We start from the raw sequence: 55,431 nt of genomic DNA, 5'->3' as shown, positions 1-55,431 counted from the left end.
CCTGCAGCCGGCCCTTTCCACCTTCCGCCGTTTGGCGCATGACGTAGAAATCGCCCTCCCGGGCGCGATAGGTGAAACCGCCCGCCAGAGCCACGGCATTCAGCACGGTCATCCCCGAAACATACGGATAGCTGCCTGGCGTGCGAACCTCACCGACGATATAGAATGGGCGATAGGTCAGTATCTCGACGCTGACGCTCGGATTTTTCAGGTAATTGGGCTGCAGCCGGTCAACCAGCGTCTTTTCCAGCTCGCCTGCGCTCCGCCCGCCCGCCCTGACCTGGCCGATCAACGGAAAGGAGAGTGCACCGCTGCCGTCAACGGCGTATTCACCGGTCAGTTCGGGCTGGCCGTAAACGGTGATCCGCACACGATCGCCCGAGCCTAGGCGATAGCCGGCATTGGCCGATAGGGCTTCCGCAGTCACGGCGTCGGTGTGGCCCGCTTGTTGCGCTGTCACCGGGCCGCAGGCCACGATGGGCAGAACAACAAGAAACAGACTGCACCGGAGAAGACGCCGGAGAGGACGATGGTGTCCGAAGAAGCTTGGCATGGCCGGCCGCCCCGTTGATAGCAGGAACTCCGGATGCCCATGCGGCATCCGGAAAACCATCTGCTTCTACCAACAAAGCGCCTGAACCGGCTGTGATCAAAGAGGGGCAATCGCCCCGATCAGAGATATGTGCTCAGCCGCAGAAAAACCACATTTTCTGAAAAATCGCTGTTCGTGGCGGAGGAATCGCGCTGACGATAGCCGTAACCACCCGACAACGCGAAATTCCGGCTGATCAGGTATTTCGTGCCAAGGCCGGCGCTGATGTAGTCGTCTTCGCGACCGATGCCTTCAAAGTCGTCCTGTTCGTACCCTACCCTGGCGTTCAGCAGCAGATTACGCAGGAGTTCATGATCGATGCGCAACTCGGTCCGCGTGGCAAAATAACCGGAAGCGCCGGCCAGAGTCGTTTCCTCGATATCGCGGGTCAGGCCGGCCGTCACGGTGGTCAGCCGCGTCACGTTCCAGGTGAACGTGGCACCTGCGGTCCATCCCGCCATGCTTTTCAGCCGGGCATCATCGTAATCCTGCTGGCGGTAGCCGGCAAAGATATCGAGCGATGTGACGCCGGTCAGATCGTATTCGGTGCCGACGACCAGCGCGTAGCCGTCCGAACTTCTGGCATAGCCACTGGCATCGCTGCCATTGTCGTAATCGCGGGTATTGACCGATCCCTGCAGGTAGACCACGCGTAGCGGCGCCAGTTCATAGCCTGTGCGCAGCGACAGTTCTCCCTGATTGCGGTCGCGGCCGCTCTGGTCGACTGTGCTGCCGCTGGAATTCTGCACGTCGCTGAAGGCATAGCGTTCGCCCTTGCCATCCAGGCGGACAGACATGCGGTTGAACACTTTCTCGATGGCGGCATTTGCCGAATAGACCGTATATTCCGTCGGTTCGGTGCCGCCCTGATTGTCCGGCGATGAGCGCGCTTCATGCCGCCGTGCGAGTCCGGCGCCGCCAAAGATCCGCAGATCCTGCAGCACATCAACGCGGCCATCTGTCAGCAGCGTGTAATCCGTGTGGTTCTCCGACTGGTGGTCGGCATAGCGCGCCAGCGTGGTATCCGCATGCAGGCGCAGAGCATGGTTGTTCCAGTTCGAGCGCAGGTCCAGACTCGGCGTGATCGTCGTGATGAAATCGTCCTGCCGGTTGTTCTGCGTGGCATAGATGTTGGAATTGTAGCTCTCCTGCACCGCGAGGCCGGGATACAGCAGGAAACCGCCCAGCCGGATGCCGGCGGCATCGTAATCGGGCCGTGGCCGGTCCATGACCGTGGCGCCGCGCGGCACCTCATCGGGCAGCGGAGCCTTGGGCGCCGCTGACTGCGAGGCCGCCTGAGGTGTCGCTTGAGGTGTCGTCTGTGCAATACTGGCCCCGGGCAGAGTCAGCCCTGAAGCCACAAAACCGAATGCCATCGCATGCAAAAGACGATTGGCGGAGGAAACACCGCAAGGCCGCATGGGACTCCACCCTGGTAACTGGTCGCTTTTTATATCATGGCCTTGCGACGATGCAGTATTTTCTGGTGCCAGAGCCAGGCCGTGGAAATCATCGTGTCGAGATCGGACAGCCGCGGCTGCCAGCCGAGCAGCTGAAGGGCGCGCCCGGGATCGGCTAGCAAGGCCGCAGGATCGCCTGGTCGCCGCGACGCAATGTTTAGTGGAATTATTCTTCCGACAATACCCTCTGCAGTTCGAATAACCTCGCGCACCGAGGCGCCACTGCCGCTGCCCAGATTGAAGGCATGGGCCCCCACCGCACGATCCAGATACCGAAGCGCCAGGACATGCGCATCGGCCAGATCGGTGACATGAATATAGTCGCGGACACAGGTGCCATCCCGGGTGGGATAGTCCGTGCCGTAGATGGCAATCGCCGGCCGCAATCCCGCAGCGGCATCGAGCACCAGCGGGATCAGATGGCTTTCGATCGGATGCGCCTCGCCGATCTCGCCGGCTGGGTCGGCGCCTGCGGCATTGAAATACCGCAGCGAAACCGAATGCAGGCCATAGGCACGGGCATAATCCTGCAACGCGGTCTCGATCACCAGCTTACTCGTTCCGTAAGGATTGAGTGGCCGCCGCGGATGCTGCTCGGGGATCGGCGTGACATCAGGTTCGCCATACACGGCGGCACTGGAGGAAAAAACCATCCGTTCGATGCCGTTCCGCCGCATCGCCTCCAGCAGGGTCAGGCTGCCGGCGACATTGCTGGCATAATACGGCTCGGGGTCGCGCACCGAATCGCTGGACACAATCAGTCCGGCCAAGTGAATGACCGCGACGGGGCGGTATTTGCGCATCACCTCGTCCAGCCGACCGGCATCAACCAGATCGCCGCCTTCCAGCGGGCCCCATTGCACGGCCCAGCCATGGCCCGACGACATGTTGTCGTAAACGACGGGCTGCAGCCCGGCAGCCGACACCGCCTGACACACATGGCTGCCGATATAACCGGCACCACCGGTAACCAGAACGTTCTCCGGCATCTCAGCACCGGCCATAGTTATCGGCCAGCCGAACGATGTCATCCTCGCCCAGATAGGCGCCGGACTGCACCTCGATCAGGTGCAGTGGCAGCTTGCCGGGATTCTCCAGCCGGTGGGCGGCGCCGATGGGGATGTAGATCGATTCATTCTCGCGCAGCAACATGCTCTCGCCATCGCGCTCCACCAATGCCGTCCCGCGCACTACCACCCAGTGCTCGGCACGATGGAAATGCTTCTGCAGGCTTAATCGAGCGCCCGGCTTCACCGTAATACGTTTGACTTGGAAGCGGTCGCCCATATCGATCGAGGCGTAGGAACCCCATGGCCGGTAGCAGGTGCGGTGCGACAATGGCTCCGGCCGATTGCGCAGCCGCAGCTGTTCGACCACCTGCGACACCTCGTCGACCCGATCTGCCCGTGCCACCAGGACAGCGTCATCGGTCGACACCACTACAACGTCCTCCAGGCCAATCACCGCCAGAAGCTTGTCCTCGCTGCGCAGGTAGCAGTTTCTGACATCTCGCGCGATCACGTCGCCACTGAGAATATTCCCGGCACCGTCGTCGGGCAGCACGCTGCGCAAGGCCTGCCACGAGCCAAGGTCACTCCACGCCATGCTGACCGGCACTACTGCCGCACGATCGGCACGCTCCATAACTGCGTGGTCGATCGATAGAGAGGCCGCCGCCCTGAACGCTTCGGCATCCAACCGATAGAACCCAAGATCGGATTGGCCGCCCAGTACGGCTTGCTCGCAGGCCTCCAGTACAGCGGGATGCAGACGGCGCAATTCCTCAAGATAACGGTTGGCACGCATCAGAAAAATGCCGCTGTTCCAGAAATAGGCGCCACTGTCGACATACGCTTTCGCAGTGTTGCGATCTGGCTTCTCAATGAACCGGTCGACGATCCGTACATGATCGGAGCCCTCCAGCAGCGGGCCGCCCTTGATATAGCCGTAACCTGGTTCCGGCCTGTCCGGCGTGATGCCGAAGGTGACCAGACGCCCCTCCTCGGCAGCCGGCAATCCGGCGCGAACGGCAGCCTGCAGGCTGGCCAGATCGCCAATTGCGTGATCGGCCGGCTGCACCAACATCAGGGCATCCTGATCACGGTCGCTCAGAAGAAGCGCCGCCACGGCCAGCGCGGGGGCCGTGTTGCGCCCGACAGGTTCCAGAATGATCTGCTGCGGCTCTACGCCGATTGCGGCCATCTGGTCATCAACTAGAAAACGATGCTCATCACCGCAGACCAGAACCGGCGCGGCGAAACCCAAGGTGGCCTGATTCCGCTCTACCGTCTGTTGCAGCAAGCTGCGCTCTGTCACCAGCGGCAGCAACTGCTTTGGATATGCCGTACGGGACAACGGCCACAACCGCGTGCCCGATCCGCCAGCCAGGATGACGGGATGGATCTGGAATGCGCGCTGCTCGAGAACACTGCTGCTTTCGACCACTGCATTCATCGCGGACTCCGTTCTGGCTATCGTGAATTTTTGCCTAGCGACTATGCGCAGGCCGGCTGGGTCGAGCCAGTGATCAAGCTGTGGCTGCGGGGATACCGCATCGAACTTCCGGTAGGCTCAGGCCGCTGCCGGAAGTTCGATGCGGATGCTCAATCCGCCCCTGAGGCGGTTATGGGCAGATACCGTTCCGCCTAGAGCCTCGACATTGCGATGTACGATCCACAGGCCAAGTCCGGCATGACTGCCAGGACTTCCGCCCGGCGTGCTGCGGCGTCCGGTCTGATTGGGCGATCCAGCGCGCGAAGAGAAATAGCGATCAAAAACCAGCCCTATCTGCTCATGATCTATCCCAGGCCCCTCATCGTCGACATGCAGCATGATGCTGCTGTTCTGACGAAAAACATAAACCGATACAGTGGACCGCTCCGGGGCGAAGCCGATGGCATTGTCGAGGATATTCTCAAATATCGTGTCTATGACGCCCCGCCCGGCCAGGACACAAGCTCCTTCCTCCAGAACCCTGACAAGGCGGACATTATGCTCGGCCAGGACCTCGCGGTAACGCAGAACGATATCGGCGACGATCTCCGACAGATTCACACGAATCCGTGGCGCATCGATCAGGTTCGCCGTGTTGTAATCAATGCGCTGGGTCGCATTGACCAGGGAATGCAGCCGTCGCAGGGAGGATTCGACCAGACTGACGGCTCGGGTGGCGCGGACATTGCCTGTCGGCACCACCCGCTTGATGGGTTCAAGCGACGCCTGGATGGTGCAGATCGGCCCTTTCAGTGAATGGGCGTTGTCCTCCGAGGCCTGGCGCATGTCGTGGGCGATTTTCCGCAGGTCCCAGACAAAATGATCGAAATCGGCAGCGACGCTGGTCAGTTCCGGCACGACGTTGCGGGCCGCAAATGTGCGTTCCCAGCCGCGGCCCTCGCGGATCTCGCGGGCGACATGCCGGAAATGATGCAGGCTGCGCCAGACGCTTACCGTTACCAGGATTGCCAGCAGCGCAAATACGAAATAGATGGCGGCTGCCACCTGAATTTCCCGGGTCTGCCAGTAGGACCGGCCAATTGAGATATTGAGAAATTCGGAAGTCGGATGCGCCGACAACAGGACCCAGCAACCCCAGCGCGACTGGATCGGTACGACCGATGTCATGATTTCCTCGTGGCCATTCGGCTGCCGGTAGCGGATATCGATCGGAGCATCCCAGGCACAACTCTCAGAGAGCTGCTGCAAAACGCCGTGCTCCGCCAGGCTTGCGAGTTCAGTACCCACCAACTCGGGCTTCGATTCGGGCGCCGAGGCAATGTAATAGAAACTTCCGCCGGGCGGCACGCCGGCCGGCCGGAACATCAGTTTCAACAGCGTTCGGCTATCCTTGAATCGCTGCAATTCATGATTGAGAGATTTGTGCGGAGGGCCGGACGGTTGATCGAGGACCGGCGTCAGCGCCTGGGCAATCAGCCAGCTGCGCTGTTGGATGCCCCGCACCACGAGATCACGGCGCTGGTTGTCGGCGCTCTCGAACTGGCCATACAGAACCACTGGCAATGCAACAAACACCACCACCAGGCCGATCATCTTTAGGGTGAGCGATGCCGCAAGGCGCCGCAGTGCATGCAGAATGTCAGCCCTGCCCGTCGACAAGCGCGCGCCAGCGGTATCCGAAGGCAAGGAAATTCTCGATCTGGCTGAATTTTGCATCGATCGCCCGGAATTTGTTGCGGATACGCTTGATCGACGAGCGGACATTGGTGCGATAGCCGTCCTCGCCCGTTCCGGCTATGAACCCCGCATGATGCACGCAGTCATATATTGCGCGGTAGGTGACATATTCATTCAGGCGCCGGACCAGGAGGTGCACGATATTGAACTCAACCACCGTGAGATTAACGTCAATGTCTCTCCACATCGCCCGGCTGATTTGCGGGCGTAGCAGCAAGTCGCCGCAGACGATTACCTCTTCGCGGCGATGCTCCGGCAGCTTCTTGCCCGCGGCAACGATCAGGCCGATCCGCTTGGCCAGAACCGCTGCGCCCCGTGACTTGTTCACGAAATCAACCGCGCCGTTATCGAGCGCGGCATTCTCGTAGGTTGTCGACAGCATGCCGGTCAGCACGATCATCGGCACATGAATGCCGCGCCGGCGCGACTGCCCCAGCAGGTCGAGGCCCGAGGCGCCGGGCAGCCGCCAGTCCAGCACCACCACGTCGGCACTGCCACCATTCGAAAAATACTCGAACATTGCATCGCCCTCGGCGAGATCGACTACATCGAAACCATGATCGGCCAATTCGCCGCTCATCGCCTCTCGGTAATCATCATCATCATCGATGAACACAATCCTGATGGGACGGGCGGTCACTTCAACTGCATGGGAACCGCGCAGCTCATTTTCGATTGGCCCATGACTGTAGCTCTGTCGCACATCGGTGCTTTCCGTTGTCAGAACCGTCATCTCCAGTCACCTCATAGTTCAGGCTGCGAAAAGTCTGGGTTTGTACATCAGGGTAAAGCCGCACATCGAGGATGCAATTTCCGGCATACCGATAGCGCCATAGCTTGCCAGGCCCATGCTCCCATTCCTCGCTGGGCCGCCCCAGCCGATTGCGCAACTGTTCGCCATCCAGGCCCATTAAATGTAACTGCGTATACTGACCGTTCGCGGCATCGGCCCGCTGCGGCAAGGACACCGTGGCAACCACGCCCGGATTGCTGCGCCGTGGCTGCTTCTTCGGGGCTTCAACGGATGACGGGGGGGGAGAGTTTCCTGGGCCGGGCTGCAACGCAGCAATACCGCTGCACGCGGAAAGCGCAGCGAGGCCGACACCACACGGAAACCACATCAGGACCCTGTTCATCACTCCGCCTTTCCGCCTGGTGTTCAAACTCTCAGCACACCATCGCGAAACATCGATAGGTCCACACTCGGTTTCCTGCGCCCGCACGCGGGCGCAGCGTTGCCAGTCTTCTCCGGTTTCCCCCGTTGCGACGCGCCGTTCATGCAGGCGTTCATATATGAAAATTATCCGCAGACCTGCACAGGCTTGCCTGTACGGAACCGTTTCCGACCAAGCCTGCATATGCATGTCCACCACAGGGCATGCATTCGATTGCGGTGCCGGAATATTAAAAGCCAGCCGCCCGATCCTTCAAGGGTACGGCGACCCGATTGTGACCTGGCCACAAATTAGTCACAGCACATCCAGCCGTTGCACCAGCACCGCGGCTGAATGGCCACGGCATGACCACACTGCACGAACCCGCCAGCGGATAAGACAGCGGCTACGACATTGCCACCAACCTGCTGTCATCGGATCAGGAGAACGTCGATGCCGGATCGTCATCTGGACAAAAGCATTCTGCGTGAATACGACATCCGCGGGATTGTCGGACAAAGCCTGCATATCGCAGACGCCGCCGCCCTCGGCCGCGCTTTCGGCACCATGATCCGGCGTGCCGGCGGGCGCAGTTGTGCGCTTGGCCGCGACGGCCGGCTCAGCTCGCCCCAACTGGCCAGGGCTTTCGTGCGCGGACTGAAGGCGACCGGAATCGATGTGTATCGTATCGGTGTCGGCCCCACCCCCATGCTGTATTTCGCCGAGCACCATCTTTCCGCCGATGCTGCCGCCATGGTGACCGGCTCCCACAATCCGGCTGACTACAACGGCTTCAAACTGGTGCTGCAGGGCCGCACCATGCATGGCGCTGACATCCTTGAGCTTGGCCGCATCATCCGTGACGATGCTTATTCCTCGGGCAACGGCCGCACGCTGCGCCGCTCGGTTCTGGGAGCTTACACCATGCGCCTGCTGCGCGATGCGGAACTGGCGCGGCCATTGTCGGTCGCGTGGGACCCCGGCAACGGCGCGGCCTGCCCCGTTATCGAACGAATGGTGCGCAATCTGCCGGGCCGCCATATCGTTCTCAACGGTGAACTCGACGGAACCTTCCCCGCGCACCATCCCGACCCGACGCTGCCGGAGACCCTCGATCACCTGCGGCATACCGTGCTGACCAGGAACTGCGATCTCGGCATTGCCTTTGACGGCGATGGTGATCGCCTCGGCGTAATCGACAATCGTGGTAGCATCTTGTGGGGCGACCAGTTGATGATGCTGTGGTCAGAGGACATTCTGCGTCGGCAGCCTGGCGCGACGATCATTGCGGATGTCAAGACCAGCCAGTCCCTGTTCGATATTGTCGAGAGATTGGGCGGGAAGCCGGTGATGTGGCGGACAGGTCATTCGCTGATCAAGGCAAAAATGCGGGAAACCGGCGCGGCACTGGCCGGTGAAATGAGTGGCCACATCTTCTTTGCTGATCGCTATTTTGGCTTCGACGATGCCCTGTATGCCGCAATCCGGCTGCTCAACCTCGTTGCCCGCGGCAATCGGAGCCTGGCTGATCTGCATGACCGGCTGCCGAAAAGCAGCACCACGCCCGAATTGCGCATCGACTGCGATGACACCCGTAAATTCTCCGTCGTCGACGAAGTTCGCGGCCGCCTGCAGGCGGCCGGAGCCGATGTGAATGATATCGACGGCGTCCGCGTTCGCACCAGTGGTGGCTGGTGGCTGCTACGCGCCTCGAATACGCAGAATGCCCTGGTAGCGCGTTGCGAAGCATCCGACGCAGCCGGGCTTGAGCGGCTGAAGGCATCCCTGGCTGAACAGCTGCTGGCTAGCGGTCTGCCTGAGCAGCAGATCAGCGCCCTCCTTGGCAACGGCAGCGACACCGCCGAACGCATAATGGCATCCCATCCTTCGCGCGCCAGCGCCGTGGCGTGACCGCGACGCATGCCGAAGCCAAAGTCGAACCCAGAGTCACATTTTCGCACCGAGCACCTTGCCCGCGACCTGACCGGCCGTTCGGTGCGAGGCGGCATGGTGACGATGCTTGCGCAGCTGGCAAAGATGGCCGTCCAGTTTGCGACCACGGTCATTCTTGCCCGCCTGCTGTTGCCCGAGGCCTTCGGCCTCGTCGCCATGGTGGCCGTGCTGCTGACTTTCCTGGAAATGTTCAAGGATCTTGGCCTGTCGGCAGCGACTGTGCAGCGCCCGTTGATCAGCCATGCCGAAGTCAGCGCGCTGTTCTGGATCAATGTGGCGCTGGGTGCAATAACAACCCTGCTGATGATACCGCTGGCGCCGGCACTGGCCTGGTTCTATGGTGAGCCGGCCCTGCTGAATATCACGCTTGCCTTTGGCATCGGTTTTCTGGTCAGCGGTTTCTCCACGCAGCACCTGGCCCTGCTGCGGCGGCAGATGCGGTTTTCCCTGCTGGCTGGCATCCAGATGGGTGCCGAAATCCTTGCCATGGCCGCCGCCGTGATCGCCGCCCTGGCGGGTGCGGACTACTGGGCCCTGGTGATCCAGCGGCTGGTCTGGGCAGCCTGTTTATCTGCCGGCAGCTGGCTGTTCTGCGGTTGGCGTCCCGGTCATCCAGCACCGCTGCGGCAGGTGCGCGATCTGCTCGGCTTCGGCAGCAATGTCACCGGGTCCAATCTTGCCAATCTGCTGGTCCGCAACCTCGACCAGATCCTGATCGGCTGGTACTGGGGCGCCACGCAGCTTGGATATTACGACCGCGCCTACAAGGTGCTGCTGGTGCCGGTCACCAGCCTCAACTTTCCGCTCTTCTCGGTGGCAATGCCGACCCTGAGCCGCCTGGCCGATCAGCCGGAGCGCTATCGTCGCGCCTATCTTCGTGTGGTCGAGAAACTCAACATGGCGACCATGCCGGCAGCGGCCGTTCTAATCGCAGCGCCAGACCTGGTGGTGCATTTGCTGTTTGGACCGCAATGGGCGGCGGCAGCGCCAATCATGGCCTGGCTCGGCCTTGCCACCCTCTACCAGCCGATCCTGCAGACCTTCGGCTGGCTGTTGATGACACAGAACCGTACGGCGGAAATGCTGCGCTGGGGGACCATCTGTTCGGCGATGACCGCCGTCGGCGTGGTTGGCGGCCTGCCTTTCGGCGCGGCCGGAGTCGCCACCGGCTTCGCGCTGAGCGGACTGTTCATCCGCCTGCCCTGCCAGTTCTGGGTAATTGGACGCCGCGGCCCGGTCACCGCACGCGATCTCTATGTCAGCATGCTACCATCGTTGCTTGCGGCGCTGGCTGTGGCGGCCACAATCTGGGGGCTGCGCCACAGCAACTTCTGGACGCCGATGGATGAGCGACCGCTTGCCGCACTGGCCCTCTTGGCACTGGCGGCGGCGACCGTCAGCCTTGCCTGCTTTGTCCTGTTGCCGCAGAGCCGGCATTCGCTGCGTGACATGCGCACGCTGGCCGGCTTGGCGATCCGCCGCCGCGCCCCGGCTTGATCCGCCTGGCCTGACCCGCCCAGCCTGTTCCAATGCGTGCAACAGGTCTACTGCGCCGCCACAAGACTGTCGGCGTCAGACCGCCGTTCCCGCAGGATTCTCTCATACAGCGCATGATAGCGCGCGGCCACCACATCGATGTCGAAAGCAGCTTCCACTTTCGCTCTGGCAAGGCGGCCCAGATCGGTGCCGGCCGCCACGGCCGTCAGGCTCCAGGCGATGCCGTTTGCCAGATCGGTCGGATCGCCATGCCGCGCCAGATATCCATCGATGCGATGATCGATGATGTCGTCAGGTCCGCCGCCGCCGAAGGCCACCACCGGCGTGCCGCAGGCCATCGCTTCGATCAGGGTCTTGCCGAAGGCTTCCTGCAGCGACGGCATCACCGCCACATCGGCCGCGGCATAAAGCTGCGACAACCGAATATTGTCGCGAATATAGCCGACGTAACGGATTTCGACCCCGCAATCGGGGATGTCACCCGGCTGCAGGTCGCCGAAGACCACCAGCATCGGGCGCTCAACCGCCGTATCGCGGCCCAGAATTTCCAGGGCCGCCCGCAACTCGGCGAAGCCCTTGCGGATATCCGTCGTGGCGTTCACGGCGCCATACACCGCGATCGGCCGGCCTACCGGCAACTGCCACGCGGCACGGCCGGCCGCCTTGCCGACTGGCGTGAACAGGCCGGTATCAAGGCCGTTCGGGATCACCTCCAACGGATACTGGCGCGTCAGTGGACTGGCGCGCACGCAATCGCCCAGCCAGCGGCTGATCGGCACCAGATGAAGATCAAGATTGCGCCAGTGCCGTTGCTTGCTGTGCCAGATCGCGCGGCTGAGGTCGTTGTCATCGGCGGATCGCAGCTGCGGGCAGGCACCACAGACATCGCGATACTTCTCGCAGCCTGCGGTATAATGGCAGCCGCCGGTCATCGGCCACATGTCACGCAGCGTCCAGACCACGGGAAAGGCAAACTGCGCCAGCGCCTGTATCGGCAGGAAACCAGCGCCGACCCAATGCAGATGCACGATGTCGGGGGCGAAATCGGCGGCCATCTGCGCCAGCCGGCTGGGCAGCCAGCCGATGGTCCAGAAGGAGTCGTCGGTCTTGTGGTAGCGTCGTAGCGGCAGGCCGTCAAACCGCATGCGCAGTCTGGCCGCAAGCTGAGCAATCATGCCTGGCAAAAGCCGCACCGCATTATCGGTACGCTTCTTGCGCCCAGCCAGCATGATCGAATCGACACCCCGCCGCCGTAGCGCATGATGCAGCCACAACGAGCCTCGCGCCGCGCCAGTATCCGCGTCAAAAGTGCTGAGATGGAGGATACGCATGCCTGGCCTGCAAACACGCCGCCCATGGCGGCCGGAAAACGCATTACAGCAGACTGCAGGCTGGCGAGGCCAGTGACCAACCGGTGGTCCCGCCCCGGCAACATTGCGCCCCAGCTTGATCACAGGCCATCAGCCGCCGTCGGGTTGAAATCTGCCGCGGCCCTAGAGAGGTTTAGGGGGCTGCCGCCAGAACAGGAGACAAGCGACCATGCGCTGGAATCCCCGCACCTTCGTCGACCGCCTGCTGTGGATTCGCAGTTATCCGGCCTATCGCGAAGCGCCGCTGCGCTTCGCCGCCCGGGCCATGACCTTTACCTGGCGCGAGCAGGCCAGTGCAGCGGGCGACGTGACGTTCACCGCCTGTAACGGTCAGCGCTTCCTCTCGCCGCCCAACAATATTTCATCGTTCATCGCCGCCACATTCGGCGAGCGCGACTTGAATATCACCCGTTTCTGGAAACATGCGCTGCCACCCGAACCTGTCATTTTCGACATCGGAGCCAATATCGGCCTCTATACGTTATCTGCCGTCCGACACGCCAGCCATGCAGGACGCGTCATCGGCTTCGAGGCACATCCGGCGACGTTTCGCTACCTTCAGCACAATGCGACCTACCTGTCCGATCCGCGCATCGTCATCGAAAACCTGGCAGTTGGCGCGGAGTCCGGTAAGGCACGGATTGCCTTCAATGCCGCAAATCCAGGCGAGACGCATATAGCAACAGGCGAGGAGCATGGCATTTTGGTTCCCATGGTGACACTGGACGATTACTGTCGGCAGCACGGCATTCCGCGGATTGATTACATGAAGATCGATGTTGAGGGATATGAAGCCAATGTCCTGCGCGGCGCAGCCGACATCATTGCGGCAAGTCCGAATATCCTGATCCAGACTGAATACGAACCGCAGCACATGCGTCGCTATGGCGACACCGCGATGGTGCAGCGCCTGCTTGAGGGCTGGGGCTTGCAACCTCATGTAATCGGCTGGCAGGCAGGTCAGGCCTTTACATTGCCGACGCTTGCCGATTTCCGGGGCGAGATCATCTGGTCACGACGGCCTCTGTGCTAGGCAGATCGTTGCATACGAGGGACGTGAATGGGCGCGGAGCCTCATTGATGTCACGGCCAGCCCTACACCTCGGCAGTCGTGATCCGAGTTACCGCATTTCTGCTGTGGCGCACGAAATACTGGCGTTCCTCTCGGCATTCAATCGCGGTGGAAATGGGGCCGCAGCGGCGACGGAACAGGGCGGCAAATGCCGCTGGGCCGCATGGGCTGGCCGGAACGCCGGCCAGCCCACCTGGCAATCACTTGCTGGCAAGCATGGGGTTGGCGAACAGCGTGGCAAACACCTGACCAGCCTTGCCGGGATGTTTCATGGCCTTGGCCTGATCTTGGTTGACCGGCACGCCGACCGCCACCATGCCGACCATGCCCATGCTGTAATGCGGTTTGCATTTAAAGCCATAGATGCCAGGCTTGTCGAATTTCACCGTGATGGCCTCATTGACCTTGCCGGTGAACGGCGTCACGCCCTCAGGCAGCATTCCGGCAATGGCCTCGACATTGTGGCCCTTGCTGACCGGCACAAATTTCACCGTATCGCCTGGCGCGACCTTGACCAGGGCCGGCTCAAAGACCATGACGCCTGCGGCACCCTTGTCGAGCATTTTCACTTCAACCTCTGCGGCCATGACCGCACCGGAAACCGCATAAGCCGCCAGGGCGGCGCTGAAAAACAAAGATGCGCGCATTACCATTCTCCATGTATGGCGACGCCGGATATGGCACCGCCTTTCGCGCAGGTAGATAGCGCCGGGCGTATCCGGATTATTTGTGCCGCCGCAAACAGAAACGAGAATCCAGCGGTTGTGGCCTGACTGGAAAGCCGGCCGCTCACTTGGTATCCTGCTCTAATCCGTTCTTCGGAAGGGCCGGCCGAATGACCGCCATTGATCCATCGATTGTTGCCGAACTGCCCCTGTTCCGCGATCTGTCGCGCGATCAGATCAGGGATATCCTGGATGGCGCCGTGTCGCGCCGCTATCCGAAGGGCAGCAATGTCTTCGAGCAGGATGGCAAGGCGGAGTATTTCTTCCTGCTGCTGAACGGCCATCTCCGTGTCGGGCGGCTGACCCCGGACGGACAGCAGGTGGTGGTCCGCTATATCGTTACCGGCGATATCTTCGGCATTGCGATGGCGATCGGGCGCGACACCTATCCGGCCACGGCCACGGCCATCGTCGAGAGTCTGGCGCTGGCCTGGCCATCCTTAGCCTGGCCGCCGCTGGTGGCGAAATACCCGGCTCTTGCCGCCGGCACGATGCAGGCGCTAGGCAATAGACTGCAGGATGTGCAGGCCCGGGTCGTGGAAATGTCGACCGAGGAGGTCGAGCGCCGCGTTGCCCATGCCCTGCTGCGTCTGGCCCGCCAGTCCGGCCGCAAGACCGAACGGGGTATCGAGATCGACTTTCCGATCTCCCGCCAGGATGTGGCAGAGATGACCGGCACCACCCTGCACACCGTCAGCCGCATCCTCAGCGCCTGGGAAAATCGCGGCCTGGTGCAGGGCGGGCGGCAGCAGATCATCCTGACAGATGCGCACCGGCTGTTCCTGCTGGCGGAGGGTCAGTCCGAATCCTGACCGCCCGCAGCCAGCCGCAGGGCGGACAGAAAAGTTTCAGGCGCGATGCTGTGGGCCCGGCAGGCCTCGTCGATGCTGTGGAAGCAGGCGATCGGACAACCGACGCAGCGCATCCTGTGATCGAGAAAGACGCGGATGATCGCAGGCCTGCGGTGCAGGACATCGTCCACGATATCATCAAGTTCAATTGCCATGCCGCCATGGTAAGAAAAATCAGCTGCGCGTCTTTGTCGCAGCGCAAGTTGGCCGCCTGGTGGAACTGCGGTACCGGAATTTGCGGCAGCACAAAGAAGAACCTCGCCCTGCGGCGCATATAGGCCCTGTCCATACGAGGTTGCCCATGACACCCCCTGCTATTCCAGCCGCACTCGATACCGATGTCCTCGATACGCTCCAGGCCGTGATCGATCCGGAGGTGGGGCTGAGCATCGTCGACCTCGGGCTGGTCTATCATGCGATGCGGACGGCGGATGCCATCGACGTCGCGATCACGCTCACCACGCGGGCCTGCCCGCTGGGCGCCATGATCGTACGCGAGGCGGAAGACCGGTTGCGGCAGCGGTTTCCCGATGCCGGCATGGTGGGCGTAAAACTGGTCTGGGAGCCGCCATGGAGGCCGGACCGCATCACCAAACAGGGCCGGGCGCTGCTCGGCCGCCATTGAGGAGCCCGCGATGAGCGCTGATACCGTCACCACCACCATCGATGTCCGCGAGATTGCGCCACGCATGCGCCATCCGCTGATTCTCCAGACTTTCCTCGATCTCACTCCGGGGCAGGCTTTCCTGCTGGTCAATGATCACGACCCCAAGCCGCTTTACTACCAGTTCAACGCCGAATTCCCCGGCCTGTTCGACTGGGCCTACCAGGAGCAGGGCCCCGATGTCTGGCAGGTGCGGATCGGCCGTGCCGCGGCTTGAGCGACATCTGTCGGCAGGGATGCGGAACCCGCAGTGGTTCCGCATCCTTCTGCTGTTGCTTGGCGGCATGAGCCTGTTCATCGGGCTATGCGGCGGCCTGTGGCGGCTGGGCTGGATACTGCCCCATGGGGCCTCCTTCGCCCAGTTGCACGGCCCGCTGATGATCTCGGGCCTGTTTGGCACGTTAATCAGCATGGAACGCGCCGTCGCCTTGGGCCGGCCCTGGGCTTATCTCGGCCCGATATCGGCAGGACTGGGCAGCCTGATGCTGGTTGCCGGCCTGCCGTCGATTTTCGGTGCGTCGGCCTATCTGCTGGCCAGCGGCGCGCTGGCACTCGCATCCCTGCTGATCCTGCGTCAGCAGCCCGCCCTGTTCACTGCCGCGATGCTGTTCGGCGCCCTGGCCTGGCTGACCGGCAATATGCTCTGGCTGCTGGGAGGCGCGATGCCCGATCTGGTGGGCTGGTGGCTGGCTTTCCTCATTCTCACCATCGCAGGCGAACGGCTGGAGATGAGCCGCCTGCTGCCACGCAAGGCCGGTAGCGAAGCGTTGTTCGTCATGATTATCGGCCTGCTGGCCGCTGGTGCCCGCAACGGCCCGACGGATGACAATGGAGCCGTGCTGTTCGGTCTCGGCCTGCTGGCGGCGACGCTATGGCTGTTCCGCCACGACATTGCCCGCCGTACCGTACAGCAAAAAGGCCAGACCAGGTTCTTCGCCATCTGCATGCTGCTTGGCTATGTCTGGCTGGGCCTAGCCGGCGCGGCGTTGCTGCTGTGGCCGCCTCCGGCCATGGCCTTCGGCTATGATCTCGCCTTGCATGCGGTGCTGATCGGCTTCGTGATCTCGATGGTATTCGGCCACGCGTTGATCATCCTGCCGGCCGTGACGCAATGGCGCGTTGCCTATATGCCATGGCTCTATATGCCCCTGACCCTGCTGCACCTGTCGATGCTGCTGCGCGCAGTGGGCGGCCTTGCGGAATGGCCCGAACTGCGACAGGTCAGCGGCATTCTCACGGTGCTGGCGATTATGGCCTTCATGTTGACCATGGCTGGCGCGGCATGGCGCTCCCGCCGGCACAGGAGGAGTGGTCAGGCAGCGCTTCTGCCGCCTGGCAGCGCATTGCCCAAGGCGCGGAGCTGAGCCAGCCGCATCACCGCGCGCGCGGCCAAAGCCTGCGCTTGCGCGATCTCGGCCTCATTGGCGGAATGATCGCCGATGTCGAGATAATCCTCGGCCAGGCGCTCGGCCATGGTCAGGATGTCTTCCTCACTGCTGGCCTCATCCTCGGCCAGATAAGTGCCGTCCGACTGCGCTGCCATTTGGCGCGATTCCAGCGCCAGCCGCTGCAACTCCTGCGCCGTTCCACCTTGTGCTCCGGCCGTCGCCTGTTCAAGGTGCCGCGCCAGCCGAAGCTCGACCCGGCCGAGGCCAGCCAGTGTTTTGGCGCCGGCCCGCGGCGTCTTGTCCAGCCCCTCGGCATGATAGGCCTGGCGGCGGGCGCGGCGCAGGTCCCAGGCATGCTGCAATTCCTGGCGTGCCATCGTTTCCGCCGCCTCGCGGATGGCGCCGGCATCCGCATGAGCCGCGATATAACTCCACAGCGCAAAAGCCCGATCCTCGTTCTGCACCGCGACCGCGAGGATGCGATAGGCGGTGGCCAGCCGCGACGACGCCAGCTCGGTGCCGCCGGCCAGATCGAAGGTTTCTGGCAAGTCCCAGCGGATCGCGGCGATATCTGGTGCCTTGCCCGAATGCTGCTGCGCCCATGCCTGCACATAATGCTCGTGATGTCGTTCTTCCGCAGCCAGCTTCTCGAACAGATCGGCAAGATCCGGCAGGTTTTCCCGCCGCGCCTGCGTGGCAAAAGCGGTGTAGTGCTCGGCGGCCTCATGCTCCAGCGCATAAGCAATCGCCAGAAGCTCGTCGAGCGACCGGACGGGGGCGGGCGGTTCCGATGTCAGATGGGTCATCCCGCATCTCCTGGCTGTCGTGATGCCACAGGAGTCTCCCCGCTTCTGCGGGGCTGGTCAAATCTTGACATTAGTCAAGAAAGACGGGGGATTTCTCTGAAGACGGAGAAATATTTGACATAGCACAACGAATACCAGGGCCTCGATTTTTATAGCCTAGACGCAAGGCCGTTCTCGACCTCCCCGCAGCCGGCCACCGAAAGGGAACATGCGTCTCTCCCCCCCGTTTTTAGCTTGGGAACAATCTGAATTCTCCGCCCTCCAGCGGGGGAGGGAAAAACTGCGGCTTGGGCGCATTTATTCTCTGACGTGGCGCATCGCCGCGCTGGTCATCTTTCTGCTGGGCGCCATGCCAGCCATGGCGGACTCGCGGCTGGCGGAATTCCTGCCCAAAGCTCAGCCGTCCGAACTGGTTCCCGGAGCGGATCGCTTCGGTCCGGCACTGGGCGCTCCGCCCATCGTGCCGGCCTACCAGGGCGACACGCTGCTCGGCTATGTCTACCTCAATGCCGACTTCACCAATGCGGTGGGGTATTCCGGCAAGCCGATCCACATGCTGACCGGTATCGATCCGAAGGGGACCATAACCGGTATCCGCCTGGTCGATCACAAGGAGCCGATCGTGCTGATCGGCATTCCCGAGGCCAAGGTCGTGGCGACGATGAACAGCCTTATCGGCCGTAACATCGGCGCCATCGCCAGGGGCGCCGAACGGCCGCCGCAGGTCGATATCGTCAGCGGTGCCACGGTCACCGTTCTGGTCATGGCCGATAGCGTGATCCGCTCGGCGGTGCGCCTGGTCCGCAGCAGCCGGCTTGGCGGCGTGGCGCCAGGAACCTTGGCGGCGACGCCGGTCCAGGTCCGGGAGGTTGATCCAGAGCGCAACGAAATCCTCGGCTGGGATGATCTGGTGGGTGATGGCTCGGTCCGGCGCTTAAGCCTGAGCATCGGCGATGTGAATCAGGCTTTTGCTCGCGCCGGCAATGCCGAAGCATCGCGCAACGCGGAAACCGGCCAGGCCGACGACAGCTTCATCGAAATGTTCGTCGCGCCCGTCTCGGTGCCGGCCATCGGCCGCAGCCTGCTGAGCGAGGAGGTCTATGCCCGCCTGCGCGAGCGCCTGAAGCCGGGCCAGCAGGCCATCGTGGTGGCCGGGGACGGCGCCTATTCCTTCAAGGGATCGGGTTATGTGCGCGGTGGCATCTTCGACCGCATCGAATTGCTGCAGGATGGCGGCAGCACACGTTTCCGCGATCGCAACCATACGCGGCTGGGCGCGCTGGAGGCGGCCGGTTCGCCCGAGCTTCGCGAGATCGCACTGTTCGTCATGCCCGATGATTTCCGCCTCGACCTGACCCAGCCCTGGCAGTTGCAGTTGCTGGTTCAACGCAATGTCGGAGCGCGCGACAAGGCATTCATTACCTTTGACCTGGACTACAGCCTGCCGGAGAAATACCTGCGGCCGATCGCGGCAAGCGCGCCGACTGCAGCCACACCGGCCACCGCCGCCCCAGCCACCACCACGCAGCTGGCCGGCGCGCCGGATTCACTCGACGGATCACTCGACCAGCCGCTGTGGCAGCGTATCTGGTGGGCCAATGTCTTCGAGATCGGCGTCACCGTGACCGGCCTGCTGGTCCTCACCGCGATTTTCTTCTTCCAGGACACCCTGGTACGGCGGCCGCGGATGTATGCCTGGATCCGGCGCAGCTTCCTGCTGTTCACGCTGGTCTGGCTCGGCTGGTATGCCAATGCCCAGCTTTCGGTGGTGAATATCGTCACCTTCACCAATGCGTTGATCACGGGCTTCAACTGGGAATTCTTCCTGGCCGCACCGCTGATCTTCATCCTCTGGGCTGCGATTGCCGCCGCCCTGCTATTCTGGGGCCGCGGCCCATTCTGCGGCTGGCTCTGCCCGTTTGGCGCGTTGCAGGAGTTGCTGAACAATCTGGCGCAGTGGCTGAAGGTGCCACAAATCAAGGTACCCTGGGCCCTGCATGAGAGGCTCTGGCCGATCAAATATATCATCTTCCTCGGCCTGTTCGGCCTGTCCTTCTATTCAGTGGCGCTGGCTGAGGTATTCGCCGAGGTCGAGCCGTTCAAGACCTCGATCATCCTGAAATTCAGCCGCGACTGGCCGTTCGTCATCTATGCCCTGACGCTGCTCTCGGCCGGGCTGTTCATCGAGCGGTTTTTCTGCCGCTACCTCTGCCCGCTGGGCGCGGCTCTGGCCATTCCCGGCCGCATCCGCATGTTCGAATGGCTGAAACGCTGGCCGGAATGTGGCTCGCCCTGCCAGCGCTGCGCCAAGGAATGCCCGGTGCAGTCGATCCATCCCGAAGGCCACATCAACGTCAATGAATGCATCTACTGCATGCATTGCCAGGAGCTGTATCACGACGATCACCGCTGCCCGCACATGATCCAGATCCGACTGAAGCGCGAACGCTACGACGCGCTGGCCGCGCCCCTGACGAAAGCCGGCGGGCCGAAAGCCGCCTATGCCGATCGTAACCGCAAGCCGGCCGAACCGGCTGTTCCCGCAAATTAAATTCAACGCGAAGGAGACCATCATGACCAAGGAAGACGACAACAACAGGAAGGGCTTGAGCAGGCGCCATGTGCTCGGCACGACGGCCGCCGTGGCCGCGGCCGGCGCCACCGGCCTGGCAGGCGGGCTGGTGACGGGCCGTGATGGGACGGTCAGTTCGGCCGAGGCGCAGCCGCGCCAGGCCGGCAGGCCGACCACGGGCGGCAAGTATGAAGTCAAGCCCGGCGAACTGGACGAATATTATGTCTTCTTCTCCAGCGGTCAGACCGGCGAGGTCCGCATCGTCGGCCTGCCGTCGATGCGCGAGCTGATGCGCGTGCCGGTATTCAACCGCGACAGCGCCACGGGTTGGGGCCAGACGAATGAAAGCCTCAAGATCCTGACTGAGGGCCTGACGCCGGAAAGCAGGGAATTCCTCAAGACCCGCGGCGGCACCTATATGAATGGTGACCTGCACCATCCGCACCCCTCTTTCACGAACGGCACTTATGACGGGCGTTATCTCTACGCCAACGACAAGTCGAACACCCGGATCTGCCGCATCCGGCTCGACATCATGAAATGCGACAAGATCGTGCAGATCCCGAACCAGGCCACGGTGCATGGCCTGCGCGTGCAGAAATACCCCAAGACCGGCTATGTCTTCTGCAATGGCGAAGACCGCGTGCCCGTGCCCAATGACGGCAAGGTGCTGGACGACCCGACGAAATATGTCTCGTCGTTCACCGCCATCGACGGCGAGACCATGAAGATCGCCTGGCAGATTCAGGTCAGCGGCAACCTCGACAACGTGGATGCCGACTACCAGGGCAAATATGCCTGGTCAACCTGCTACAACTCGGAAGAGGGCGTCACGCTCGCCGAGACCATGGCCAACGAGCAGGACTGGGTCGTCGTCTTCGATATCAAGCGTATCGAGGATGCCGTGAAACAGGGCAAGGCCAAGATGATCGGTGGCGTGCCAGTGCTGGATGGTCGCAAGGGCTCTCCGTATACGCGTTATATCCCGGTAGGCAACAGCCCGCATGGCATCAACACGGCGCCGGACGGCATTCATTTCGTCGCCAACGGCAAGCTGTCGCCGACCGTCACGGTGTTCGATGCCCGCAGGCTGCCCGACCTGTTCGACGACAAGATCAAGCCGCGCGAAGTGGTGGTGGCTGAACCGGAACTGGGTCTCGGCCCGCTCCATACCGCCTATGACGGCAAGGGCAATGCCTATACCACGCTGTTCCTCGACAGCCAGATCGTGAAATGGAACATCGACGCGGCCAAGCGGGCCTTCAAGGGCGAGAAGGTCAACCCGGTGATCCAGAAGCTGGATGTGCATTACCAGCCGGGCCACAACCACACCTCCATGGGCCAGACCAAGGATGCCGATGGCAAATGGCTGATCTCGCTGAACAAGTTCTCGAAGGACCGTTATCTCAATGTTGGTCCGCTGAAGCCCGAGAACGATCAGCTGATCGACATCTCCGGCGACAGGATGGTGCTGGTGCATGACAGCCCGAGCTTTGCCGAGCCGCATGACGCCACCATCGTGCACCGCTCAAAGATCAACCCCCTGCATGTCTGGAAGCGCGACGACCCGTTCTTCGCCGATGCGGTGAAGCAGGCCAAGGCCGATGGCGTCGAGCTGGAGACGGATTCCAAGGTAATACGGGCGGGCAACAAGGTGCGCGTCTACATGACCTCGGCGGCGCCGGCTTTCGGCCTGGAGAAGTTCACTGTCAAGCAGGGCGATGAGGTTACCATCTACATCACCAATATCGACGACGTGGAAGACCTCACCCACGGCTTCTGCCTGAACAACTATGGCATCAACTTCGAGATCGGTCCGCAGCAGACCTCCTCGGTCACCTTCACGGCCGACCGGGCGGGCGTCTACTGGTACTATTGCAGCTGGTTCTGCCATGCCATGCACATGGAAATGCAGGGCCGGATGCTGGTGGAACCGCGGAACGCCTGAGGACGGGATGCGGGTGTTTTCCGTCATAGGCATGGGGCTGGCGGCGACCTTCGCCGCCGGCTCCGTCCTGTCCGTCCGGGCGACCGAACTGCGCGTGCCGCCGGGTACGGCCTTGCAGGCGGTGCTCGAGCGGGCGGCGGAAGGCGATGTGGTGATCCTGCCGGCCGGCGACTATCGCGGGCCGGTACGGATCGACCGCCGCCTGACCCTGCAGGGCGAGCCGGGAGCCACCGTGACCGGCCGGGGCCAGGGCAGCACCATCACGGTTCTGGCACCCGGCGCCGTGGTGCGTGGCCTTACGATACGCGGCTCGGGAACCAATCTCGAAACGCTCGATTCAGGGGTTTTTGTTGCCAAGACCGCCACCGGCGCGGTGGTGGAGGGCAACCGGGTCGAAGGCAACCTGTACGGCATCTATCTGCATGGCGCAGAAGATTCCGTAGCACGTGGCAATCTCATCACCGGCATCAGCGAAGGCCGGCGGAACGAAGCCGGCAACGGCATCTCGGTCTGGAATGCGCCTGGCGCACAGGTGCTGGATAACGCTATCAGCTTCGGGCGTGACGGCATTTTTGTTGCGGCGAGCAAGCGCAACCGGTTCAGCGGCAACCACTTCCGCGATCTGCGTTTCGCCATCCACTACATGTATACCAACGACAGCGAGATCAGCGGCAACGTCTCGACCGGCAACGCGGTTGGTTTCGCCGTGATGTATTCGCACCGTCTGGTCGTGGAGAGCAACGTCTCCAACGGTGACCGCGATCATGGCTTCCTGTTCAACTACGCCAACGGTTCGCGCATCACAGGCAATGCCGTCTATGGCCGCCTCCAGCCGGCCGAGCGCTGGCTGGGTGCCGGAAGCCGCAGCCAGGGTGGCGAGCATGGCGTGCCGGCCAGCGAACTGGCCTCGGGCAGCATCGCCGGCATGCGGCTTGGACCGGAGAAATGCGTCTTCATCTACAACGCCAACCAGAACCGGTTCCGCGACAACCGTTTCGAAGGCTGCGAGATCGGCATCCATTTCACCGCCGGTTCGGAAGGCAACGAGATGAGCGGCAATGCCTTCATCCGCAACCGCAACCAGGTGAAGTATGTCGGCACCCGTTATCTCGACTGGTCGAAGGGCGGGCGCGGCAACTACTGGAGCGACAATCCTGCCTTTGACCTGAACGGCGACGGCATCGGCGATGCCGCCTATCGCCCGAACGACCTGGTCGACAAGGTACTGTGGACGGCGCCGCAGGCCAAGCTGCTGGTCAACAGCCCGGCCGTGCAGGTGATCCGCTGGGCCCAGGCGCAGTTTCCTGCCCTGCTGCCGGGCGGCGTGGTTGACAGCGCACCGCTGATGACGCCGCCGGCGCAGGCCGCCAGGGCAGATCGGATAACAGAATGAACAACACCGTTGAAATCGACAATGTCAGCAAGCGCTACGGTCGCATTGAGGCGGTGCGCAGCGTTTCTTTCTCCCTGCCGGCGGGTGAAACCGTGGCCCTGGTCGGCCATAACGGTGCTGGCAAGACCACGTTGATCAAGCTGATGCTGGGCCTGATCCATCCCAGCGAAGGCATGGTGAAGATACTGGGTGAGCATCCGGCCGCCGGCGAATTCGCCGCCCGCCGCCGCCTGGGTTACCTGCCCGAAAATGTGTCGTTCAACGCAGCCCTCACCGGCCGCGAATTGCTGGCCTTCTACGCCCGCCTGAAAGGCGAAGCGCCGGCCCAGGCCATGGCGTTGCTGGACCGCGTCGGTCTGGCCGCTGCCGCCGGCCGGCGGGTCGGCACCTATTCCAAGGGCATGCGCCAGCGTCTCGGGCTGGCCCAGGCGCTGATCGGCGCGCCGGCTTTGCTGCTGCTTGATGAACCCACCACCGGCCTCGATCCGGCCCTGCGCCAGAGTTTCTACGAGATCGTGCAGGAGCTGCGCGATCGCGGCGCCACCGTGGTTCTGTCGTCGCATGCGCTGACCGAACTGGAAGAGCGTACCGACCGGGTTGTCATCATGAACCGCGGCCTGATGGTGGCCAACGGATCGCTCGATGCGTTGCGCCGTATCGCCCGGCTGCCGACGCGGATCCGGCTGCACCTGACCGGCGGCCGCCCGGCGCAGATGCCCGGCTGGCTCGAGAGTGCCGGCACCTGGCACCCGGTCAATGGCCATGTCATCGAACTCGATGCCCTGCCCGAGCAGAAGATGGACCTGCTGCGGCAGGCGATCCATGCCGATCACGCGCTTGAGGATATAGAGGTGGTGCCGCCCACGCTGGATGAGCTTTACGCTCATTTCCTGCGCAGCCAAGGGGATGCCCGATGAAAAGCCTGTGCATCATTGCGATCAAGGAAATCCAGGAAGGCCTGCGCAACCGCTGGGTTTTGGCCACTACGCTGCTGCTGCTGGCCCTGTCGCTGACCCTGAGCTTCCTCGGCAGCGCGCCGACCGGCAATGTCGGCGTGCGCGCGCTGGATGTGGTGATTGTCAGCCTGTCCAGCCTGTCGATCTTCCTGCTGCCGCTGATTGCCCTGCTGATCTCATATGATGCCATCGTCGGCGAAGTCGACCGCGGCACCATGCTGCTGCTGCTCAGCTATCCGGTGGCGCGCTGGCAAGTGCTGCTGGGCAAATTCTGCGGCCACCTCGCCATCCTGGCCTTTGCCACCATTCTCGGTTATGGCGCGACGGCAGCGGCCCTGGCGCTCACCGGTACGCCGATCGGGGCCGACAGCTGGATGGCCTTTGCCCAACTGATCGGATCTTCCATCCTGCTGGGCGCGGTATTCGTCGCCATCGGCTATCTGGTCAGTGCCCATGTGCAGGATCGCGGCACGGCGGGCGGTATTGCCATCGGCATCTGGCTGCTGCTGGTGCTGCTCTACGACATGGCGATCCTCGGCTTCCTGGTGGTCGATCAGGGCCGCACCCTGTCGGCCGACATGCTGAATGTCCTGCTGCTGCTCAATCCCACCGACACCTACCGGATGTTCAACCTGGCCGGCTCGGCCGGTGTCAGCAGCCTGTCCGGCATGGCCGGCATCGCCGAAGTCCAGACCCTGCAGCCGCCTGTACTGCTGGGCATGCTGGCAGTCTGGATTCTCCTGCCGCTGGCCGCCGCCACCACCATCTTCTCGCGGAGGGAATTATGAACCGCCTCGCCTGCACCATTGTCATCATGACCGCCGCATTGCTGGCCGGCTGCAGGGATGACGCCAGGACATCGGACCTGCCGCCGCCGCGCACCCTGACCGCCGAAGCCATCGGCAATTACTGCGGCATGAACGTGCTGGAGCATCCCGGTCCGAAGGGGCATATCCTGCTGGCCGGCTGGCCCGAGCCGGTCTGGTTCTCGTCGGCGCGCGATACCCTCGCCTATACCATGCTGCCGGAGGAGGCGAAGACTATCAGCGCCATCTACGTCTCCGACATGGCGCGGGCGGCAAGCTGGGACAATCCGGGCATCGAGAACTGGATCGAGGCGCGCCAGGCCAGCTTCGTGATCGGCAGCCGGATGCGCAGCGGCATGGGAGCCGACGAGGCCGTGCCTTTTGGCGACCGCGCCGCAGCCGAGCGTTTCGTGGCCGAGCATGGCGGCCGCATCGTCGGGTTTGCCGACGTGCCGCGCGACTACATTCTCGGTGGCGACAGCGACAGCAGCCATATGGATGGTGCCGGCACCCCGCAGCGGGTCGCCGAGGGACGGGCCGGCCATGCCCACTGATCGCAACCTCACCCGCCGGCGTTTCCTTGGCATCTCGGCCGCGGCTGCGGGTCTGGGCCTGCTGCCGCTGGCCGGACCGGCAAGGGCGGAAGCCGGGCTGGTCGAATGGCAGGGGATTGCGCTTGGCGCCAATGCCAGCATCCGGATTCACCACCATGATATCGCGGTGGCCGAACAGGCCCTGCGACTGGTGTTGCAGGATATGCGCCGGCTGGAATCAGTGCTCAGCCTCTACCGGCCGGATTCCGCGCTCAGCCTGTTGAACCGCCAGGGCAGCCTGGTTGCGCCCGCACCCGAACTGGTCGATCTGCTGCAGGCCAGCCGGCAGTATGCCGCGCTCACCGATGGCGCCTTCGATCCAACCATCCAGCCGCTCTGGGCGCTGTACAGCCGCCACTTCGCCCAGCCGCAGGCCGCGCAAGGCGGTCCGCCCGCTACCGATATTGCCGCCGCATTGCAGGCTGTTGGGCTGGACCATCTGCTGGTCAGCCGGGATCGTATCGCCTTCCGGCGACCCGGCATGGCGATCAGCCTGAACGGCATCGCGCAAGGCTATGTCACCGACCGGGTGGTCAAGCAACTGCACCGGCACGGCATCGCGCATACTTTGGTGGATATGGGCGAAAGTCGTGCGCTGGGACATCATCCCGATGGCCGACCATGGCGGGCCATGATCGCCGATCCGTTGGAGCCAGGCCGGGACGAGCTGATCGTTCCGCTGGCGGACGCGGCGCTCGCCACGTCCGGCGGTTATGGTTTCCGTTTCGATGCGGCAGGCCGTTTCCATCACATCTTCAATCCGCAAAGCGGATACTCGCCCCAGCGCTATCGCAGCGTCTCGGTGGTCATGCCAACCGCGATGGCAGCCGATGCGCTGTCCACCGCCTTTACCCTCATGGCTCCCGAAGCGATTGGCGGAGTCCTGCGCCGCCAGGGCGCCGGTCGCGCCCATTTGATCACTGCCGAAGGTCAGACCGTGACGATTTCAACCTGAGCCCCCGCAACCAGCCGAGAGAATCTCGCTATGACAATCACAGAACGTATCGACGCCATTACGCATATCGAACCTGCCCGCGCCGCGGCCTATGCGCCGGTTCCCCGCTCGGTCAAGATCGAGCTGACGGCGCGCTGCAATTTCAACTGCGCCTTTTGCGCCCGTGGCATGCGGCTGCGCGACCAGCGCGACATGGATCGCGGCACCTTCGAGCGGCTGCTGCACGAAATGCGCGCCGCTGGCGTTGAGGAAATCGGTCTGTTCTATCTGGGCGAATCCTTCATGATCCCGTGGCTGCACGAGGCGATTGCCTTCGCCAAGCAGGAATGCGGCTATCCTTATGTCTTCCTCACCACGAACGGATCGCTGGCGACGCCGGCGCGCGTGGAAGCCTGCATGAAGGCTGGGCTAGATTCGCTGAAATTCTCCTACAACTATGCCGATGTCGAGCAGTTCATCAGCGTTACCCGGGTCAAGGGCAGCTATTTCGACAAGATGAAGGAGCATATCATCGGCGCGCATCGCGTGCGCGAGGCTGGTGGTTATGCCTGCGGCCTCTATGCCTCGTATATCGAATACGACGGCGAACAGCGGGCACGCATGCACGCCGCGCTGGACGAAATCCGGCCCTATGTCGACGAGGTCTACGCCTTGCCGCTCTACAGCCAGGCCGATCTGGTCAGTGATGAAGAAACCGGGCGCGGCTGGTCGTCGGTGGCCGGCAACCGTGGGCGCGCCGCGGCGATGCGCGATCCGCTGCCCTGCTGGTCGATCTTCACCGAGGGGCATGTCACCTGGGATGGCAAGCTCTCGGCATGCTGTTTCGATCACGATGGCCGCTTCCATATGGGCGACCTGATGGAGGAGAGTTTCGAGGCTGCGTGGAATTCGCCGAAATTCCAGGCCCTGCGGCGCGCCCACCTGGCCCGCGACGTGCGCGGCACAGTGTGCGAAAGCTGCACGGCCTATGGCTGATCCAGCCTTTCAGGGCTGTCCGCGCGCTGGATGGGACGATAGAGGCGGCTGATCCGGTCGACGTCGTCGATGTGAATCACGCTGCCACTGGCGCGCACGCCATGCTGGCGCAATTGCTGCAGGCCGCGCGAGACGAATTCCGGACTTATGCCGAGCAGCGCGGCAATGGTCTTGCGATCATGCTCCAGCTTGAATGTCGCGGTTCCGTGCTCGACTGGGCTGCTCTGCACCAGGAAGCGCGCCAGCCGCTCCACGCCGCTGTGCAGCTTCAGGCCTCGAACGTGATCGACCAGGAGGCGCCAGTGCTCCGCCTGGATGGCAAGAACGGCAAGCGCAAGGGCATGTTCCGTCTGCAGCGCCTGGCGGAAGCGTTCGGCGGGAATAGCCAGGATCCGAGAGGATGCAGCGGCCCTGGCGGTGACCAGATACGGCATCTGCAGGATGGCGGCAGCGGCCACAAGAACGTCGCCCGTCTCGAAAGCGGCGATCACCGTGCTGTCGGCATCCTCGCATTCGGCCAGCAGCAATACGCGTCCGGCCAGGACAAGATGAACATGCTCCGCATCGGCATCCTGCTGGGCCAGGATGGCGCCCTTCTGGCAGGTCCGCACGACGCAGTCACGCGTCAGCCTCGCCACGGCTTCCGCGTCGACGCCATGGAAAAGGGGAAATTCCAGTAAGTCTATCCCGGTCAGAGGCATGCGAAGGACTTTCGCTTGTATGATGCCTGATATTTGCATGTGCAGGTTAACAGCAATGCTCCGGAAACCGGAACACAACAATCCGTCTGATTTGCTCTGGCGCAAAGATGGCATGACCGTCCCGCATATTCTCGCGGCATCATCATGGGCAGGCCGCTGACGGGCCGCAGAATTGTCCAGCGAGGGTGACCATGCAGGATTTCTTACCTGGCCCGGCATCGTTTTCGTCCAGGACTCTGGCCGAAATTGTACGTTCGTTTCCCTCTGCCGCAGCCGTTCTCCGATCGCACCGGATCGATTTCTGCTGCAGGGGCGATCTCACGCTGTCAGAGGCCGCGCGGCATTCAAATCTGATACTGCCGCAGATCGAGACGGAACTCGCCGCAATAGCACAGCCTGCGTCGCGCCAGATGCCGACCATGACGCGGGACCTGATCGATCACATCACCGAGCGCTATCACGAAACGCACCGGCGGGAGTTGCCCGGGCTGATCGATCTGGCGCTGAAGATTGAAGCGGTCCACGGTGGACACCAGGCCCTGCCGGCAGGGCTCTCAAGGCTGCTTCAGACGATGCGCCTGGAGCTGGAGATGCATATGTGCAAGGAAGAGCATATCGTGTTTGCCCTGATCAAGGAGGGTGAAGGTCCGCTGATCGGGAGCACGATTGAGATGATGATGCTCGATCACGAGAGCCATGGCGCCATGTTGCGCCAGTTGGAAACCCTCACTGCGGGGTGCATGCCCCCTGCCGATGCATGCCGGAGCTGGCACGCATTATACGCAGGGCTGCGCAAGTTGATCGACGATCTGGTCGACCATATCCACCTGGAGAACAACATCCTATTCCCCAGGTTTCTGAACAGAGGGCTGGAAGCGGCGTCGCGCTGAGCGATCGGCGCCGGACCTCGTTTAAGGTTATCGCTTTTCTCGCAATAGTTTGTTGAGTCTCAACAAACGTGAGAACTGACAGCGGAAAAAACCAATTTGTCAGAGAGAAGATTGGCTGGGGGACTAGGATTCCCAGCAAAAACTCTATTTCATAAATAAGATCAAATACTTATTAAGCGGCAATTTCTCCGTGTGTACCGCCCTTGTGGACTGCCGCTGATGATGAGTCCTTGACCGGCATTTCGTCAATAGCATTGCTCAATTGAGCAATTTCAGCGTTCCTACGGGCGGAAATTTGGCCAAATACAGCCAAACTTGACAAGTGTCATGTTATAACGTTTCATTTGTCAATAGCTAATTTCATCAAGGCAGGCACTTTCCATGATCTACGTCGCTTCGCGGGCAGTCCATAACCAGATCAGACAGCATCATCTTGACGTGCCGTTCTGTGCTGGCATCGCTCTCGCTCCGGCTCCTTCCAACATGGTCGGCGTATTCTCCGGCATCGATAGCGATGCGGAACGGCTCACTGCCGCAGAAGCCGCCAAGCGCCTTGTCGCTGTCGTTCAGCAGGCAATCTCATGCCGCGTCGAGGTTCTGACCACGCTTTCCGACGCGCAGGCTGTCGGCGATACCTACACCGACGATCTACGGAAGCTGGCAAAGAAGGGAGCGGCTTCATTCGAGATTGCCGCTCAAGCCCGTGTCTACGGCGCCGACCTAGCAGCCTCGCTCGCCTTCGATACAAGCTGTCGGGAGATCGACCACGCGAACTTTCTCTCACAGAATCTCGGGCTGATCGCCTTCGACGCCAGCGAGATCAAGGCCAAGCTGTCTGATCTTGCCGATATCGAGGCAGCTATCGAGGCGAAGCGGGCCAGCATCCGCGCCCAGGCGGCAAAGATTTCTGCCATCGCGGCCGAGGCTGCTGCTGCCAGCACCCCGGACCACAGGCCGGCCATCGCCCCCAGCGTCATGGCCGAGATCATCGAATTACGGGCCGCCACTGCCGCCATTCTCGGCCAGATCGATGCAATCGCCGGCCATATCAAGGCGGTGGCGTGATGGATGAGCGGACAGTGACTACTCTCGCCATGTCACCAGAGCACGTTGCGCTCGCGGAACACGTTAAGGGCAACATCGACCGGCTCGGAGATATGACCAATGACGAACGCGCAGCGTTCTTGATCTCCATAACCGACCTTGTTTACCACGAATTGCGCTTCTCCCAGACGATGAAAAGGACCAAGGCTTGATGTCTACCGAACGTCAGGAACTCGAAGAACGCTATATCCGTCTGGTTGATGGCGATGAGAATGTCGATTTCAACGAAGCCGACTACAAGCGTCTCATGCAGCTCCGGCAGGAACATACGGACGCTCGAAAAGCCATCCTCGCCGAAGCCGCAGCCGAGCAGCAGCGTTCCCTGCTTCGTGGTGCTGCGCGTATCCGCGCCGGCCTCGACCAGCGCAAGGCGGCGAATGTCTGATGCTTTGCGGACGGGTTGACCTCACCCCCGAAGATATTGCTGGGGTGGAAGCCGGGACTGTGACGATGTCAGAGATCGCCGCCCGCTGCGGCGTCACTCGGGCGGCCGTGTCCCGCGTTCTAAAGGCACGGGGTATCAAGCATGACCTGAAACCCGGAACCAGCGTCCGGGCGGTGCGCGCGGAAAGCGACCGCCTGTTCGCCAAGCTGATGGCGACCGAGAACGAGGAAGAACGGCAGCGCCTTATCCTGAATTTCCGGGCTGCCACCTTTATCAACCTGATGGACGAAGCGTCCCGCATCGCTGCCGCTGGCGGCCTGGCCCCCAAAAGCCTCCGCGACCTCACCGCAGCGGTAGCCGATCTTGAAGATCGGATGGTAGCGATTGGGTTGATTCCGGGGCAGGCCAACGAGCCTGAGAAGCTCTCGACCATGCACATTCGGGTGATGACGGACGAGGAAGCGGCCGAGATGAGGCAGTCGGTCGAGGCGGATCACTCTGCCGCGTTTGATGACGGCGATGCGACCGAAGAGGAAAAGACGGACACCTCTACCCCGACCTCAGACAAACTGGGGGCGGCTGTCAGTGAGGCCGCGACACAGCGCGAGGCCGCAAAGAGCGCCATTGTCGCCGAGGCCGTCGCTCGGCAGTTGGGAGTAGCGAGGGGTAACCTTGATAAAATCCATACCGCGCAAGGGATGGCCGGCCTTCGTGCACTCGCCTTGCGGATCGGTATCAAGGCAGGCTTGCCCCGGAAGGATGCAGAAAAGGTCAAAGCCATGATCCTCGACAAGTGCCGGGAACAGCCGGACCTCATATCGAGCAAGATAGCCGCATAACGAAAAAGGGCCGCCCTAGCAGGCGGCCCTTCGATTTTAGGAATAGCCGGGGGTCAGGCTGCCACTCGGTCCAGAACCCGCTTCACCTGCACAGCTTGCCATCTGCCGCCCCGAGTGGTCGGGATGCCTTGTTCATTCAGGGCTTCGGCAATGGCCCTCAGGGACGACAGGCCCGTGGCCCGCAGTCGGGCGATCTCTTGAGCATAATCGGCCGCCCTCGCCTTCGCCCTCTCCTGTAATGCTGCCGTCGCCTGCTGCTGGCCCGCACCGGGGACTAGGTGATGCTTGGCCTTCCGGTCCCACTGCCCGTCACGGGCCACCTTGGCAGCGAGAGCGGCCTTGGTACGGGCGCTGATCCTCTCCGCTTCATCCTCTGCCACGGCCGCAATGATATTGATTGTCAGCTTATTGGCGTCCGGCATGTCGCAGGCGATGAAATCCACCCCACTGTCCCGGAGGCTGACGAGGAACCCCACGTTACGGGTCAGGCGGTCCAGCTTGGCAATTACCAGCTTGGCCTTGTGCAGCCGGCAGGCCGCCAACGCCTCGGTCAGCTTGGGGCGGCTGCTTTTACGGCCGCTCTCGACCTCGGTGAACTCAGCGATGGGAGGCCAGCCCCGGTCAGCGAGGTACTGCCTGACCGCTTCCCGCTGCGCCTCCAAACCCAGCCCGCTCCGGCCCTGCCGGTCGGTCGAAACTCGGTAGTACGCCACGAACTTGGTCATATTACATTCCTTCGCTACGTCCGTTGCGATGAAATGTAACAGCCTCCCGGCCTGCTGCCAAGAGGTTTTCTTCGCCATTTTCAGTCGGGCGACGCGCGGTTGCCGTCTTAGGATTGCCGGCAATCAAAGGGAGGCAGCTATGGCCAGCCTGAACACTGAAACCAAGCACGACCGAGGGTTTGAGATCACATGGCTTAACCCGCCACTTATGAGCCATGAGTGGTCAGCCAATGTGGCATCTAACGACCCCGCCCTTATGAGGCTGGTTCAACTATCGCCTAGCAATGGGATCATCGCCGGCCCGACCCGCGATGCCATGCTCATCAACGTCAAGCTCTACATAGACGGGCTGCTGACCAAGGGCTAAGCGGTCGCTTAGCATGAAGCAAGATTGATTCGCACATCCGAAATGCGACGCAATAAAAAAACGAAGGTCTAGATGAAATCGAGGCCCATCAATATTTCGCGAGGCCCCAAAAACTTGTCAACATTGTCAACTCAACAGAACTGGAGTGCCATCTCAGTCTTGGAGGAAGGCACACTTTTATTAAACAAAGAACACGCACGGCAAAAAGGTGATCAATGACCAAAGAAGCCAATGTGTTGCTTGCCGGAGAAACGCGGCGCCAATCGTACCCACTACTGGATCACACCGACCTCGCGCAGTTTGACTGGATTATCTGGAACTCCATCAATGATCATCCTGACGGGCAAGCCGCGCGCAAGGTGATGGCATCGCTTTCCAACAGCAATAAGATTGTGCCGCTGAAAAACACAAAAGAGGCTCGGGACTATCAAGCAAAAGCATCAAAGCTGCAGCGCTGGGTCGCTGCGGGTGGAACCTTGCTTTTTCCACTAAACTTCTCAATTCAGAACAACGAAGACGAGCTGCGAGAACTTGTCTATTCGACCTGGCCACTAACTGATCTGACTATAGAACCGAATGTTGGGTCTGATCTTGAGCCTGACAATTCCGTCGCTGAGCCAATGCCAACGGCAGCGGAATTTAATGTTGCAATCCGAGGGCCTCACATAGCCCCCGTCCTTTGGGCTACTCAGAAGGTAAAATATGGCCAGCGCAAGATCGTTGCTGGTGCATTTAGGCACGGAAGTGGACTAGTTGTGATCGGTCCCAGCTACCAGCCATGAGTAGTATCCTCGATTAAGACCGTGGTAGCCCCTGCTGTTGCACTCGATTTTCTCACAAGAGTTCAGAGTGCAGATAAGACAGATCGAACAATCCCAGATTTTCTGATTGGTTTAAAATCGTCAAAATTAAAAAGTGAAGCTGGAGCGCTAGTCGAGAAATGGCTGAGCGAGAGAAAATTCCTGTGGCAACTTGCAATTTACGAGCAATCATCAAGCCCAATCGACACAGGCCACTTAAAGATTTACACCGATGCTGCGCTTGATAACAAAGATGAAATGCTAGCAGTTCTAGTTTTTGGAATTGCTTTCGAAGCAAGTGCTGATTTCGTTTCATACTTGGAAGCCAACGTCTTCATTCCATGCTTGGATTTCTTCATCGATATTCACAGCGGAAAATGGGTCAATGCCGTCTGGTATAGAAAGCGGAATTGGATACTCCCTCACCTTTCTGAGACAGTTGCCGAGAGAATGGCCTCGACTCTGATCTACAGCTCAAAAGTCGATATCCACGAGGAGTGGGTACTTGCGGGACTAACTGAAAGGTACCCAGAAATCGTTCTAAAACTGTTTTCAGACCGTATTGAACTATCGGATAAAAAGGACATTGCGCCAGAGAATTTTGAGCCGGTTCCCTATGAATTTCACAATCTAAAGGATGCTTTCGCCCCACACTTTGATTTGGTAGCGGAAGCTGCACGACTAATCCATCGCGGGTCCGGGTGGCACCAGAAGGAATATTCCGCGCGCCTACTACACAACGCTTTCCCAGAATTCCCGGACGCGCTGTCTGAATACTCAAAGCGGATCATTGCCGGAGGGGAAGTTAGCGACCTCAAGTTTGTCGTTAAAGTTCTCCGTGAGTATGAAGGCGACGCTCGGATGGATGATGTTTGTCGTGACTTAGTTGAGGCTATTCCTGAAGAGGATGAGATTCTTACCGAGATTCGAATTGCAATTGAGAGCAGTGGCGTTGTCTCGGGCGAATTCGGTTTCGTGGAAGTATATCAAGATCGCCGGCAGCGGATGGAAGCTTGGTTGACTGATCCGAGAGCTAAGGTCCGTGGCTTTGCTGAACGCTTTATCGTCGAGCTAGATAACGCGATAGCCGCAGAGCAGAAGCGCGCAGAGGACGGCATCGAAGCGATGAAGCACACATATGGGGACGACGACACGCCGGAAGAGACGACAAGCGATACCGCCGATCCTTCCGACCAATCAAACCCGCCATAGGTGCCCGCTTATGAACACACTCAATAGGCCAGCAGCATGATAAGCGATGACCTATAAGACATTGATATAATTGATTTTTTAAAGAATCTGAGTATAAGTGTTCGCCTGACAACACAGGAGGCCAACAATGACTCAAGTACAGATTTCCATCACCGACACCCGTTTCGACGGCATGGGCATGAGCGAGGCTGACATTCGGGAGGCCATCGCTGAGATGATCCGCACCGACAGCTACCCGCTCACCGACAAGCACATTGCACTGTCTGTCGAGGTGAAGGCTGACTAAGCGAATACCAAGTCCAAGACGGCAGGACGGCGGCTCCCAACGGGCCGCCGTTCGGCGTTTGAGGGGGCGTTTTTGACTCAATCCTGGATCAGCCGTATGATTACCGCCAAGCGGCCGAGCGACTGTGCTGCTCCCTGAAAATCGACGAGTCCAAAAGCGCCCTTGTGGCGTCATGGCCTCAGAATGAAAAAGCCCCGGCAATCGGTGCGACTGCAATCGCATTGATCCGACATACCGGGGCATGGAGCGAGTAGATGATAACAGACGCCCTTGCCCGTCGCAAATCGGTGCCCTCTGAGGAGGCTCCGAACTTGCATCCGAACGTTCAAGCTTCCCGCCGGCAGCGTTCCAAGATGCTGCTAGAACTCGAAAATCAGACCACTAACACCCTCCCCACAGTCTCCTCGGATAGACGTAAGAAGCCCCTTCTCTCTGCTAACGATAACAACGCAAAGCAGATTGAGAACACTTCGGTTCTGTTGGGATATGCAAAGCTCTACGTTGAAGATTGGAAGCCGAAAAAGCGTTTTTCAAACTTCGACGACGCAACAAAGCTGGGCCTGTTTGGCCTGTCAGCCGCCCTTGGCGGCAAGCAGCCGAATACGGCCATGAGCATCAACTTAGCCTCCGGGGAAACCCCTCGACAGTTCCTCGACAAGCTCAATCAGGCGATCCGCCGGGCCGGCGGCGACACTCTCTCGTTTGTCGGACTGGCAGCTACGCTGCCGCACCGTCATCTGCATATTGCCGCCCATCTCCCGAGGCGCAGCAAGGCAATGAAGGCCGTCCATGACTTCCTCTGCCGGCGTGAAGATTGCGGGCCGTGGGAGCTTTGGCGGCGGGGCCGCCGCGACGAACCTGAGAAGCCCGTCTACCTGCACGCCATCACTGACGCCCCGCGCGGCTACACTGGCCTTGCCGGCTTCATCGCGTACCTCCAGCACCATTTCGCAGACGCCGAGGCGACAGGAATCCCCGGCCAGTTCCCCATCGAACTGCTCGCCAGCAGCGATGTCCGTGACCTAGCCCGCGAGCTTGGTCGCTACCTGCCGGCCGACATCGTCAAGGCGCTCGAGGCTTCCGGTGCCGATTGGGCGCGTCAGTTGGAAGCCGATGCCCCGGTTCTGATCTGGGTGGTCCAGCAGCGAAACCCGCGTTGGTCGGGCCAGGACGCGATCCGCCGGGTGATGGAGGGGTATATCTGCTTAAAGATGGGCCTGCCGCTGCCGATTTCTGACTCGCCCAGCGCCTGCGGCGACCCGTCCGCAGGGGGTGTAGCTGCCGGAGGCAGAAACGACTCTACGGGCTTCTAATGGCGTTTTTGAATCTACCGACCGTATTTCGGCAGTGCCGGGGTCCGAGGATCGCCCTTCGGCCATGCCTCCCGCCGGTAGTTCGAGGACTTCGGATCGTAGATCGAGCCGGGCAGGATCAGCCGGTCGGGCTGGCGGTCAAACCTGTAGCTGCCGCCCTGCTCGGGCCGGGCCACCCCTCTCAGGATGCCATCCTCGTATACCCGGATATTGCCCGGCGTGCCGGGCTGACGCTCAAGCCTGAGATCACCAGCGATGCCGGGAGAGGCACTGACCAGCAAGACCAGCACCGCCCCGCCGACTGCCAGTCGGATGAGTCGCCACAGCAGGACGGCCGGCAAGGTGACGGCGCCGATCAGGAACCGGGCCAGTGCCGCACCCCACCCAAAGAAACCAAGGACGGCAAGGATCACGAAAGCGGCGATCAGCATGGCGGTCAGAGCCGGAATAGATCGGCAGTGATGCCTTCGTATCGGATAGCATCGATGGCCGGCTTTAACACCGTAAGGGGCGACCGCTTACCATAACGCTTGCGCTCACCTTCGCCGGCATGTCCTTCCAACTCGTCCATGACATCGGTATGGACGCCAGCCCACTTCATTGCCGATACCGCGTTGTGCCGCAGGCTATGGAAATCTACCCCTTTTTCATCGGGCTTATTGATCGCCACGTTCAGCGCCCGAGTATACCGAGAAAACCATTTCGAGAAGGCATACCCGAAGCGGTCTGCCACCCCTCCAACAGAAAGATCGTAGAACACGAGCCCTTTGCCCCTCTGCCGTGCTGACTCTAGGTAGTTCAGAAAGCCGATCTCAAGAACGAGGGAGTGAAGCGGAACCCTTCGCCGCGCGGCGGGTGACTTCAATTTCTTTTCGGGCAAGCCGGCAATCGGATCAGCGCCGCCGGGGGTGATATCGATAAACCAAACACCTTCTTCACTCTTGATATCAGCAATTCTGAGCTGCGACATTTCTTCGAGCCGAACAGGATGGAAGGCGCCAAGAATCGGCAACCAGTACCTCGCGTCTCTTTTGATAAAATCTCCGGGCGTTGATCGCATCCACTCTGATTTTGCCCCCCGGTAAAGCGGCGAAGAAAAAAGGCGAATAAGCTGCTCTACCGACCAAGCAGGGCGTTCTTCTGACGGCAGCCTGTCGTCCTTATAAGAATACACCCCTCTAGCCGGGTTTTTATCAACATAGCCTTTATTTTCGAGCCATTTGAAGAAGGTGCTTATATTGCTGACGTGCTTCTTCACAGACTTCGGCGCCAAACACTCGATATTCCCATCCGCCTTGGTCATGGCAACCAACTCGGCAAGTGTCTTTCCACTAAATGCAGGCACCTTACCTCGCAAGCGCGGCAACGCCTGAAGCATCGTGGCGAATTCGGCAATTTCAGTCCTGTGGTAACGATCCACCCGCTTATCGCCGCACCACTCAATAAACATAGCTTTGGTATTGCGGTTATCTCGCTGTTGATCTGGACCCCACTGATCCATGTGTAGCTTCTCGGCTACAAAGAGATCGAACCCGGCGGAGAATTTCGGCACAGGCTTACGAGCGTCGGCCTCGGCCCCTTTGAACAGAGAATCAGCCTCGACCACGCCATGATCACCGCTGAAACGTGCCTTGTGAACGCGGGCAACTTCCACATATGCGCGCAAAATATACTCACACAGACGCTTGAAGCCATCACTCTGCTCATCCACCTCCAAACCGCGTGACTGCAATAACTCGATTGCGTCCGGTGCAGCGTTACCGAGGAAGCCCATACGAAGCTGCTCTTTCGCGCCTTCAACCCTTCGCTCAGCTTGCACTGCGCCCTTTTCCGAGTACCGCTTCTTGGCCTTTTCGAAGTCCCTCAGTGTCGTCGCATAATATTCACGAGCGAGTTCCTCGATCTGCTGCTGTGTCAACTCGACTTGCTGCCGAACCATCCGAAATAACCGATCTGTTGCCACCGCGAGACGGCGGGCGCGCTCCAATGCTTCGGCGTGCGGTACGCTGCCGATGCTGCGGATCAACTCTTGCTGACCGCCAAACCGAGAAACAAGTGCCGGAGGGATGCGGCGCCGGAAGTCATATCGGCCGCCAACAACGCGCAGAAACCTATTGCTCATGCCTCGCTCCTGTGGACTGTCAGAGCGGACACGGCGAAAATCGCCCTGCCTTGTCGGCAGATTTCATAAGTATTTGAAATATTTAAGAAAGTTTTGGCTGGGGGACTAGGATTCGAACCTAGACAACCAGAGTCAGAGTCTGGGGTCCTACCGTTAGACGATCCCCCAGCAGGGATCGGGTGCGGGATATAGCCGGTCCCCGGCCGCTTTGCAACCCCTGCCCCTGTTCCTGTTTAACGCCTGAAAAGGCTGATGATTTCCAGATGCGGCGACCAGCGGAACTGGTCGATCGGCACGGCCCTCTCCAGCCGCCAGCCGGCATCGGCGAGCGTGCGGGCGTCGCGGGCGAAACTGGAGGGGTCGCAGGCCGCCATCACCACCAGCGGCGGCGCCGCGCCGGCCCCGGCTGCTTCGGCCAGCTGCTGCACCTGGGCCTTGGCGCCTGCGCGCGGCGGATCGAGCAGCACGGCATCGAGTTTCTTCAGCTCCGCCCGGGTCAGCGGCTGGCGCTCCAGGTCGCGCGCCTGGGCATTGAGCCGCCCGGCCAGCCCGGCGGTTTTGACCGCCGCCTGCAGGGCCGCAATCGCCGGCCGGTCGGCATCGGCGGCCAGCACGGTCTTGCCGGCCCCGGCCAGGCGCAGCGCAAAAGCGCCGCAGCCCGAGAAGAGATCGGCGACGCGCCTGGCGTCTTTCAAAGCCTCCAGCGCGAAATCCGCCATCGCCTGCTCGGCTTCCACCGTCGCCTGCAGGAACCCGCCCGGCGGCAGGATCACGCCATGTTCGCCGAACCGCACCCTTGGCGGCGCCTCGCCCTGGTAGAGCAGTTCGGCGTCGCCGCGTGGATCGAAGCGCCAGCTCAACCGCGCCAGGCCGATGGCCTTGGCGGCCTTGCTGAGTGCGATCCGCTCTTGCACCCGCATCTTCAGCTTGCCGGTGATCAGTGCATCCAGCCCGGTCTCGGTATCGGTGAGTTTCAGGTCGATGGCCCAGCCATCGCCCAGCACCTCGATCAAGGCGGCGCGCAAGGCCGGCAGCGGCGCCAGCAAAGCCGGCCGCAGCACGGTGCAGTCTTCCAGGTCGACGATCTTGCGGCTGGCGGCTTCATGGAAGCCGAGCAGCACCTTGTCCTTCACGCGGCGGACGATGAACTCGGCGCGCCGGCGTGACTGCGCCGGCACGGTGACCAGGTTGTCCACCGCCGGGTCGACGAAATCCCGCCGCGTCAGCGCGGCAGCCAGCTTGTCGCGTTTCCATGCGTTATAAGGCGCCTCGGCCCAGTGCTGCAGGGCGCAGCCGCCGCAGGCCTGGAAATGCCGGCAGGGCGGCTCGACGCGGTCGGGCCCTTCCGCTTCCAGCACGCTGACATGCGCGGCGAAACCGTCGCCACGTTCCTCGCCCACCTTGGCGGCCACGCGGTCGCCCGGCACGGTGAAAGGCACGTAATACCGGATGCCGTCATGGGTCAGCACGCCATGGCCCTGCCCGCCCATCCGCTCGATCACGCCGTCCACGTCACGCATCAACTTTCCCGCCAATCTCTTTTTCGGCTGCGATCAGGAACTCGCGGTTGCCTTCGGGGCCCAGGATCGGGCTCGGCTCGATGCCGATCACCCGCCAGCCCGGCAATCCGGCCCACCAGTCATGGATGCGGGCACAAACTTCCTCGTGCAAAGCCGGGTCGCGCACCACGCCGCCCTTGCCAACCCGCTCGCGCCCGACCTCGAATTGCGGCTTGATCAGCGCCACCGCCCAGGCCCCCGGCCTGGCCAGCGACAAAGCCGCCGGCAGCACGGTCTGCAGCCCGATGAAGCTGGCGTCGCAGACCACGACATCAATCGGATCGGGGATCCGCGTGGCATCCAGATGCCGTGCGTTGGTTTTCTCCAGCACCACCACGCGCGGGTCGTTGCGCAGGCGCCAGTCGAGTTGCCCCTCGCCTACATCGACGGCATAGACCCTGGCCGCGCCGTGCTGCAGCAGCACGTCGGTGAAGCCGCCGGTGGAGGCGCCGACATCGATGCAGATGCGATCCTGCGGGCTCAGGGAGAAATGCTGGATGGCATGCGCCAGTTTCACGCCGCCGCGGCTGACCCAGGGATGCGGCTTGCCGCGCAGTTCCAGCGGCAGGTCGCTGGCAATCGACAGGCCCGGCTTGTCCAGCCGCTTCTCGCCCGAGAAGACCAGGCCAGCCATGATGGCGGCCTGCGCCTTGGCCCGGCTTTCCGCCAGGCCGCGCTCGACCAGCGCCTGGTCCAGACGCAGCTTGGGGGCCTTCATGCCGCGCGCTCCTGCATGCGGCGCAGCCTATGGCTCTGCCGGGCAAAACGCCAGAGCAGCAGGGCGGCCACCACGGCCAGCCCGACCACCAGGCCGATCCACACGCCGATGCCGCGCAGCGGCGTGTAGAAGCCGAACCAGATGGCAATGGGAAAACCGATCAGCCAGTAGCCCACCAGCGTCATCACCATCGGGGTTGCGGTATCCTTCAGGCCACGCAGGGCGCCGTTGGCAACTCCCTGGGCGCCATCGACCAGCTGGAACAAAGCCGCCATGCCCAGATAGGTGGTGGCGAGCAGGAAGACCTCCGAATTGCGGTCGGCCACGAACACGCCGATCAGCGTCGCGCCGGCGAAACCGAAGATCAGCGCGGTGCACAGCATGAAGGACATGCCCATGGCAATCGCGATCCAGCCGGCATGCGCCACGCCGGCGGCATCGCGCGCGCCAGCGGCGAGGCCGACGCGCACCGTGGCCGCCTGGCCCAGCCCCATCGGCACCATGAAGGCAATCGCCGCCCATTGCAGGGCGATCTGGTGCGCGGCCACGTCTGTCGCGCCCAGCCGGCCCATCAGCAGGGCGGCGGCCGAGAACAGCCCGATCTCGGCGCCCAGCGCCAGCGAGATCGGCAGCGCCACGCGCAGGAAGGCGGTCATGCGGCGCGGCGTGGTGCGCCACCAGCCGCGCGACAGCTGATAGGAGGCGAACTGCGGATCGCGCGCGATGTACCAGACAATGCCAAGCAGGATGGCCAGGTTGACGATGCTGGAGCCCAGGCCGGCGCCGACCACGCCAAGCGATGGCACGATCCAGAAACCGAAGATCAGCACATAATTCACCGCGGCATTCAGCAGCAGGGCAATGACCGTGAGCACCAGGGCAACGCGCGGACGCTCCAGCACCGAGACAAAGCCGCGCAGCACCATAAACCACAGCGATGTGATGAACATGCCGCTGATTGCCTGCATGAACGGCACGGCCAGCGCAACCAGTTCCGGCGGCTGGCCGATCAGCACCAGGAACGGCTCGATGACGATCATCAGCAAGGTGCAGATCAGACCATAAAGCCCGGTGGAGATCAGGCCGTCATGCACGGCCTGGCGCACGCCGTCACGATCGTTGGGATCGTAACCACGGGCCTGGGCCGCCAGCGCCGGCGTGGCGGTGGCCATGCCCAGGCCGATGATCCACAGGAAGCTGAAGATCGCCACGCCCAAAGCGGCGGCGCCCAATGCCTGTTCGCTGTAATGCGACAGCAGCCAGACATCGGTGGTGTGGATCGCCATCTGGGCAAGCTGGGTGCCGGCAATCGGCAGCGCCAGCACGAGCGTGGCCCGCGCTTCCCTGAGGATCATGACGGGCCTGCTTTATGCGCGGACGGAAAGGTCGGAGCGACCAAGCGCTGACAGCGCCATGGCGACGATCTGCGGCGCATTCAGCCCCGCCAGATCATACTGCTTCGCCGGCGCATCGTGATCGATGAAGATGTCCGGCAGCACCATCGGCCGGATCTTCAGGCCGTGATCAAGCAGGCCATCATGGCTCAGGAACTGCAGCACATGACTGCCGAAGCCCCCTACCGAACCTTCCTCGATGGTGATCAGCACCTCGTGGTGCCGCGCCAGCTGGCGCACCAGATCGGTATCCAGCGGTTTGCAGAAGCGCGCATCCGCCACGGTGGCGGTCAGGCCGCGCGCGGCCAGGTCGTCGGCGGCCTTCAGCGCCTCGGCCAAACGCGCGCCGAAAGACAGGATGGCAATCGAGCTGCCCTCGCGCAGCACGCGGCCCTTGCCCAGCGGCAGGATCGAGCCCCGGCCAGGCAGCGTGAGGCCAAGCCCCTCGCCACGCGGATAGCGGAAGGCCGAGGGCCGGTCGTCCAGCGCGGCGGCCGTGGCCACCATATGCATCAGCTCGGCCTCGTCGGATGCCGCCATCAGCACCATGTCGGGCAGGCAGCCGAGATAGGCGATGTCGAAACTGCCGGCATGGGTCGCGCCGTCGGCGCCGACCAGCCCGGCGCGGTCGATGGCGAAACGCACCGGCAGCTTCTGGATCGCCACGTCATGCACCACCTGGTCAAAGGCGCGCTGCAGGAAGGTGGAATAGATCGCCGTGAAGGGCTTGAAGCCCTCGCAGGCCAGACCGGCGGCAAACGTCACCGCATGCTGCTCGGCGATGCCGACATCGAAGCAGCGGTCGGGGAAGCGCTGGGCGAACAGGTCGAGCCCGGTGCCCGACGGCATCGCGGCGGTGATCGCCACGATCTTGTCGTCGCGTTCGGCTTCCGCGATCAGGCTCTGGGCAAACACCCTGGTATAGCTGGGCGGGCCGGCCTTGGGCTTGGCCTGGGCGCCGGTGACGACATCGAATTTCGACACGCCGTGATACTTGTCGTCGGCCGCCTCGGCCGGACCATAACCCTTGCCCTTCTGCGTCACGGCATGGATCAGCACCGGGCCGCTCTCGTCGTTGTCGCGGATATTCTTCAGCACCGGCACGAGATGCTCGAGATTATGGCCGTCGACCGGCCCGACATAATAGAAGCCCAGTTCCTCGAACAGCGTGCCGCCGGTGACCATGCCGCGCGCATATTCCTCGGCCTTCTCGGCCGCCGTGGCCAGGCCCTTGGGCAGGATCTTGTGGCCGAGCTGCTTGGCCAGCTGGCGCAGGCCCATGTAGGAGCGCGAGGAGAGCAGGCGCGACAGATAGGCGCTCATCGCGCCGACCGGCGGCGCAATCGACATGTCGTTGTCGTTCAGGATCACGATCAGGCGCGAATCCATCGAGCCGGCATTGTTCATCGCCTCATAGGCCATCCCGGCCGACATCGCGCCGTCGCCGATCACGCAGATGACGTTGTTCTTGCCATGCTTCAGGTCGCGCGCCACCGCCATGCCGAGGCCGGCGGAAATCGAGGTCGAGGAATGCGCGGCGCCGAAGGGATCGTATTCGCTCTCGGAGCGGCGCGTGAAGCCGGACAGGCCGCCGCCCTGGCGCAGGGTGCGGATGCGGTCGCGCCGCCCGGTGAGGATCTTGTGCGGATAGGCCTGGTGGCCGACATCCCAGATCAGCTTGTCGTCGGGCGTGGCGAAGACATGATGCACGGCAACCGTCAGCTCGACCACGCCGAGGCCCGCGCCGAGATGACCGCCGGTCACCGAGACGGCGTCGATCATCTCGCGGCGCACCTCGTCGGCGAGCTGCTTGAGCTGGTCGATGTCGAACTGCCGGATGTCGGCCGGCGTCCGCACCTTATCCAGCAGGGGTGTGCGGTTACTGATCATTGCTGATCCGATCGTGTCACGAGCGGCGGGTTATAACAAACTCCGCCAGCTCCTGTAAAACCTTGGCGGCCAGGCCAAAACGGTCCAGACGGCCCTGGGCCGAACTGGTTAACGTCCGGGCCTTGGTTTTTGCGCCCTCCAGGCCCAGCAGGCCCACAAAAGTCGCCTTCCCGGCCCCGGCATCCTTGCCCACCGCCTTGCCCAGTTCGGCGGCCGAGCCCTCATGGTCCAAGATATCGTCCGCGATCTGGAAGGCGAGCCCCAGATCGGCGGCATAATCGCGCAGAACCGCCCGGTCTGCCACGGATGCCCGCCCCAGGATCGCCCCCGATTCAGCGGCAAAGGCGATCAGCGCCCCGGTTTTGAGCGCCTGCAGATGGGCGATCTCGGCGTAATCCAGCGGCTGGCCGGCCGCCGTGCGGGTCTCGGCCGCCAGGTCGATGGCCTGGCCGCCGACCATGCCGCGCGGACCGGCCGCCCGGGCCAGCCCCAGCACAAGCTCAGCCCGCACCGCCGCCTCGGCATGGGTGGCCGGATCGGCCAGCACCTCAAAAGCCAGGGCCTGCAGCCCGTCGCCGGCCAGTACCGCCGCCGCCTCGTCGAAGGCCCGGTGCAGCGTCGGCTTGCCCCGGCGCAGGTCGTCATCGTCCATGCAGGGCAGGTCGTCATGGATCAGCGAATAGGCGTGCAGCATCTCGATGGCCGCCGCCACGCGCAGGCTGCCCGCGCGCGGCGCGCCGAACAGGTCGCCGCCGGCCACTACCAGCAGGGCGCGCAGCCGCTTGCCGCCGCCCAGCGTGGCATAGCGCATGGCGTCATCCAGCCGGGCGGTCGGGCCAGCGGGCTGGGGCAGCAGGTGGTCGAGTCCGGCCTCGACAGCCGCCGCCACATCCCGCATGGCCGCCGCAAGCACGGGCGACGGCGAATCATTCATCTTAATCGGCCTTGAAGGGCTGGCTGCCGGGCTGGCCATCGGCGCCGACCACGATTTTCTCGATCTTTTCTTCGGCGGCCTTCAGCTTGGCCTCGCAATGGCGCTTCAGCAGGGCGCCACGGCCATACAGGGCGATCGATTCCTCAAGATCGACCCGGCCGCTTTCCAGCTTGGCCACGATCTCGTCCAGGGCCTTCAGGGCCGCCTCGAAGCTCAGACCCGCGATATCGGCCGGAATGGTCTCAGGGGCGTTTTCCGCCGCATCCTTCGCCTTCGACATGCCGCCTCCACTCCACAATGCCGCCACAGTCTAGGGATGGGGTGTGGTCCCAACAACCCACGGCCGCCCCCAGGAGTCGGGGTGCAATGCCGTGGCCGAAGCAATATATTGCGATCATGGCTTTGCCAACCCGGAAAGGGACATCCCCATGTTGACCCGCCGCCATTTGTTGACGACCGCCGGCTTTAGCGCCGGCCTGCTGCTGGCCTCGCCCTGGACGGCCCAGGCCGCCGAAGACCAGAACCTGATCGATGCCGCCCGCATCACCGTCGACCGTTTCGCCGGCGACAACCAGTTCACCGACATGCGCCGCCGCCTGGCCCAGGCCAGGGGCGTCTTCGTCGTGCCACAGCTGCTGAAGGCCAGCTTCATCATCGGCGGCGAGGGCGGCTCTGGTCTGCTGATGGCCCGCACGGGCACGGGCTGGAGCGAGCCGGCGATCTATACGATGGGCGCCGGCTCGATCGGCCTGCAGATCGGTGGCGAGGCCTCGGAGGTCATGCTGCTGCTGATGAACGACAAGGCGGTGGATGCCATCCTGCGCAACGAGTTCAAGCTCGGCGCCGATGCCACCGTGGCGGCCGGTCCGCTCGGCATGGGCGTGGAAGCCGCCACCACCACGCATCTGGGCGCCGACATCCTGTCCTACTCGCGCAGCAAAGGGCTGGCCGCCGGCGTCGCCATCGAAGGCGCGGTGATCACCGCCCGGCACAGCCGCAACACCGCCTATTACGGACGCGAGGCGCATCCGCGCAACATCCTCTACGACAATGCCGTGAGCAATCCGGGCACCAGCGCCCTGCGCCAGGCATTGTCGGCCGCCGAAAGGCCGTGATCAGCACGACCACCCTGCGGAGTTACCGCGCCACCACCTATGCGGTGACCCTGCCCGATAACAGCCTGATCGGCCTGCGGCTGGACGAACCCAGCCCGCAGGCCGATGCGTTTCTGCGCCGGCAGGATGCCACATCACTGACCTGCCTGAATGCCTGGAACCCACGCAGCAAATGCGTGCCGGTGACACGCAACATGGCGGCGCATCAGCGCCTTGGCCGCGACCTGGCGTCGCGCGGACTGGCCGCATTGCCGCATATCGGCGTACCGGATCGCCACGGCTGGCGGCCGGAGCCGGGTTTCGCCGTGCTGGACCTGGAAACGGAAAAGGCCATGGCGCTGGCGGAGCGCTATGGCCAATTCGGTATTGTTCGTTACACGCGCGGCGGGGTGGCGGACCTGATCCTCACCCGCCACGCGCTGCGTTAGGTCAGGCCACTTCAAAGAGACCAGCACCGCCCTGGCCGCCGCCAATGCACATGGTCACCACCACGTATTTCGCGCCACGGCGCTTGCCCTCGATCAGGGCATGGCCGGTCATGCGCGCACCCGACATGCCATAGGGATGGCCGATGGAAATCGCGCCGCCACTCACGTTCAGCCGCTCATCCGGGATGCCCAGCTTGTCGCGGCAATACAGCACCTGCACGGCGAAAGCCTCGTTCAGCTCCCACAGGCCGATATCGTCCATCTTCAGGCCGAAACGCTGCAGCAGCTTGGGGATCGCGTAGATCGGGCCGATGCCCATCTCGTCGGGTTCGCAGCCGGCCACCGCCATGCCGCGATAGATGCCCAGCGGCTGCAACCCGCGCTTCTCGGCCAGCTTGGCTTCCATCACCACGCAGGCCGAAGCGCCATCGGAGAGCTGGCTGGCATTGCCGGCGGTGACGACCTTGTCCGGCCCGCGCACCGGCTGCAGGGCGGTCAGATTCTCCAGGGTCGTCTCCGGCCGGTTACCCTCGTCCTTGGTGAGCGTGATGTCCTTGTAGGAGACTTCCTTGGTCTCCTTGTTCACCACCGCCATCTTGGTCGGCATCGGCACGATCTCGGCATCGAACTTGCCGGCCGCCTGGGCGGCAGCCGTGCGCTTCTGGCTTTCCAGCGCATAGGCGTCCTGCGCCTCGCGGCTGATCCCGTAGCGCTTGGCCACGACTTCCGCCGTGTCGATCATCGCCATGTAGATCTCGGGCTTGTGCTTCATCAGCCATTCGTCGCGGGCGCGGAAGGTGTTCATGTGCTCGTTCTGCACCAGCGAGATCGATTCCAGGCCGCCGCCCACGGCAATCGGCACGTTGTCGTGGATCACCTGCTTGGCCGCGGTGGCAATCGCCATCAGGCCCGAGGCGCATTGACGATCGACGCTCATGCCGGCCACGGTGACCGGCAGGCCGGCGGCGACGGCACACTGGCGGGCGATATTGCCGCCGGTCGAGCCCTGCTGCAGGGCGGCGCCCATCACCACGTCGTCCACCTCGCCCGGATCGATGCCGGCGCGCTTCACGGCCTCGCGGATCGCGTGCGCCCCCAGGCTGGCGGCGTCTGTGTTGTTGAAGGCGCCGCGATAGGCCTTGCCAATCGGGGTGCGGGCTGTGGAGACGATGACGGCTTCGCGCATATTCTGTTTCCTCCGTTATACCGGTATGGCGCAGACGCTAGCGCCAATCTTTTTGCGGCGCAAACCTTCCGCAGCGGCAGCTTTACGTTCGCGTCAAGCCGGCCAGCGTTTGGCGATCTCTTCCAGCATCACTTCGGTGGCGCCGCCGCCGATGGGGTGGATGCGGGCGTCGCGGGCCATGCGCTCGATCTCGGACTCGCGCAGATAACCGGCGCCGCCATGGAATTGCAGGCAGTCATACATCACGGCATTGACCAGTTCGCCGCACAGGGCCTTGACCATGGAAACGTCACGCACCGCGTCGCGGCCCTGATCGACCGACCAGGCGGCGTGATAGACCAGCTGCCGCGCCGCTTCCGTGCGCGCCTCCAGCATGGCCAGGCGCTGGCGGATCGCCTGCTTGTCGGCCAGCACGCCGCCGAAGGCCTTGCGGGTCGTCACATACTGCCGGGTGATTTCCAGCGCGCGGCGGCATTCGCCCACCGCCATGGCGCCCAGCACCAGGCGCTCGTTCTGGAAATTCCTCATGATGGCGTAGAAGCCGCGATTCTCCTCGCCCAGCCGGTTTTCGGCCGGCACGCGGCAATTGTCGAAGACCAGTTCGGCGGTATCCGAGCAGAGCCAGCCATGCTTCTTCAGGCTGCGCCCCACGCTGAAACCCGGCATGCCTTTTTCCACGGCGAAGATCGAGATGGCGCGCGAGCCCTTGGCCTCCGGGTCGGTCTTGGCCGCCACGAAATACAAATCGGCATGCACGCCGTTGGTGATGAACATCTTACTGCCGTTCAGCACGTAGGCATCGCCGTCTCGCCTGGCGCGGGTGCGGATCGCGGCGACATCAGAACCCGCGTCGGGTTCGGTGACGGCCACCGCCGTGATCAGCTCGCCGGCGATGACTTTCGCGAACCAGCGGTCAAGCTGCTGCCTGTTGCCGGCATGGGCCAGATGCGGCGAGGCCATGTCGGTATGCACCAGCACGGTGGCGGAAAAACCGCCGAAGCCGGACAGGCCGCATTCCTCGGCCAGGATGGCCGAGGCCAACGCGCCCTGCTCACTGCCACCATAGGCTTCAGGGTAGCGGATGCCGAAGAAGCCGAGCTGGCCCATCTGGCGCAGCACGGCGCGCGGCACCATGCCGGCTTCTTCCCAGGCGGCGCCATGGGGGCGGACTTCCTGCTCGACGAAGCGCGCCACCTGCTCGCGCAGCTGCGCGTGCTCGTCGGTCTCGTAGATCAGCCTCATGCGTTTCCTCTTCCGAACTTTTCTTTTTTATTTGAGCTGCGGTACCAGCCGTTCGAGCGCTTCCGACAGCTTGGGCAGCGAGGCTGCGTAACAGAGCCGGATGCGGCCCTCGCCGGCCGAACCAAAGGCGATGCCGGGCGCCAGGCCGACCCTGGCGTTGCGCGCCAGCTCGACGCAGGTATTCAGGCTGTCGGTCATGCCGTCCAGCGCGAAGAAGGCATAAAAGGCGCCTTCCGGTTTGGCCAGCCGCACCCGCGGCAGCGGCGCCAGCGCCTGATAGACCATGTCGGCGGCGCGGCTATAACGTTCGACCAGGCCTTCGATGTAGCCGTCGCCCTCGTTCAGCGCCGTCACGCCGCCCCATTGCACGAAGGTGGTGGGATGCGAGATGTTGAACTCGGTCATCTTCTCCACCGCCGCGCAGAGCCTGGGCGGCGCCACGATCCAGCCCAGCCGCCAGCCGGTCATCGACCAGCTCTTGGAAAACGAGTTCACGACCACCACCGGGTCTTCCGGCTGTGCCAGCGTGTAATAGCTGGGTGCGTGTTTCGCACCACCGTAGATGATGCGGCCGTAGACCTCGTCGGAGAGAATCCAGATGCCGCGCTCCCGGCAGAAATCGAGGATCGCCTTCAGCTCGGCCTCGGAAGCCACCCAGCCGGTGGGATTGCCCGGGCTGTTGATCATGATCAGCTTGGTGGTTTCGTCGCAGGCATCGAACAGCTGCTGCAGGTCGAGTTTCCAGCGGCCGTCGTCCTGCGGCTGCAGGAACACGTCGCGCGGCTCGCCGCCCATCGCCTTGATGGCGGCGCGGCCATTCGGCCAGATCGGGCCGACCACCACGGCGCTGTCGCCCGGTTCGATCAGGCACTGGATGGTGATCATGATGGCGTTCATGCCCGAGGCGGTGACCACGATGCGGTCCGATCCGATCTCGGCGCCGTAGGCGCGCTTCAGGTAATCGCGGATCGCCTGCAACAGCGGCGCGATGCCGCGATTGGGCGCGTAGAAGGTCTCGCCTTTCTCCAGGGCGGCGGCGGCGGCCTTGCGCACAAAAGCCGGCGTCGGCTCGTCGCCTTCGCCGAACCACAGCTTGATCATGTCGGGGATGTCGGCCGAGGCGCGGGTGACAACACGAATGCGGGAACCGGGCAGGTCGAGAATGGATGGGCAGATGACGGCTTCGGACATGATCACTTCTGTTGTGGCAAACGGGAAACAAGCAATTCAGTCAGGCTCAGCAGGGCGCTGTCGATATCGCTGCGGCCGGACAGCACGGCATCGGCCAGGGCATCGACCTCGGCCGGCGGCAATTCAGCCAGGCCACGGCGCAGGCGGTCGAGCACCAGATTCTGCAGCAGCCGTCGCGTGCGGGCACGCGGATCGGGGCGTTTGCGCTTGCCTACGGCGGCGATGGCATCGGCCAGTTCCGGCACGCCTTTACCGGCCGTGGCGCTGGTCTGCAGCACCGGAACCGGGCCGTGACCACGCTGCGCCGACATAGCCGCAAGCTGCCGCGCCGAGCGTTCGGCGAAAGGCAGGTCGGATTTGTTCACCACCAGGATATCGGCGATTTCCAGGATGCCGGCCTTGATCGCCTGCACGTCGTCGCCCAGTCCGGGCGCATTCACCACCACACGCACATCGGCGATCTCGGCGATCTCGACTTCCGACTGGCCAGTGCCGACGGTTTCCACCACCACCACGTCGCGGCCCGAGGCGTCGAACACGTCGATCACGCGGGCCGCCGTGCGCGACAGGCCGCCGAGATGGCCACGGCTGGCCAGCGAACGGATGAACACGCCGGGATCGCCGGCATGCTGGCCCATGCGGATGCGGTCGCCCAGGATGGCGCCGCCGGTGAGCGGGCTGGACGGGTCGACCGCCACCACGCCGACGCTCAGATCCCGCCGGCGCAATTCGGCGACATAGGCCGAGACCAGGGTGGACTTGCCGGCACCCGGCGCGCCGGTGAAGCCGACCACCAGGGCATGGCCAAGCCGGCTGCGGATACCCTGCAACACGGCGGCGGCCTCGTCGGTCTCGTTTTCCACCGCCGTGATCGCCCGGGCCAAAGCCGCCCGCTCGCCGGCCAGCAGGCCGGGCAGCCAGTCCGGCGCGGAATCGGGGGCGGCTTTTTGCCCGGCTTGCTTTTGCATGGCAGCACCATACGCGCTATGTAGGCGGCCAGACAATAATCCGCCCCGCCTTCCCGCCCGGTTTGACCCATGCAGCCTTCCGCCACCCGACAACCCCGCGATTATGGACTGGTCAACTGGATCGGCCTGTGGACGCTGTATCTCAAGGAGGTGCAGCGCTTCATCAAGGTGATCACCCAGACCGTGCTGGCGCCGGTGGTGACCACGTTGCTGTTCTTCGCCGTCTTCGCCCTGGCGCTGGGCGGCGCGGTGCGGCAGGTGGGCGGCATGCCTTTCATCGAATTCCTGGCGCCCGGCCTGATCATGATGGCCACCACGCAGAACGCGTTCGCCAATACCTCGTCCTCTATCATGATCTCGAAGGTGCAGGGCAACATCGTCGACGTGCTGATGCCGCCGCTCTCGGCCGCCGAACTGCTGGTGGCCTATGCCATGGCCGGGGTGACGCGCGGCCTGATGGTGGCGCTGGCGGTTGGGCTTTCCATGCTGCCCTTTGCCGAGATCCGCGTGCATGACGGACTGGCGGCACTCTATTTCGTCTTCGCCGGTTCGCTGATCCTGAGCCTGATCGGCATTGTCGCCGGCCTGTGGAGCCAGAAATTCGACCACATGGCTGCCGTGACCAACTTCGTCGTCACGCCGCTGGCCTTCCTGTCGGGCACCTTCTATTCGGTGCAGCAACTGCCGCCCTTCTGGTATGCCGCCGCCCATGCCAACCCGTTTTTCTTCATGATCGACGGCTTCCGCTACGGCCTGACCGGCCATACCGACGGCGACGTGCTGGTCGGCGCCGTGGCGCTCGGCGCGGTGGCCCTGGTCCTGTGGGTGCTCTGCCACCTGCTGCTGAAGCGCGGGTATCGCCTGCGGCCGTGAGCAGCCCCGATTTCCGCCTTTCCGGCCCGTTTAGCCGGGGCTAAACGCGCCTGTCTGGCCAAACCCGGCCAAACTCGACCAAACTGAGCCAAAGTCAGCCAAACTTTGCCAAACTCGACCAAAGTTGGCCAACCCCGATCAAGGCGGGCCGCGCTTCCCGTCTGTCTCCACGATGTCCAGCAGCGGTGGCGGCGGAATCCGTCATCAACCCCATATGAAACATAAAAAGAACATTTCAAGAGGAAAAAAGACGCGCAAAGACCATGCCATGCCATGCCATGCCTTGCTGCCGGAAGACCGCGCCGTGCTGGACGCCGCCAGCAGCCGCCATGTCGAACGGCATGGCCTGCCGCTCGACAATTACCGCCAGTCCTGAGCGCGGCCGGTTCGCTTCAGGGAATGCCGCAGTTCCTCGCCGCCGCGCCGCTGCGCAAGGTGGGCGAGGCGGTGGGATCGCTGCAGGAGCAGGATTTGAACCACATCGCAATCAGCCCCGGCGCAGCGGCTCGGCCAGCACAGCCATGATGCGGTGCCAGGCCTGCTGCTGTGCCGGCGAGGCAACATCCAGTGCTTTCTGCATGGCATGGCGTTCATGCTCGGTGGCGGTCTGCTCCAACCGCCGCCCGGCGGCCGTGAGCGACAGCAGCTTGAAGCGATGGCGCGCCGGATCGCGGGTCACGGCGACGAGATTGCGCTCGGTCAGTTGCTTGAGCGGCCGATGCAGCGCCTGCTTGCTAACGCCGAGGATAACGAGCAGGTCGCCCACGGCGACATCATCGCGCCGCGCCAGGATATAGAGGATGCGGTGATGCACCCGCGTCAGCCCGTGGCGATCCAGATAGCGGTCGGCCTCCACGGTCAGGCCGCGGAAGCCGAAATGCATCAGTTCCAGCGCCTCGTCGAGGGGATGCAGCTTTCTCAGGTCAATAATATTGACTTGTGAAGCCTGACGCGGGATCATGACCGCACCATCACGGCAGGAAAGCTGCAATGACCAGAAACGACGCCGAACGCTTTGCCGCCGCCTGGGCGATGGCCTGGAATGCCGTGGATATCGATGCGGTGGTGGCTCATTTGGCCCTCGATGCGGAAATGCGCAGCCCGCTGGCCCAACGCCTGACGGGCCAACCGAGCGTGCGGGGACGCGAGAATATCCGCGCATACTGGGTGAAAGCCTATGGCCATATCAAGCACCCGAATCTGCGGCTGGAAACCTGCAGCTGGGATGGCGGCCTGCGCCGCCTGACCGTGTGGTGGCAGGCCGATCTGCCCGGCGGCACCACGCGCGCCAGCGAATACATGGATTTCGATGACGACGGCCTGGTCCGGCGCAGCGAAGCCTTTTACGGCGCAGCCTAGGAGGGATCGCCATGGACGGATTGAGTTTCCTGCGTCACCTGCTGGACAGCGGCACCACCCCGCCCGGCATCGGTCACACCCTGGATTTCAGCCTGCAGGCCGTGGACGCCGGCAGCGTGACGCTGACCGCACGCCCGTCCAAGGCGCATTACAACCCGCTTGGCACTGTGCATGGCGGCTATGCCGCCACCGTGCTGGACGGCGCCATGGCGCTGGCGCTGCATTCCACGCTGCCGGCCGGCCAGGGCTACACCACCACGGCGCTGACCATCCATTACACACGGCCGATGACGGCGGAATCGGCACCGTTGCGCGCCATCGGCAAGCTGGTGCAGCGCGGTGGCCGCGCCGCCAGCGCCACGGCGGAACTGTTCGACGCGGAAGGCCGCCTTTGCGCGCATGGCTCCAGCGCCCTGATGATCTTCGACATACCGGCGGCGAAAGCCTAGCAGGGCCGTTCCACGCGTTCTTTTCCAACAAGCACAAAAACGTGGATGCCCGGCCATGACGGATGAGTAGAAGCGAAGCCCCTTACACCGCCAGCATCTTCTCCAGCGCAACTATTATTTAGTCTCGCCCCTTGTGCGCCGGTAGACAGCAAGAAGCTCCTCCACCGGCACACCGGCCAACCGCATGCCCTTGAAATTGCAATTGGCGGTGATTTCGGCATTGACGAAATTGATATCGTCGAACCGCGCCGACGCGAGATTGAGGTCGCGAAATTCCGCGCCGGAAAGATCCTGACCGGCAAAAATTTTAGCATCCTTGCCGCCGAGATAGCCTTTCAGCCTGTCCACACCCAGCGGGCTGCCACCAGTCCAGGCTTTGACGCTGAAAACCTGCGGCGCGGCGTCGCCGCCGATGCCAATCAACATCTCACCTTTGACCGGATCGCAAACCATGGTGTGCAGCGTGCCGGCAAAGGCGGCATAGTTATGATGAAAGGCCGGCGAACGAGCATCATTCAGCAGATGAAACAAGGCAAAGGCATCGACTGGGTTTTGCGCCCAATGCTCCAGCGGCGGCAAGCGGCGTTTTGATGAACCATGGTTGGGTCGATTTGCCGCCTGCATCTCCCCGGCCTGAAAGTGATTGGTGCAAGTCAGCCAATCCCCACGCCGCACCGCAAGCCTGTCTGGCATGGCTTCCACGACTGCGGCGGCGCCGTCTGCATCCAGCAGGGAATAATTCGCGCCCAGCCCATGCGGCAACCGTTGCAGCAAGCCAATGGCTGCTTCGGTTGAGGCACATTGATCGAGCAGGATGCGTACAATCAGGATCGACACGAGGCCTGGACGCCAAATCGCCTCATTAACGAAATGCAAGCCGATGCAAAGTCCACGCTCGTTCATGCCGTCGACCCGCCCGGTATAACGGTCGGCGAAACCGATGCTGGCGAAGCTACCAGTGGACTGCGCGGCCACCAACGCGCGGTCATAGCGGCGGGGGCTGAAATCATAATTGCGGCCATACAAGCCACCCGACATGACAGCGGAGCAGCCGCGTTGCGGATATTGCAGCCGCCCATTAGAAAAGGCTGCGACTGCTTCCCCGAATGTTATCTCCAGCCCGTCGGCGATGCCGCGCAGCTCCTCCCATATATTTGGGGCGAAGCTCAATAAGGTGCGACGTGCATCCTCAATATCGAAGCTTCCAATGCGTAGTTTGCCCTGCGGCCAGCGAGCCCGAGTCCTGCGGACTTTCTTATAACCTGTCGCGAGTTGGTAACCGACATCGTACGGGGAGCCACGGCATTCAAAGACATCAACCGGTAGGGTCTTGAGCATCTCCGCACCTCTAGCCAGTTATGTGGTGCCGCCTACACCAGCAGCTTCTCCAGCGCGGCGCGTATCTTGGCCGGGATCGGCACCGGCTTCTGCACGCCGCGCTCGACGAAGACATGCACGAA

Annotated in this window: 57 protein-coding genes and 1 tRNA gene (1 of these 58 only partly in view); 31 read left to right on the top strand and 27 right to left on the bottom strand. The window is 62.7% G+C overall.

Annotated elements, in window-relative coordinates:
* The 6 genes from Q1J79_RS02490 to Q1J79_RS02465 form a co-directional block, all read right to left on the bottom strand.
* Nucleotides 1-553: the 5' portion of a polysaccharide biosynthesis/export family protein gene (locus Q1J79_RS02490; RefSeq protein WP_300296042.1), read on the bottom strand. Its footprint begins 62 nt before the window's first position; the window shows 553 of its 615 coding nt (coding positions 1-553); the start codon lies at nt 551-553; the stop codon falls past the left edge of the window.
* A 119-nt stretch (nt 554-672) separates the two neighbouring features.
* Complete coding sequence (locus Q1J79_RS02485) at nt 673-1,821, bottom strand: outer membrane beta-barrel protein (RefSeq protein WP_300296039.1); 1,149 nt, start codon at nt 1,819-1,821, stop codon at nt 673-675.
* A 221-nt stretch (nt 1,822-2,042) separates the two neighbouring features.
* Nucleotides 2,043-3,041 (bottom strand): UDP-glucose 4-epimerase GalE, encoded by a 999-nt coding sequence (gene galE, locus Q1J79_RS02480; protein ID WP_300296037.1) that lies wholly within the window; start codon nt 3,039-3,041, stop codon nt 2,043-2,045.
* Nucleotide 3,042: 1 nt separating this feature from the next.
* Complete coding sequence (locus Q1J79_RS02475; protein ID WP_300296034.1) at nt 3,043-4,506, bottom strand: mannose-1-phosphate guanylyltransferase/mannose-6-phosphate isomerase; 1,464 nt, start codon at nt 4,504-4,506, stop codon at nt 3,043-3,045.
* Nucleotides 4,507-4,623: 117 nt separating this feature from the next.
* Nucleotides 4,624-6,192, bottom strand: a complete 1,569-nt coding sequence (locus Q1J79_RS02470) for a HAMP domain-containing sensor histidine kinase (RefSeq protein ID WP_300296031.1) — start codon at nt 6,190-6,192, stop codon at nt 4,624-4,626.
* Nucleotides 6,146-6,976 carry a response regulator transcription factor gene (locus Q1J79_RS02465; protein ID WP_300296028.1) on the bottom strand — a complete coding sequence of 277 codons (831 nt, stop codon included), beginning with the start codon at nt 6,974-6,976 and terminating at the stop codon, nt 6,146-6,148. The genes Q1J79_RS02470 and Q1J79_RS02465 overlap by 47 nt, the downstream gene beginning before the upstream one ends.
* An 874-nt stretch (nt 6,977-7,850) precedes the next feature.
* Here Q1J79_RS02465 and pgmG point away from each other — a divergent pair.
* Together pgmG and Q1J79_RS02455 are read left to right on the top strand one after the other, a co-directional pair.
* Entirely contained in the window at nt 7,851-9,308 is a 1,458-nt protein-coding gene (gene pgmG / locus Q1J79_RS02460) for a phosphoglucomutase/phosphomannomutase PgmG (RefSeq protein ID WP_300296026.1), read from the top strand.
* A 9-nt stretch (nt 9,309-9,317) separates the two neighbouring features.
* On the top strand, nt 9,318-10,847 hold the full coding sequence (locus Q1J79_RS02455) for a lipopolysaccharide biosynthesis protein (protein ID WP_367182952.1): 1,530 nt from the start codon (nt 9,318-9,320) through the stop codon (nt 10,845-10,847).
* A 47-nt stretch (nt 10,848-10,894) separates the two neighbouring features.
* Here the strand turns inward: Q1J79_RS02455 and Q1J79_RS02450 are convergent, their stop codons facing one another.
* On the bottom strand, nt 10,895-12,178 hold the full coding sequence (locus tag Q1J79_RS02450; RefSeq protein ID WP_300296021.1) for a glycosyltransferase family 4 protein: 1,284 nt from the start codon (nt 12,176-12,178) through the stop codon (nt 10,895-10,897).
* Nucleotides 12,179-12,386: 208 nt separating this feature from the next.
* Between Q1J79_RS02450 and Q1J79_RS02445 the strand changes: the two genes are divergently transcribed.
* On the top strand, nt 12,387-13,250 hold the full coding sequence (locus Q1J79_RS02445; RefSeq protein WP_300296018.1) for an FkbM family methyltransferase: 864 nt from the start codon (nt 12,387-12,389) through the stop codon (nt 13,248-13,250).
* A 239-nt stretch (nt 13,251-13,489) separates the two neighbouring features.
* Here Q1J79_RS02445 and Q1J79_RS02440 read toward each other — a convergent pair whose 3' ends face one another.
* Nucleotides 13,490-13,936: a pseudoazurin gene (locus tag Q1J79_RS02440; RefSeq protein ID WP_300296015.1), complete on the bottom strand. Its 447-nt coding sequence runs from the start codon at nt 13,934-13,936 to the stop codon at nt 13,490-13,492.
* A gap of 188 nt (nt 13,937-14,124) precedes the next feature.
* On the opposite strand from Q1J79_RS02440, the gene Q1J79_RS02435 reads away from it, so the two are divergent.
* Nucleotides 14,125-14,826, top strand: a complete 702-nt coding sequence (locus tag Q1J79_RS02435; protein ID WP_300296012.1) for a Crp/Fnr family transcriptional regulator — start codon at nt 14,125-14,127, stop codon at nt 14,824-14,826.
* Here the strand turns inward: Q1J79_RS02435 and Q1J79_RS21095 are convergent.
* Entirely contained in the window at nt 14,811-15,020 is a 210-nt protein-coding gene (locus Q1J79_RS21095; RefSeq protein ID WP_367182953.1) for a DUF1858 domain-containing protein, read from the bottom strand. The two genes, Q1J79_RS02435 and Q1J79_RS21095, sit on opposite strands and share 16 nt — an antisense overlap.
* On the opposite strand from Q1J79_RS21095, the gene Q1J79_RS02430 reads away from it, so the two are divergent.
* The 4 genes from Q1J79_RS02430 to Q1J79_RS02415 are packed head-to-tail and all read left to right on the top strand — an operon-like array spanning nt 14,943 to nt 16,893.
* On the top strand, nt 14,943-15,143 hold the full coding sequence (locus Q1J79_RS02430) for a hypothetical protein (protein ID WP_300296010.1): 201 nt from the start codon (nt 14,943-14,945) through the stop codon (nt 15,141-15,143). The genes Q1J79_RS21095 and Q1J79_RS02430 overlap by 78 nt on opposite strands.
* Nucleotides 15,144-15,166: 23 nt before the next feature.
* Entirely contained in the window at nt 15,167-15,490 is a 324-nt protein-coding gene (locus tag Q1J79_RS02425; protein WP_300296008.1) for a metal-sulfur cluster assembly factor, read from the top strand.
* Nucleotides 15,491-15,500: 10 nt separating this feature from the next.
* Complete coding sequence (locus Q1J79_RS02420) at nt 15,501-15,746, top strand: DUF2249 domain-containing protein (protein WP_300296005.1); 246 nt, start codon at nt 15,501-15,503, stop codon at nt 15,744-15,746.
* 19 nt (nt 15,747-15,765) lie between these two features.
* Complete coding sequence (locus tag Q1J79_RS02415) at nt 15,766-16,893, top strand: hypothetical protein (RefSeq protein ID WP_300296003.1); 1,128 nt, start codon at nt 15,766-15,768, stop codon at nt 16,891-16,893.
* On the opposite strand, the gene Q1J79_RS02410 is transcribed toward Q1J79_RS02415, so the two are convergent.
* A complete protein-coding gene (locus tag Q1J79_RS02410; RefSeq protein ID WP_300296000.1) occupies nt 16,842-17,723 on the bottom strand; it encodes a ferritin family protein in 882 nt (293 codons plus the stop codon). The genes Q1J79_RS02415 and Q1J79_RS02410 overlap by 52 nt on opposite strands.
* Nucleotides 17,724-18,081: 358 nt before the next feature.
* Between Q1J79_RS02410 and Q1J79_RS02405 the strand changes: the two genes are divergently transcribed.
* From Q1J79_RS02405 to Q1J79_RS02370, 8 genes are read left to right on the top strand one after another with little or no spacing between them, the layout of a single operon-like run.
* Entirely contained in the window at nt 18,082-20,274 is a 2,193-nt protein-coding gene (locus Q1J79_RS02405) for a NosR/NirI family protein (protein ID WP_300295997.1), read from the top strand.
* 22 nt (nt 20,275-20,296) lie between these two features.
* Nucleotides 20,297-22,243, top strand: a complete 1,947-nt coding sequence (nosZ, locus tag Q1J79_RS02400) for a TAT-dependent nitrous-oxide reductase (protein WP_300295994.1) — start codon at nt 20,297-20,299, stop codon at nt 22,241-22,243.
* A 7-nt stretch (nt 22,244-22,250) separates the two neighbouring features.
* On the top strand, nt 22,251-23,636 hold the full coding sequence (locus Q1J79_RS02395) for a nitrous oxide reductase family maturation protein NosD (protein WP_300295991.1): 1,386 nt from the start codon (nt 22,251-22,253) through the stop codon (nt 23,634-23,636).
* Complete coding sequence (locus tag Q1J79_RS02390) at nt 23,633-24,553, top strand: ABC transporter ATP-binding protein (protein WP_300295989.1); 921 nt, start codon at nt 23,633-23,635, stop codon at nt 24,551-24,553. The genes Q1J79_RS02395 and Q1J79_RS02390 overlap by 4 nt, the downstream gene beginning before the upstream one ends.
* Nucleotides 24,550-25,380 carry an ABC transporter permease subunit gene (locus Q1J79_RS02385; protein ID WP_300295986.1) on the top strand — a complete coding sequence of 277 codons (831 nt, stop codon included), beginning with the start codon at nt 24,550-24,552 and terminating at the stop codon, nt 25,378-25,380. Before Q1J79_RS02390 ends, Q1J79_RS02385 begins: the two co-directional genes overlap by 4 nt.
* Nucleotides 25,377-25,952 carry a nitrous oxide reductase accessory protein NosL gene (locus tag Q1J79_RS02380; protein ID WP_300295983.1) on the top strand — a complete coding sequence of 192 codons (576 nt, stop codon included), beginning with the start codon at nt 25,377-25,379 and terminating at the stop codon, nt 25,950-25,952. The genes Q1J79_RS02385 and Q1J79_RS02380 overlap by 4 nt, the downstream gene beginning before the upstream one ends.
* Complete coding sequence (locus Q1J79_RS02375) at nt 25,942-26,946, top strand: FAD:protein FMN transferase (protein WP_300295980.1); 1,005 nt, start codon at nt 25,942-25,944, stop codon at nt 26,944-26,946. The genes Q1J79_RS02380 and Q1J79_RS02375 overlap by 11 nt, the downstream gene beginning before the upstream one ends.
* 30 nt (nt 26,947-26,976) lie before the next feature.
* Nucleotides 26,977-27,921, top strand: a complete 945-nt coding sequence (locus tag Q1J79_RS02370) for a radical SAM/SPASM domain-containing protein (protein WP_300295977.1) — start codon at nt 26,977-26,979, stop codon at nt 27,919-27,921.
* Here the strand turns inward: Q1J79_RS02370 and Q1J79_RS02365 are convergent.
* Nucleotides 27,912-28,727, bottom strand: coding sequence for a cyclic nucleotide-binding domain-containing protein (locus tag Q1J79_RS02365; RefSeq protein WP_300295974.1), 816 nt, complete (start codon nt 28,725-28,727; stop codon nt 27,912-27,914). The two genes, Q1J79_RS02370 and Q1J79_RS02365, sit on opposite strands and share 10 nt — an antisense overlap.
* Nucleotides 28,728-28,813: 86 nt before the next feature.
* Between Q1J79_RS02365 and ric the strand changes: the two genes are divergently transcribed.
* The 4 genes from ric (at nt 28,814) to Q1J79_RS02345 (ending at nt 31,840) form a co-directional block, all read left to right on the top strand.
* Nucleotides 28,814-29,512 (top strand): iron-sulfur cluster repair di-iron protein, encoded by a 699-nt coding sequence (ric, locus tag Q1J79_RS02360; protein WP_300295971.1) that lies wholly within the window; start codon nt 28,814-28,816, stop codon nt 29,510-29,512.
* A gap of 381 nt (nt 29,513-29,893) precedes the next feature.
* Nucleotides 29,894-30,577 (top strand): hypothetical protein, encoded by a 684-nt coding sequence (locus Q1J79_RS02355; RefSeq protein WP_300295968.1) that lies wholly within the window; start codon nt 29,894-29,896, stop codon nt 30,575-30,577.
* A gap of 190 nt (nt 30,578-30,767) precedes the next feature.
* Nucleotides 30,768-31,001 (top strand): hypothetical protein, encoded by a 234-nt coding sequence (locus Q1J79_RS02350; protein ID WP_300295965.1) that lies wholly within the window; start codon nt 30,768-30,770, stop codon nt 30,999-31,001.
* Nucleotides 31,002-31,066: 65 nt separating this feature from the next.
* Nucleotides 31,067-31,840, top strand: a complete 774-nt coding sequence (locus Q1J79_RS02345; protein ID WP_300295962.1) for a hypothetical protein — start codon at nt 31,067-31,069, stop codon at nt 31,838-31,840.
* Nucleotides 31,841-31,893: 53 nt separating this feature from the next.
* On the opposite strand, the gene Q1J79_RS02340 is transcribed toward Q1J79_RS02345, so the two are convergent.
* On the bottom strand, nt 31,894-32,565 hold the full coding sequence (locus Q1J79_RS02340) for a recombinase family protein (protein WP_300295959.1): 672 nt from the start codon (nt 32,563-32,565) through the stop codon (nt 31,894-31,896).
* Between the two features lie 139 nt (nt 32,566-32,704).
* Between Q1J79_RS02340 and Q1J79_RS02335 the strand changes: the two genes are divergently transcribed.
* The 5 genes from Q1J79_RS02335 to Q1J79_RS02315 all read left to right on the top strand — a co-directional run bounded on the left by Q1J79_RS02335 (nt 32,705) and on the right by Q1J79_RS02315 (nt 36,543).
* The gene (locus Q1J79_RS02335) at nt 32,705-32,932 is read left to right on the top strand and encodes a hypothetical protein (protein ID WP_300295957.1); all 228 of its coding nucleotides are present in this window, start codon (nt 32,705-32,707) and stop codon (nt 32,930-32,932) included.
* Between the two features lie 215 nt (nt 32,933-33,147).
* On the top strand, nt 33,148-33,714 hold the full coding sequence (locus Q1J79_RS02330) for a hypothetical protein (protein ID WP_300295954.1): 567 nt from the start codon (nt 33,148-33,150) through the stop codon (nt 33,712-33,714).
* Nucleotides 33,715-33,735: 21 nt separating this feature from the next.
* On the top strand, nt 33,736-34,944 hold the full coding sequence (locus Q1J79_RS02325) for a hypothetical protein (protein WP_300295951.1): 1,209 nt from the start codon (nt 33,736-33,738) through the stop codon (nt 34,942-34,944).
* Between the two features lie 127 nt (nt 34,945-35,071).
* Nucleotides 35,072-35,230 carry a hypothetical protein gene (locus Q1J79_RS02320; protein WP_300295948.1) on the top strand — a complete coding sequence of 53 codons (159 nt, stop codon included), beginning with the start codon at nt 35,072-35,074 and terminating at the stop codon, nt 35,228-35,230.
* A gap of 311 nt (nt 35,231-35,541) precedes the next feature.
* Complete coding sequence (locus Q1J79_RS02315; protein WP_300295945.1) at nt 35,542-36,543, top strand: hypothetical protein; 1,002 nt, start codon at nt 35,542-35,544, stop codon at nt 36,541-36,543.
* Nucleotides 36,544-36,557: 14 nt separating this feature from the next.
* Here the strand turns inward: Q1J79_RS02315 and Q1J79_RS02310 are convergent, their stop codons facing one another.
* From Q1J79_RS02310 to Q1J79_RS02270, 9 genes are all read right to left on the bottom strand, one after another.
* A complete protein-coding gene (locus tag Q1J79_RS02310; RefSeq protein WP_300295942.1) occupies nt 36,558-36,974 on the bottom strand; it encodes a hypothetical protein in 417 nt (138 codons plus the stop codon).
* Between the two features lie 5 nt (nt 36,975-36,979).
* Nucleotides 36,980-38,665, bottom strand: a complete 1,686-nt coding sequence (locus tag Q1J79_RS02305) for a DUF6538 domain-containing protein (RefSeq protein WP_300295939.1) — start codon at nt 38,663-38,665, stop codon at nt 36,980-36,982.
* Between the two features lie 94 nt (nt 38,666-38,759).
* Nucleotides 38,760-38,833: transfer RNA gene (locus tag Q1J79_RS02300), tRNA-Gln, on the bottom strand.
* 65 nt (nt 38,834-38,898) lie between these two features.
* On the bottom strand, nt 38,899-40,185 hold the full coding sequence (locus Q1J79_RS02295; RefSeq protein ID WP_300295936.1) for a class I SAM-dependent RNA methyltransferase: 1,287 nt from the start codon (nt 40,183-40,185) through the stop codon (nt 38,899-38,901).
* Nucleotides 40,178-40,942: a TlyA family RNA methyltransferase gene (locus tag Q1J79_RS02290; protein WP_300295934.1), complete on the bottom strand. Its 765-nt coding sequence runs from the start codon at nt 40,940-40,942 to the stop codon at nt 40,178-40,180. The genes Q1J79_RS02295 and Q1J79_RS02290 overlap by 8 nt, the downstream gene beginning before the upstream one ends.
* Complete coding sequence (locus tag Q1J79_RS02285; protein WP_300295931.1) at nt 40,939-42,297, bottom strand: MATE family efflux transporter; 1,359 nt, start codon at nt 42,295-42,297, stop codon at nt 40,939-40,941. The genes Q1J79_RS02290 and Q1J79_RS02285 overlap by 4 nt, the downstream gene beginning before the upstream one ends.
* Before the next feature lie 12 nt (nt 42,298-42,309).
* Nucleotides 42,310-44,226, bottom strand: a complete 1,917-nt coding sequence (dxs, locus tag Q1J79_RS02280; protein ID WP_300295927.1) for a 1-deoxy-D-xylulose-5-phosphate synthase — start codon at nt 44,224-44,226, stop codon at nt 42,310-42,312.
* Nucleotides 44,227-44,242: 16 nt separating this feature from the next.
* Nucleotides 44,243-45,160, bottom strand: a complete 918-nt coding sequence (locus Q1J79_RS02275) for a polyprenyl synthetase family protein (RefSeq protein ID WP_300295924.1) — start codon at nt 45,158-45,160, stop codon at nt 44,243-44,245.
* Nucleotide 45,161: 1 nt separating this feature from the next.
* Nucleotides 45,162-45,440 carry an exodeoxyribonuclease VII small subunit gene (locus tag Q1J79_RS02270; RefSeq protein ID WP_300295921.1) on the bottom strand — a complete coding sequence of 93 codons (279 nt, stop codon included), beginning with the start codon at nt 45,438-45,440 and terminating at the stop codon, nt 45,162-45,164.
* Between the two features lie 148 nt (nt 45,441-45,588).
* On the opposite strand from Q1J79_RS02270, the gene Q1J79_RS02265 reads away from it, so the two are divergent.
* Nucleotides 45,589-46,275 (top strand): lipid-binding SYLF domain-containing protein, encoded by a 687-nt coding sequence (locus Q1J79_RS02265; RefSeq protein WP_300295918.1) that lies wholly within the window; start codon nt 45,589-45,591, stop codon nt 46,273-46,275.
* Entirely contained in the window at nt 46,272-46,703 is a 432-nt protein-coding gene (locus Q1J79_RS02260) for a DUF3293 domain-containing protein (RefSeq protein ID WP_300295916.1), read from the top strand. The genes Q1J79_RS02265 and Q1J79_RS02260 overlap by 4 nt, the downstream gene beginning before the upstream one ends.
* A 1-nt stretch (nt 46,704) precedes the next feature.
* Here Q1J79_RS02260 and Q1J79_RS02255 read toward each other — a convergent pair whose 3' ends face one another.
* The 4 genes from Q1J79_RS02255 to meaB all read right to left on the bottom strand — a co-directional run bounded on the left by Q1J79_RS02255 (nt 46,705) and on the right by meaB (nt 51,290).
* The gene (locus Q1J79_RS02255; RefSeq protein ID WP_300295913.1) at nt 46,705-47,889 is read right to left on the bottom strand and encodes an acetyl-CoA C-acyltransferase; all 1,185 of its coding nucleotides are present in this window, start codon (nt 47,887-47,889) and stop codon (nt 46,705-46,707) included.
* Between the two features lie 93 nt (nt 47,890-47,982).
* Nucleotides 47,983-49,131 carry an acyl-CoA dehydrogenase family protein gene (locus Q1J79_RS02250; RefSeq protein WP_300295910.1) on the bottom strand — a complete coding sequence of 383 codons (1,149 nt, stop codon included), beginning with the start codon at nt 49,129-49,131 and terminating at the stop codon, nt 47,983-47,985.
* A gap of 27 nt (nt 49,132-49,158) precedes the next feature.
* Nucleotides 49,159-50,322, bottom strand: coding sequence for a pyridoxal phosphate-dependent aminotransferase (locus Q1J79_RS02245; RefSeq protein WP_300295907.1), 1,164 nt, complete (start codon nt 50,320-50,322; stop codon nt 49,159-49,161).
* 2 nt (nt 50,323-50,324) lie between these two features.
* A complete protein-coding gene (gene meaB, locus Q1J79_RS02240) occupies nt 50,325-51,290 on the bottom strand; it encodes a methylmalonyl Co-A mutase-associated GTPase MeaB (protein WP_300295905.1) in 966 nt (321 codons plus the stop codon).
* Nucleotides 51,291-51,359: 69 nt separating this feature from the next.
* Between meaB and Q1J79_RS02235 the strand changes: the two genes are divergently transcribed.
* Nucleotides 51,360-52,163, top strand: coding sequence for an ABC transporter permease (locus tag Q1J79_RS02235; RefSeq protein WP_300295903.1), 804 nt, complete (start codon nt 51,360-51,362; stop codon nt 52,161-52,163).
* A gap of 214 nt (nt 52,164-52,377) precedes the next feature.
* Nucleotides 52,378-52,539: a hypothetical protein gene (locus Q1J79_RS02230; RefSeq protein WP_300295900.1), complete on the top strand. Its 162-nt coding sequence runs from the start codon at nt 52,378-52,380 to the stop codon at nt 52,537-52,539.
* Between the two features lie 111 nt (nt 52,540-52,650).
* On the opposite strand, the gene Q1J79_RS02225 is transcribed toward Q1J79_RS02230, so the two are convergent.
* Complete coding sequence (locus Q1J79_RS02225) at nt 52,651-53,124, bottom strand: MarR family transcriptional regulator (protein WP_300295897.1); 474 nt, start codon at nt 53,122-53,124, stop codon at nt 52,651-52,653.
* A 29-nt stretch (nt 53,125-53,153) separates the two neighbouring features.
* Between Q1J79_RS02225 and Q1J79_RS02220 the strand changes: the two genes are divergently transcribed.
* Both Q1J79_RS02220 and Q1J79_RS02215 read left to right on the top strand, forming a co-directional pair.
* Nucleotides 53,154-53,522, top strand: a complete 369-nt coding sequence (locus tag Q1J79_RS02220; RefSeq protein ID WP_300295895.1) for a nuclear transport factor 2 family protein — start codon at nt 53,154-53,156, stop codon at nt 53,520-53,522.
* 11 nt (nt 53,523-53,533) lie between these two features.
* Nucleotides 53,534-53,971, top strand: coding sequence for a PaaI family thioesterase (locus tag Q1J79_RS02215; RefSeq protein WP_300295892.1), 438 nt, complete (start codon nt 53,534-53,536; stop codon nt 53,969-53,971).
* 114 nt (nt 53,972-54,085) lie between these two features.
* Here Q1J79_RS02215 and Q1J79_RS02210 read toward each other — a convergent pair whose 3' ends face one another.
* Entirely contained in the window at nt 54,086-55,309 is a 1,224-nt protein-coding gene (locus tag Q1J79_RS02210; RefSeq protein WP_300295889.1) for a C45 family peptidase, read from the bottom strand.
* Between the last annotated feature and the right edge of the window lie 122 nt (nt 55,310-55,431).

The organism is Ferrovibrio sp. (genome assembly GCF_029255545.1).
Classification (GTDB): domain Bacteria; phylum Pseudomonadota; class Alphaproteobacteria; order Ferrovibrionales; family Ferrovibrionaceae; genus Ferrovibrio.
Note: the sequence above shows the minus strand (reverse complement) of the source record. Positions and strands in the feature narration are given on the sequence as shown.

Bases quoted from the DNA above. Each gene is read 5' to 3' on its own strand.
- Q1J79_RS02485 (WP_300296039.1), bottom strand. From the start codon at position 1,821: ATGGACCGGCCACGGCCCGATTACGATGCCGCCGGCATCCGGCTGGGC.
- galE (WP_300296037.1), bottom strand. From the start codon at position 3,041: ATGCCGGAGAACGTTCTGGTTACCGGTGGTGCCGGTTATATCGGCAGC.
- Q1J79_RS02475 (WP_300296034.1), bottom strand. From the start codon at position 4,506: ATGAATGCAGTGGTCGAAAGCAGCAGTGTTCTCGAGCAGCGCGCATTC.
- Q1J79_RS02465 (WP_300296028.1), bottom strand. From the start codon at position 6,976: ATGACGGTTCTGACAACGGAAAGCACCGATGTGCGACAGAGCTACAGT.
- pgmG (WP_300296026.1), top strand. From the start codon at position 7,851: ATGCCGGATCGTCATCTGGACAAAAGCATTCTGCGTGAATACGACATC.
- Q1J79_RS02455 (WP_367182952.1), top strand. From the start codon at position 9,318: ATGCCGAAGCCAAAGTCGAACCCAGAGTCACATTTTCGCACCGAGCAC.
- Q1J79_RS02450 (WP_300296021.1), bottom strand. From the start codon at position 12,178: ATGCGTATCCTCCATCTCAGCACTTTTGACGCGGATACTGGCGCGGCG.
- Q1J79_RS02445 (WP_300296018.1), top strand. From the start codon at position 12,387: ATGCGCTGGAATCCCCGCACCTTCGTCGACCGCCTGCTGTGGATTCGC.
- Q1J79_RS02440 (WP_300296015.1), bottom strand. From the start codon at position 13,936: ATGCGCGCATCTTTGTTTTTCAGCGCCGCCCTGGCGGCTTATGCGGTT.
- Q1J79_RS02435 (WP_300296012.1), top strand. From the start codon at position 14,125: ATGACCGCCATTGATCCATCGATTGTTGCCGAACTGCCCCTGTTCCGC.
- Q1J79_RS21095 (WP_367182953.1), bottom strand. From the start codon at position 15,020: ATGGCAATTGAACTTGATGATATCGTGGACGATGTCCTGCACCGCAGG.
- Q1J79_RS02425 (WP_300296008.1), top strand. From the start codon at position 15,167: ATGACACCCCCTGCTATTCCAGCCGCACTCGATACCGATGTCCTCGAT.
- Q1J79_RS02420 (WP_300296005.1), top strand. From the start codon at position 15,501: ATGAGCGCTGATACCGTCACCACCACCATCGATGTCCGCGAGATTGCG.
- Q1J79_RS02415 (WP_300296003.1), top strand. From the start codon at position 15,766: ATGCGGAACCCGCAGTGGTTCCGCATCCTTCTGCTGTTGCTTGGCGGC.
- Q1J79_RS02410 (WP_300296000.1), bottom strand. From the start codon at position 17,723: ATGACCCATCTGACATCGGAACCGCCCGCCCCCGTCCGGTCGCTCGAC.
- Q1J79_RS02405 (WP_300295997.1), top strand. From the start codon at position 18,082: ATGGCGGACTCGCGGCTGGCGGAATTCCTGCCCAAAGCTCAGCCGTCC.
- nosZ (WP_300295994.1), top strand. From the start codon at position 20,297: ATGACCAAGGAAGACGACAACAACAGGAAGGGCTTGAGCAGGCGCCAT.
- Q1J79_RS02395 (WP_300295991.1), top strand. From the start codon at position 22,251: ATGCGGGTGTTTTCCGTCATAGGCATGGGGCTGGCGGCGACCTTCGCC.
- Q1J79_RS02390 (WP_300295989.1), top strand. From the start codon at position 23,633: ATGAACAACACCGTTGAAATCGACAATGTCAGCAAGCGCTACGGTCGC.
- Q1J79_RS02385 (WP_300295986.1), top strand. From the start codon at position 24,550: ATGAAAAGCCTGTGCATCATTGCGATCAAGGAAATCCAGGAAGGCCTG.
- Q1J79_RS02380 (WP_300295983.1), top strand. From the start codon at position 25,377: ATGAACCGCCTCGCCTGCACCATTGTCATCATGACCGCCGCATTGCTG.
- Q1J79_RS02375 (WP_300295980.1), top strand. From the start codon at position 25,942: ATGCCCACTGATCGCAACCTCACCCGCCGGCGTTTCCTTGGCATCTCG.
- Q1J79_RS02370 (WP_300295977.1), top strand. From the start codon at position 26,977: ATGACAATCACAGAACGTATCGACGCCATTACGCATATCGAACCTGCC.
- ric (WP_300295971.1), top strand. From the start codon at position 28,814: ATGCAGGATTTCTTACCTGGCCCGGCATCGTTTTCGTCCAGGACTCTG.
- Q1J79_RS02355 (WP_300295968.1), top strand. From the start codon at position 29,894: ATGATCTACGTCGCTTCGCGGGCAGTCCATAACCAGATCAGACAGCAT.
- Q1J79_RS02350 (WP_300295965.1), top strand. From the start codon at position 30,768: ATGTCTACCGAACGTCAGGAACTCGAAGAACGCTATATCCGTCTGGTT.
- Q1J79_RS02345 (WP_300295962.1), top strand. From the start codon at position 31,067: ATGTCAGAGATCGCCGCCCGCTGCGGCGTCACTCGGGCGGCCGTGTCC.
- Q1J79_RS02340 (WP_300295959.1), bottom strand. From the start codon at position 32,565: ATGACCAAGTTCGTGGCGTACTACCGAGTTTCGACCGACCGGCAGGGC.
- Q1J79_RS02335 (WP_300295957.1), top strand. From the start codon at position 32,705: ATGGCCAGCCTGAACACTGAAACCAAGCACGACCGAGGGTTTGAGATC.
- Q1J79_RS02330 (WP_300295954.1), top strand. From the start codon at position 33,148: ATGACCAAAGAAGCCAATGTGTTGCTTGCCGGAGAAACGCGGCGCCAA.
- Q1J79_RS02320 (WP_300295948.1), top strand. From the start codon at position 35,072: ATGACTCAAGTACAGATTTCCATCACCGACACCCGTTTCGACGGCATG.
- Q1J79_RS02310 (WP_300295942.1), bottom strand. From the start codon at position 36,974: ATGCTGATCGCCGCTTTCGTGATCCTTGCCGTCCTTGGTTTCTTTGGG.
- Q1J79_RS02305 (WP_300295939.1), bottom strand. From the start codon at position 38,665: ATGAGCAATAGGTTTCTGCGCGTTGTTGGCGGCCGATATGACTTCCGG.
- Q1J79_RS02295 (WP_300295936.1), bottom strand. From the start codon at position 40,185: ATGCGTGACGTGGACGGCGTGATCGAGCGGATGGGCGGGCAGGGCCAT.
- Q1J79_RS02290 (WP_300295934.1), bottom strand. From the start codon at position 40,942: ATGAAGGCCCCCAAGCTGCGTCTGGACCAGGCGCTGGTCGAGCGCGGC.
- Q1J79_RS02285 (WP_300295931.1), bottom strand. From the start codon at position 42,297: ATGATCCTCAGGGAAGCGCGGGCCACGCTCGTGCTGGCGCTGCCGATT.
- dxs (WP_300295927.1), bottom strand. From the start codon at position 44,226: ATGATCAGTAACCGCACACCCCTGCTGGATAAGGTGCGGACGCCGGCC.
- Q1J79_RS02275 (WP_300295924.1), bottom strand. From the start codon at position 45,160: ATGAATGATTCGCCGTCGCCCGTGCTTGCGGCGGCCATGCGGGATGTG.
- Q1J79_RS02270 (WP_300295921.1), bottom strand. From the start codon at position 45,440: ATGTCGAAGGCGAAGGATGCGGCGGAAAACGCCCCTGAGACCATTCCG.
- Q1J79_RS02265 (WP_300295918.1), top strand. From the start codon at position 45,589: ATGTTGACCCGCCGCCATTTGTTGACGACCGCCGGCTTTAGCGCCGGC.
- Q1J79_RS02255 (WP_300295913.1), bottom strand. From the start codon at position 47,889: ATGCGCGAAGCCGTCATCGTCTCCACAGCCCGCACCCCGATTGGCAAG.
- Q1J79_RS02250 (WP_300295910.1), bottom strand. From the start codon at position 49,131: ATGAGGCTGATCTACGAGACCGACGAGCACGCGCAGCTGCGCGAGCAG.
- Q1J79_RS02245 (WP_300295907.1), bottom strand. From the start codon at position 50,322: ATGTCCGAAGCCGTCATCTGCCCATCCATTCTCGACCTGCCCGGTTCC.
- meaB (WP_300295905.1), bottom strand. From the start codon at position 51,290: ATGCAAAAGCAAGCCGGGCAAAAAGCCGCCCCCGATTCCGCGCCGGAC.
- Q1J79_RS02235 (WP_300295903.1), top strand. From the start codon at position 51,360: ATGCAGCCTTCCGCCACCCGACAACCCCGCGATTATGGACTGGTCAAC.
- Q1J79_RS02230 (WP_300295900.1), top strand. From the start codon at position 52,378: ATGAAACATAAAAAGAACATTTCAAGAGGAAAAAAGACGCGCAAAGAC.
- Q1J79_RS02225 (WP_300295897.1), bottom strand. From the start codon at position 53,124: ATGATCCCGCGTCAGGCTTCACAAGTCAATATTATTGACCTGAGAAAG.
- Q1J79_RS02220 (WP_300295895.1), top strand. From the start codon at position 53,154: ATGACCAGAAACGACGCCGAACGCTTTGCCGCCGCCTGGGCGATGGCC.
- Q1J79_RS02215 (WP_300295892.1), top strand. From the start codon at position 53,534: ATGGACGGATTGAGTTTCCTGCGTCACCTGCTGGACAGCGGCACCACC.
- Q1J79_RS02210 (WP_300295889.1), bottom strand. From the start codon at position 55,309: ATGCTCAAGACCCTACCGGTTGATGTCTTTGAATGCCGTGGCTCCCCG.